Annotated in this window: 54 protein-coding genes and 3 pseudogenes (1 of these 57 only partly in view); 34 read left to right on the top strand and 23 right to left on the bottom strand. The window is 61.7% G+C overall.

Annotation, left to right across the window (positions count from 1 at the left end; all coding sequences use genetic code 11):
• Positions 1-313 (top strand): annotated as a pseudogene (locus MCB86_RS18765) (hypothetical protein); the annotation flags it as partial.
• Between the two features lie 130 nt (positions 314-443).
• Here MCB86_RS18765 and MCB86_RS18760 read toward each other — a convergent pair.
• Complete coding sequence (locus MCB86_RS18760; RefSeq protein ID WP_239611842.1) at positions 444-1259, bottom strand: aminotransferase class IV family protein; 816 nt, start codon at positions 1257-1259, stop codon at positions 444-446.
• An 83-nt stretch (positions 1260-1342) separates the two neighbouring features.
• Between MCB86_RS18760 and MCB86_RS18755 the strand changes: the two genes are divergently transcribed.
• The 3 genes from MCB86_RS18755 to MCB86_RS18745 all read left to right on the top strand — a co-directional run bounded on the left by MCB86_RS18755 (position 1343) and on the right by MCB86_RS18745 (position 4843).
• The gene (locus MCB86_RS18755; RefSeq protein ID WP_045162980.1) at positions 1343-1696 is read left to right on the top strand and encodes a MerR family transcriptional regulator; all 354 of its coding nucleotides are present in this window, start codon (positions 1343-1345) and stop codon (positions 1694-1696) included.
• Positions 1697-1909: 213 nt separating this feature from the next.
• Positions 1910-2767: a DMT family transporter gene (locus tag MCB86_RS18750; RefSeq protein WP_239611840.1), complete on the top strand. Its 858-nt coding sequence runs from the start codon at positions 1910-1912 to the stop codon at positions 2765-2767.
• 450 nt (positions 2768-3217) lie between these two features.
• Positions 3218-4843, top strand: a complete 1626-nt coding sequence (locus MCB86_RS18745) for a BCCT family transporter (protein WP_045162983.1) — start codon at positions 3218-3220, stop codon at positions 4841-4843.
• Between the two features lie 164 nt (positions 4844-5007).
• Here MCB86_RS18745 and gcvA read toward each other — a convergent pair whose 3' ends face one another.
• The gene (gcvA, locus tag MCB86_RS18740) at positions 5008-5913 is read right to left on the bottom strand and encodes a transcriptional regulator GcvA (RefSeq protein ID WP_239611839.1); all 906 of its coding nucleotides are present in this window, start codon (positions 5911-5913) and stop codon (positions 5008-5010) included.
• 117 nt (positions 5914-6030) lie between these two features.
• Here gcvA and MCB86_RS18735 point away from each other — a divergent pair, with 117 nt between their 5' ends.
• On the top strand, positions 6031-6753 hold the full coding sequence (locus MCB86_RS18735; RefSeq protein WP_239611838.1) for an NAD(P)H-dependent oxidoreductase: 723 nt from the start codon (positions 6031-6033) through the stop codon (positions 6751-6753).
• A 361-nt stretch (positions 6754-7114) separates the two neighbouring features.
• Positions 7115-9082, top strand: a complete 1968-nt coding sequence (locus MCB86_RS18730) for a methyl-accepting chemotaxis protein (RefSeq protein ID WP_239611837.1) — start codon at positions 7115-7117, stop codon at positions 9080-9082.
• Positions 9083-9119: 37 nt separating this feature from the next.
• Here MCB86_RS18730 and katG read toward each other — a convergent pair whose 3' ends face one another.
• Positions 9120-11351, bottom strand: coding sequence for a catalase/peroxidase HPI (katG, locus tag MCB86_RS18725; RefSeq protein ID WP_239611836.1), 2232 nt, complete (start codon positions 11349-11351; stop codon positions 9120-9122).
• A gap of 310 nt (positions 11352-11661) precedes the next feature.
• On the opposite strand from katG, the gene MCB86_RS18720 reads away from it, so the two are divergent.
• Positions 11662-12357: a GNAT family N-acetyltransferase gene (locus tag MCB86_RS18720; RefSeq protein WP_239611835.1), complete on the top strand. Its 696-nt coding sequence runs from the start codon at positions 11662-11664 to the stop codon at positions 12355-12357.
• Positions 12358-12529: 172 nt separating this feature from the next.
• A complete protein-coding gene (locus MCB86_RS18715; RefSeq protein ID WP_045162989.1) occupies positions 12530-12973 on the top strand; it encodes a DUF2846 domain-containing protein in 444 nt (147 codons plus the stop codon).
• Positions 12974-13182: 209 nt separating this feature from the next.
• On the opposite strand, the gene MCB86_RS18710 is transcribed toward MCB86_RS18715, so the two are convergent.
• The 5 genes from MCB86_RS18710 to MCB86_RS18690 all read right to left on the bottom strand — a co-directional run bounded on the left by MCB86_RS18710 (position 13183) and on the right by MCB86_RS18690 (position 17755).
• Entirely contained in the window at positions 13183-13926 is a 744-nt protein-coding gene (locus tag MCB86_RS18710) for a class I SAM-dependent methyltransferase (protein WP_239611834.1), read from the bottom strand.
• A 163-nt stretch (positions 13927-14089) separates the two neighbouring features.
• Positions 14090-14536 carry an SRPBCC family protein gene (locus MCB86_RS18705; RefSeq protein WP_045162991.1) on the bottom strand — a complete coding sequence of 149 codons (447 nt, stop codon included), beginning with the start codon at positions 14534-14536 and terminating at the stop codon, positions 14090-14092.
• 388 nt (positions 14537-14924) lie between these two features.
• Positions 14925-16238, bottom strand: a complete 1314-nt coding sequence (locus MCB86_RS18700; RefSeq protein ID WP_239611833.1) for a TRAP transporter large permease subunit — start codon at positions 16236-16238, stop codon at positions 14925-14927.
• A gap of 9 nt (positions 16239-16247) precedes the next feature.
• The gene (locus MCB86_RS18695; RefSeq protein WP_239611832.1) at positions 16248-16745 is read right to left on the bottom strand and encodes a TRAP transporter small permease; all 498 of its coding nucleotides are present in this window, start codon (positions 16743-16745) and stop codon (positions 16248-16250) included.
• Positions 16742-17755, bottom strand: coding sequence for a TRAP transporter substrate-binding protein (locus tag MCB86_RS18690; protein WP_239611831.1), 1014 nt, complete (start codon positions 17753-17755; stop codon positions 16742-16744). The genes MCB86_RS18695 and MCB86_RS18690 overlap by 4 nt, the downstream gene beginning before the upstream one ends.
• Positions 17756-18115: 360 nt before the next feature.
• Between MCB86_RS18690 and MCB86_RS18685 the strand changes: the two genes are divergently transcribed.
• Both MCB86_RS18685 and MCB86_RS18680 read left to right on the top strand, forming a co-directional pair.
• Positions 18116-18604: an RNA methyltransferase gene (locus MCB86_RS18685; RefSeq protein ID WP_239611830.1), complete on the top strand. Its 489-nt coding sequence runs from the start codon at positions 18116-18118 to the stop codon at positions 18602-18604.
• Positions 18605-19122: 518 nt separating this feature from the next.
• On the top strand, positions 19123-19599 hold the full coding sequence (locus tag MCB86_RS18680) for an AAC(3)-I family aminoglycoside N-acetyltransferase (protein WP_239611829.1): 477 nt from the start codon (positions 19123-19125) through the stop codon (positions 19597-19599).
• A gap of 111 nt (positions 19600-19710) precedes the next feature.
• On the opposite strand, the gene MCB86_RS18675 is transcribed toward MCB86_RS18680, so the two are convergent.
• Positions 19711-20331, bottom strand: a complete 621-nt coding sequence (locus tag MCB86_RS18675; RefSeq protein WP_045162995.1) for a TetR/AcrR family transcriptional regulator — start codon at positions 20329-20331, stop codon at positions 19711-19713.
• Positions 20332-20431: 100 nt separating this feature from the next.
• Between MCB86_RS18675 and MCB86_RS18670 the strand changes: the two genes are divergently transcribed.
• Together MCB86_RS18670 and MCB86_RS18665 are read left to right on the top strand one after the other, a co-directional pair.
• Entirely contained in the window at positions 20432-21172 is a 741-nt protein-coding gene (locus tag MCB86_RS18670; RefSeq protein WP_045162996.1) for a 3-oxoacyl-ACP reductase family protein, read from the top strand.
• The gene (locus MCB86_RS18665; protein ID WP_239611828.1) at positions 21165-22379 is read left to right on the top strand and encodes an MFS transporter; all 1215 of its coding nucleotides are present in this window, start codon (positions 21165-21167) and stop codon (positions 22377-22379) included. Before MCB86_RS18670 ends, MCB86_RS18665 begins: the two co-directional genes overlap by 8 nt.
• A 52-nt stretch (positions 22380-22431) precedes the next feature.
• Here MCB86_RS18665 and MCB86_RS18660 read toward each other — a convergent pair whose 3' ends face one another.
• On the bottom strand, positions 22432-22860 hold the full coding sequence (locus MCB86_RS18660; RefSeq protein WP_239611827.1) for a helix-turn-helix domain-containing protein: 429 nt from the start codon (positions 22858-22860) through the stop codon (positions 22432-22434).
• A gap of 82 nt (positions 22861-22942) precedes the next feature.
• Between MCB86_RS18660 and MCB86_RS18655 the strand changes: the two genes are divergently transcribed.
• The 4 genes from MCB86_RS18655 (at position 22943) to MCB86_RS18640 (ending at position 24912) form a co-directional block, all read left to right on the top strand.
• On the top strand, positions 22943-23440 hold the full coding sequence (locus MCB86_RS18655) for a DUF2938 domain-containing protein (protein ID WP_239611826.1): 498 nt from the start codon (positions 22943-22945) through the stop codon (positions 23438-23440).
• Positions 23441-23484: 44 nt separating this feature from the next.
• Positions 23485-24081, top strand: a complete 597-nt coding sequence (locus tag MCB86_RS18650; RefSeq protein ID WP_045163000.1) for a flavodoxin family protein — start codon at positions 23485-23487, stop codon at positions 24079-24081.
• Positions 24081-24308: a DUF2798 domain-containing protein gene (locus tag MCB86_RS18645; protein WP_239611825.1), complete on the top strand. Its 228-nt coding sequence runs from the start codon at positions 24081-24083 to the stop codon at positions 24306-24308. Before MCB86_RS18650 ends, MCB86_RS18645 begins: the two co-directional genes overlap by 1 nt.
• A 217-nt stretch (positions 24309-24525) precedes the next feature.
• Entirely contained in the window at positions 24526-24912 is a 387-nt protein-coding gene (locus MCB86_RS18640; RefSeq protein WP_239611824.1) for an ester cyclase, read from the top strand.
• 107 nt (positions 24913-25019) lie between these two features.
• Here MCB86_RS18640 and MCB86_RS18635 read toward each other — a convergent pair whose 3' ends face one another.
• On the bottom strand, positions 25020-25757 hold the full coding sequence (locus MCB86_RS18635) for a GntR family transcriptional regulator (RefSeq protein ID WP_239611823.1): 738 nt from the start codon (positions 25755-25757) through the stop codon (positions 25020-25022).
• 210 nt (positions 25758-25967) lie between these two features.
• Here MCB86_RS18635 and MCB86_RS18630 point away from each other — a divergent pair, with 210 nt between their 5' ends.
• The 4 genes from MCB86_RS18630 (at position 25968) to MCB86_RS18615 (ending at position 30676) form a co-directional block, all read left to right on the top strand.
• A complete protein-coding gene (locus MCB86_RS18630; RefSeq protein ID WP_239611822.1) occupies positions 25968-26801 on the top strand; it encodes an amidohydrolase family protein in 834 nt (277 codons plus the stop codon).
• 31 nt (positions 26802-26832) lie between these two features.
• On the top strand, positions 26833-28134 hold the full coding sequence (locus tag MCB86_RS18625) for an SLC13 family permease (protein WP_239611821.1): 1302 nt from the start codon (positions 26833-26835) through the stop codon (positions 28132-28134).
• Positions 28135-28228: 94 nt separating this feature from the next.
• Positions 28229-30151: a methyl-accepting chemotaxis protein gene (locus MCB86_RS18620; protein WP_239611820.1), complete on the top strand. Its 1923-nt coding sequence runs from the start codon at positions 28229-28231 to the stop codon at positions 30149-30151.
• A gap of 177 nt (positions 30152-30328) precedes the next feature.
• Complete coding sequence (locus MCB86_RS18615) at positions 30329-30676, top strand: cupin domain-containing protein (RefSeq protein ID WP_045163007.1); 348 nt, start codon at positions 30329-30331, stop codon at positions 30674-30676.
• Positions 30677-30805: 129 nt separating this feature from the next.
• On the opposite strand, the gene MCB86_RS18610 is transcribed toward MCB86_RS18615, so the two are convergent.
• From MCB86_RS18610 to MCB86_RS18590, 6 genes and pseudogenes are all read right to left on the bottom strand, one after another.
• Complete coding sequence (locus MCB86_RS18610) at positions 30806-31696, bottom strand: NAD(P)/FAD-dependent oxidoreductase (protein WP_045163008.1); 891 nt, start codon at positions 31694-31696, stop codon at positions 30806-30808.
• Positions 31697-31793: 97 nt separating this feature from the next.
• Positions 31794-32252 (bottom strand): Rrf2 family transcriptional regulator, encoded by a 459-nt coding sequence (locus MCB86_RS18605; RefSeq protein ID WP_045163009.1) that lies wholly within the window; start codon positions 32250-32252, stop codon positions 31794-31796.
• Between the two features lie 81 nt (positions 32253-32333).
• Positions 32334-32435: pseudogene (locus tag MCB86_RS18600) on the bottom strand (AraC family transcriptional regulator); the annotation flags it as partial.
• 143 nt (positions 32436-32578) lie between these two features.
• A complete protein-coding gene (locus tag MCB86_RS22990; protein ID WP_268988826.1) occupies positions 32579-32707 on the bottom strand; it encodes a hypothetical protein in 129 nt (42 codons plus the stop codon).
• A gap of 148 nt (positions 32708-32855) precedes the next feature.
• The gene (locus MCB86_RS18595; RefSeq protein ID WP_196298680.1) at positions 32856-33008 is read right to left on the bottom strand and encodes a hypothetical protein; all 153 of its coding nucleotides are present in this window, start codon (positions 33006-33008) and stop codon (positions 32856-32858) included.
• 160 nt (positions 33009-33168) lie between these two features.
• Entirely contained in the window at positions 33169-33603 is a 435-nt protein-coding gene (locus tag MCB86_RS18590; RefSeq protein ID WP_217474792.1) for a transcriptional regulator, read from the bottom strand.
• A gap of 240 nt (positions 33604-33843) precedes the next feature.
• Between MCB86_RS18590 and MCB86_RS18585 the strand changes: the two genes are divergently transcribed.
• Positions 33844-34308 carry a hypothetical protein gene (locus tag MCB86_RS18585; RefSeq protein ID WP_045163011.1) on the top strand — a complete coding sequence of 155 codons (465 nt, stop codon included), beginning with the start codon at positions 33844-33846 and terminating at the stop codon, positions 34306-34308.
• A 92-nt stretch (positions 34309-34400) separates the two neighbouring features.
• On the opposite strand, the gene MCB86_RS18580 is transcribed toward MCB86_RS18585, so the two are convergent.
• Entirely contained in the window at positions 34401-35222 is an 822-nt protein-coding gene (locus MCB86_RS18580; protein ID WP_239611931.1) for a CAP domain-containing protein, read from the bottom strand.
• A gap of 187 nt (positions 35223-35409) precedes the next feature.
• Between MCB86_RS18580 and MCB86_RS18575 the strand changes: the two genes are divergently transcribed.
• The 6 genes from MCB86_RS18575 to MCB86_RS18550 all read left to right on the top strand — a co-directional run bounded on the left by MCB86_RS18575 (position 35410) and on the right by MCB86_RS18550 (position 41976).
• Entirely contained in the window at positions 35410-36111 is a 702-nt protein-coding gene (locus tag MCB86_RS18575) for a response regulator transcription factor (RefSeq protein WP_045163013.1), read from the top strand.
• Positions 36111-37442, top strand: a complete 1332-nt coding sequence (locus MCB86_RS18570) for a sensor histidine kinase (RefSeq protein WP_045163014.1) — start codon at positions 36111-36113, stop codon at positions 37440-37442. Before MCB86_RS18575 ends, MCB86_RS18570 begins: the two co-directional genes overlap by 1 nt.
• 133 nt (positions 37443-37575) lie before the next feature.
• Positions 37576-39549, top strand: coding sequence for a ligand-gated channel protein (locus tag MCB86_RS18565; RefSeq protein ID WP_275589559.1), 1974 nt, complete (start codon positions 37576-37578; stop codon positions 39547-39549).
• Between the two features lie 194 nt (positions 39550-39743).
• Positions 39744-40046, top strand: a complete 303-nt coding sequence (locus MCB86_RS18560) for a hypothetical protein (RefSeq protein WP_045163016.1) — start codon at positions 39744-39746, stop codon at positions 40044-40046.
• Positions 40043-41644, top strand: a complete 1602-nt coding sequence (locus MCB86_RS18555) for a PepSY-associated TM helix domain-containing protein (RefSeq protein WP_239611818.1) — start codon at positions 40043-40045, stop codon at positions 41642-41644. Before MCB86_RS18560 ends, MCB86_RS18555 begins: the two co-directional genes overlap by 4 nt.
• Positions 41641-41976 (top strand): DUF3325 domain-containing protein, encoded by a 336-nt coding sequence (locus tag MCB86_RS18550; RefSeq protein ID WP_045163018.1) that lies wholly within the window; start codon positions 41641-41643, stop codon positions 41974-41976. The genes MCB86_RS18555 and MCB86_RS18550 overlap by 4 nt, the downstream gene beginning before the upstream one ends.
• 458 nt (positions 41977-42434) lie before the next feature.
• Here MCB86_RS18550 and MCB86_RS18545 read toward each other — a convergent pair whose 3' ends face one another.
• A complete protein-coding gene (locus tag MCB86_RS18545; RefSeq protein ID WP_239611817.1) occupies positions 42435-44558 on the bottom strand; it encodes a TonB-dependent siderophore receptor in 2124 nt (707 codons plus the stop codon).
• A gap of 348 nt (positions 44559-44906) precedes the next feature.
• Here MCB86_RS18545 and MCB86_RS18540 point away from each other — a divergent pair, with 348 nt between their 5' ends.
• From MCB86_RS18540 to MCB86_RS18520, 5 genes are all read left to right on the top strand, one after another.
• Positions 44907-46907, top strand: a complete 2001-nt coding sequence (locus MCB86_RS18540; RefSeq protein ID WP_045163020.1) for a U32 family peptidase — start codon at positions 44907-44909, stop codon at positions 46905-46907.
• 18 nt (positions 46908-46925) lie between these two features.
• Entirely contained in the window at positions 46926-47609 is a 684-nt protein-coding gene (locus MCB86_RS18535) for a hypothetical protein (protein ID WP_045163021.1), read from the top strand.
• A 127-nt stretch (positions 47610-47736) separates the two neighbouring features.
• A complete protein-coding gene (locus MCB86_RS18530; protein WP_045163022.1) occupies positions 47737-48513 on the top strand; it encodes a transporter substrate-binding domain-containing protein in 777 nt (258 codons plus the stop codon).
• Between the two features lie 182 nt (positions 48514-48695).
• Positions 48696-49112, top strand: a complete 417-nt coding sequence (locus MCB86_RS18525) for a septal ring lytic transglycosylase RlpA family protein (RefSeq protein ID WP_052679335.1) — start codon at positions 48696-48698, stop codon at positions 49110-49112.
• Between the two features lie 122 nt (positions 49113-49234).
• A complete protein-coding gene (locus tag MCB86_RS18520; protein WP_239611816.1) occupies positions 49235-50545 on the top strand; it encodes a PAS domain-containing methyl-accepting chemotaxis protein in 1311 nt (436 codons plus the stop codon).
• A gap of 49 nt (positions 50546-50594) precedes the next feature.
• Here MCB86_RS18520 and MCB86_RS18515 read toward each other — a convergent pair whose 3' ends face one another.
• Positions 50595-51785, bottom strand: coding sequence for a sugar transporter (locus MCB86_RS18515; protein WP_239611815.1), 1191 nt, complete (start codon positions 51783-51785; stop codon positions 50595-50597).
• Positions 51786-52122: 337 nt separating this feature from the next.
• Between MCB86_RS18515 and MCB86_RS18510 the strand changes: the two are divergent.
• Together MCB86_RS18510 and MCB86_RS18505 are read left to right on the top strand one after the other, a co-directional pair.
• Positions 52123-52327, top strand: a pseudogene (locus tag MCB86_RS18510) (NAD(P)-dependent oxidoreductase); the annotation flags it as partial.
• A 218-nt stretch (positions 52328-52545) separates the two neighbouring features.
• Entirely contained in the window at positions 52546-53142 is a 597-nt protein-coding gene (locus MCB86_RS18505; protein WP_345772248.1) for a hypothetical protein, read from the top strand.
• A gap of 13 nt (positions 53143-53155) precedes the next feature.
• Here the strand turns inward: MCB86_RS18505 and MCB86_RS18500 are convergent, their stop codons facing one another.
• From MCB86_RS18500 to MCB86_RS18490, 3 genes are all read right to left on the bottom strand, one after another.
• Complete coding sequence (locus MCB86_RS18500) at positions 53156-53938, bottom strand: dienelactone hydrolase family protein (protein ID WP_045163026.1); 783 nt, start codon at positions 53936-53938, stop codon at positions 53156-53158.
• Positions 53939-54064: 126 nt separating this feature from the next.
• Positions 54065-54811: a DUF72 domain-containing protein gene (locus MCB86_RS18495; RefSeq protein WP_239611813.1), complete on the bottom strand. Its 747-nt coding sequence runs from the start codon at positions 54809-54811 to the stop codon at positions 54065-54067.
• Positions 54811-55170, bottom strand: the end of a protein-coding gene (locus MCB86_RS18490) for an acyltransferase (protein ID WP_239611812.1). The gene runs 912 nt beyond the window's last position; only the last 360 of its 1272 coding nucleotides appear in the window; the start codon falls outside the window, past its right edge; it ends in the stop codon at positions 54811-54813. The genes MCB86_RS18495 and MCB86_RS18490 overlap by 1 nt, the downstream gene beginning before the upstream one ends.

Below are 55170 nucleotides of genomic sequence, written 5' to 3'. Positions count from 1 at the left end.
GTTTATCCATAACGATGAGCTGGTGATTACCCGCGACGCGGCTCACCGACAAATACCCTTAACCCGCATTCGCTCGGTCACCTCCAAACACAGCCTGTTCATGGTGCGCCGTTATCGCTCGTGGACGGATCACCTGGCATTTCTGGAGGTCACGCTGAACAACGGCGAGCGCGTTTACACCCTGGCTGAGAGCAAAGTGCTCGAATACCCGGCGGGCAAGAAAACGTTGAGCGCGATTCAGGCTGCTGTTCTTGCGGCCAAGACAAAGAGCCTCACATCACAGCCAAACCATGATGCGGGACGTTCGGTTTAGCGAGGTAGCCTGAGAGTAACGCGTGGAAAAGGCTTCGCCGTTTTCCACCCTACGTGCTCGGCGCCCCTGGAGCAACGACGGAACCCGCCGAAGCCGGCGGGACCCAGGGGCAAGATCTCTCCAACCATTCTCAGGGAAAGTCGGCCGGCTCAGCCTCGTAGGCCTTGTGCAGCAGCTTGATGAAAGGTCTTGCCTCGTCAAGGGTATGGGAGGCGATCGCGGTAACTGGAATCCCCGGCGTCCATGAGTTCATCACTGCCGCACCGGAGAGTTCGTTCAGGCGTTCAAGCGTGATGAACTCGTGGCGCTGCGGCACATTCAGGCGTGCAAGTTGACGCTGAACCATGCCCATCATGGTGCCTTTCAGCATTTCGGCCCGGGGCCAGATCACCGTATCTCCATCCCAGAACACCAGGTTCCAAATGGTGGCCTCACTCAGATGCCCGCGATCATCGAGAAACGCCGCATCGTCAAAGCCCTGCCGTATGGCCTGGTGCAGGTAGTAGGTCTTGCCTACTTCGCCGACATGCTTGATCGCGGCCAGAGGCCGCTGGTGCGCGATGGCACTCAAGCGTAACGGGCCTTTCGGTCCATCAGACGGAGCGGCGGTACGCACGAGCACGCCAGGCTCAACATCCATACTATCGGCGGTGAACTCGCCATGGGGAGAGAAGACGGTGACCGTCAGCGACTGGTCTCTCGCCCCCTCTTGAATCGCCATCCGAATGTACGAGCGCAGAAGCTCATCAGACGGCGCCCGGCCAAAAAACTCCAGGGAGGCATTGCGCAGACGGTCGAGGTGAAGATCCAGCGCCTTGACCTTAGCGTTTCTCACCTGCATCGCCGTGAAGTGTGCAAACCCAGCAAAAGCCAGCGGGTTGAGTTGCAACGCGGTGACAGGTTGACCATTGATGAATGAAGGGTAAGGGTTCGGTTGGGTCGCCATGAGAACAGCTCCTGATGGTGCTCAGTTGATCGAGCCCCTATCATCGACTCTGACAGCACTGTCAGAGTCAAGGCGAAAAAACGATGAAAATAGGCGAGCTATCCAAGCGTTCTGGCGTCAGTGTCAGAATGCTCCGTTACTACGAAGGCGAAGGACTGCTGAAGCCCAAACGCACAGCCAGCGGGTATCGCGATTATGCTCCGGAAGAATTACGCACCGTCGAGCGCATAAGGTTACTGGGCGCGGCCGGCATGACCCTAGCGACCATATTGAAGTTCTTGCCATGCGTGAGAGGCGAAGGCCTGGCGTTCGAGCCCTGTGACGAGCTGCGTAACGTCTTGTATGAGCAAATCCGCGTTGCCGATCAGAAGGCCGCAGAGCTGGCTCAAAGCCGAAAGGTTCTGGAGAGTTTTCTGCACGAAGTTGAGCGAGGCTAAGAAACCCTGGGCCATCGTGTCGGATGAAAAGCACCATACCTCTTTACTGACCTCAGGCAATCAGGTCGTTAACCGCAGTGCTCAGGACGTTTCTGAGCAGGTTCGAGGTGAGGAGCGCAGCCATCATCGTTGCAATATCTGGATGCGCCGTCGTTCAAGGGCTCGCCCAGGCGAGGAACAAGAAGCCGTCAGCGGTACCCCGAGGACTCACGATTGAAAGATTCAGCACGCGGTTTGTTGCTCGTGACGAGCGGTATCGTCTTACTCAGCTTCGATGGCCTATTGGTGCGGCTGGCGCAGGCAGACGGCTGGAACATCGTGTTCTGGCGCGGGCTGTTGATGTTCGTGGCCCTGGGCGTGTTCTCGCTGTCCGCCAAAAGCCGGGCAAGTATCAAGGCGCAACCGCTGATCAGCGCGGGCTCCGCACTGCTGCTGGCGTTTACTTCGATCTTTTTCGTGCTGGCTGTTATTCACACCACGGTTGCCAATGTGGTGGTCGTGCTCAGCACGGCACCGTTGTTCGCTGCGCTGTTCACACGCTTTTTCTTGCGCGAGCACGTGGGGTTGCACACCTGGCTGGCGATCGGCGTGGCTGCGCTGGGGATCATGATTGTATTCGCCGGTGCCTTTACTCCGACGGATCTGGCCGGTAACGGCTATGCGCTGTTGTCCTCGGCGGCGGTGGGCGCCAACCTCACGCTGCTACGCCGCCATCCGGCTATTGATCGGATGCCGCTGATCGCCCTCGGCGGGCTGGCGGCCGCGCTGATTGCCCTACCCAACGCCCAGCCGTTTAGCCTGGGCGCCACCAGCTACTGGGTATTGGCCGTCATGGGTCTGGTCCAGATGCCGCTGGCCACGCTGCTGATCAATAACGCGACCCGCTATCTGCCCTCGGCCGAAGTGGCGCTCTTCTATCTATTGGAGAGCGTGCTGGGATCGCTGTGGGCCTGGTATTTCCTGCAGGAGATGCCAGCCAGTGCGACGCTCTACGGCGGAGCGCTGGTCATCGCAACGCTGGTGGTACACGCCGGTTTGACCTTGCGCCCACGCCCGGCGCTGCCGGCCTAAACGGACCGGCTAGTCGTCCGGATAATCGCCTCGATCGGTGCATGGCTAGCTCGGCTGCCTCGCGCGAGCCAGCCCGAAGAAAGCACCGGAAAGGCTTGCACCGACAGACCGCCCTCTTCACGCATCGATGGGCAGTCAGGAGCATATCCACGCCGCAGCCGGCCAAACGCCGTGCATTCGAATAAAGGTCGGTCAGTTCCCTGAACGCTCGAAATAAACGCCACTGTTGACGGTGACAAAGACGCCGCTGTCGCAAGGGGAGCGGTTTCGGCTATGAATCCTGTGTAAGGATGGCTGAACAAGCAGGCAGGAACCACTGGTGCCGGAACCGTGGTTATTCTTGTTGGCCTCAGGGCCAGCAAACTCGTCAATACCGATACCAAGGGTGGAAAGCAAGCGCGGGGCAGTACGCGCGCACGGACAGGTTTCATTATCACTGGAGAGCAAGCAATGGCCGATACCAGCGAAATCCCGGCGCCAGGCGGGAATCTGATCGACACCGATTATCAGATCGGCCAGGACAATCTAGTCACGAACATCGGCCCCTTCGATGTCGACATCCACAACCCTGTGTTTGCTATCTCCGGTCTGATGACGATCGTATTTGTCATCTTCACGCTCGCGTTTCCGGACTTCGCCACCGGCATATTCAACGCTGCAATGAATTGGGTGACGGTCCGCTTCGACTGGCTTTTCATCCTTGCCTCCAACATCTTCCTGGTGTTCGCCATCGCGGTTGCTCTCTCGCCCTATGGCAAGGTCCGGCTCGGCGGAGTGAATGCGAAACCCGATTTCTCCCTCCTCGCATGGCTTTCCATGCTGTTCGCAGCGGGCATGGGTATCGGGCTCCTGTTCTGGAGCGTAGGTGAGCCGATGACGCACTTCGTGAGCTCCGTAGCGGAGGACGCCGGAAGCCCTGACAGTTGGGCTCCGCTGGGTGGATTGCCCGGAGACGTAGAAGGCTCTACTAGGCTCGGGCTTGCCGCCACGCTCTATCATTGGGGGCTTCAAGCGTGGGCCATCTATGCCGTCGTGGGGCTTGCTCTGGCGCTATTCGCCTTCAATAAAGGCCTTCCGCTGGCGATAAGATCCACCTTCTATCCGATCTTCAAAGAGCGGGTCTGGGGCTGGGTCGGCCATACCATCGACATTCTGGCCGTGCTTGCGACTCTATTCGGCCTTGCGACCTCGCTTGGGCTTGGCGCCGAACAGATCAACGCGGGCCTGTTCTTCCTTTATGGTGTTCCGGTTAGCGACACGACGAAAATCGTGCTGATTACGGTGATCACCGGTATCGCGACTTATTCCGTCCTGCGTGGACTCGAAGGCGGCGTCAAGCGTGCCTCGGAAATCAACATGATCCTTGCGTTCGTGCTGCTGGTCGCCGTGTTCGTGTTTGGCCCGACAGGCGCCATCGTGGAGCGGGTCGCGGACTCGGTCGTGAGCTATTTCGCCTATCTGCCGGCACTGTCGCAGCCCTTTGGTCGCGAGGACGCGAACTACGCACAGGGCTGGTCGTCGTTCTACTGGGCGTGGTGGGTTTCGTGGTCGCCGTTTGTTGGGATGTTCATCGCACGGGTGAGCCGCGGCCGCACGGTGCGCGAATTCATGATCTGCGTGCTTATCGTGCCTTCTGCCGTCTGCATCCTCTGGATGTCGATCTTTTCCGGCGTCGCCTTCGACCAATACATCAATGACGGTTACCGCGCGGTGGCGGATGCAGCGCTGGAGGTAAAACTCTTCGCAATGTTCGACCTCTTGCCGTTTACTCAAGCGATGTCCCTGTTGGGCATCGTGCTTGTCGCCGTTTTCTTTATCACCTCATCGGACAGCGGCTCGCTGGTCATCGACACCATTACCTCCGGCGGCAAAGACGACGGCCCCATTCCCCAGCGCGTATTCTGGTGCGTGTTCGAAGGCCTCGTTGCCATCGCTCTGCTCTTGGGTGGCGGCCTCAAAGCCTTGCAGTCCATGGTGGTAACGACTGGCTTCCCGTTCACCTTTGTCTTACTGCTGATGTGCGTCAGCATCATCATCGGTCTGAAAAGCGAGCTCATCGCACCGCGCCGGACCTGATGCAAGGGCGGCGCGATTACACCGCGCCACGTCTTCCTCCGCCTCGTTGTGCATTTAGCGCGCTGGAGAGCTAGCAAGTAGCCTGGAAGATACGCGTGGAAAAGGCTTCGCCGTTTTCCACCCTACGGCCGGTCCTCGCGTAGCGCGGCCCGGCGTTGTCGGTATCATCCCGTCAACTCACACAACCCGCCCGGCACCGCCATCACCCAATCCCGCACTGCCTGAATCGTCGGATCGTCCCGACGGCTTTCCGGATACACGAGGTGAAACGGCTTGCCCGGCATCTCCGGCCCAAACGGCTGCACCAGCCGCCCTTCCTTCAGTTCATCTTCGATCAATTGACGGCTCATCAAAGACACGCCTTGGGCGCCGATGGCGGCTGAGATGGCGTGGGTCTCGTCGGAGAAGACCAGCCCCGCGCTGACGTCCAATCCCGGCACGTTGGCTAGCTTCTGCCATGACGCCCAATGAATCGGGGCGGAGGCTGCGGCTTGAGCATGAAAGTGAATCAATGGGTGCTTGGGCAGCTCTGCTACATCACGCAAACCGAGGTGTGGGCTGCAGACCGGGACGAAGGTGTTGTCGAGCAACTTCTCCGCGACCAGCCCTGTCCAGCGGCCATCGCCGTAACGGATGGCGATATCCGCCGTGACGCCATCCAACGCGACCGGCTCGTGGGAGGTGTGAAAGCGCAGATCGATATCGGGATGGGAATCGCGCAGCATGCAGACCCAAGGCACCAACCAGCGGACCGCTATTGCGGGTGTGGTGCTCAGGGTGATCGCTTGCCGACAGGGCTTCGCACGGAGGCGTTCGACCGCCCCGCTGATGCTATCGAACGCTGTTTCCAGCACCTGGTGCAGCTCTCGTCCCTGAGTGGTCAGCTCCAACTTTCGTGGCTTTCGCAGGAACAGCGAGACGCCGAGCGATTCTTCCAGCAAGCGAATCTGGTGACTGATCGCCGTGGCGGTAACGTTCAGCTCATCGGCGGCCTGCTTGGCACTCTCGTGGCGGGCCGCCGCTTCGAAAGCACGCAAAGCGGAAAGCGAAGGTAACCGGCGGTGTGCCATGGCTGAGTTTTCCTCATCTGTATTGGAAAGAAATGGTCGTTTGTCGCCCATCGAGCCTAACTCTAGGCTGGGTCTACCGCGAATGACAGATGAATTCATTCACAGAGGAGACTCACCATGACGCACCTTCTACACCTTGATGTCAGCGCCCGCCCCGGCCTTGCCGGCAAGGACGAGCACGGCTCCCACAGCCGCAACCTCACCCATCGCTTTGTAAGCCAGTGGCGGGCCCAACGCGCCCAAGACAGCGTCATCTACCGAGACATCGGGCAAAACCCACCCTCCTTCATCAACCATGACTGGATCGCCTCCTCCTTCACGCCGGCGGAACGTCGTGAGCCGTGGATGAAGGAAACGCTGGCGGAAAGCGACAGGTTGGTCGATGAGCTGATTGCAGCTGATGTGCTGATCATCGGGACGCCGCTTTACAACTTCGGCATGCCCGCCGCGCTCAAGGCGTGGATCGACCAGATCGTGCGCCCGGGCCGGACGGTCGAGGTCGACGAAACCAAACTGCCCGATCCTTACGTCCCCTTGCTGGCCGATCGGCCACGGCACGCAGTCATTCTCACCGCCCGGGGCGGCATCGGTTTTGGCCCCGGCGGCGAGATGGCGCATATGAATCACCTGGAGCCGAACCTGGTGACGGCGCTTAACTTCATCGGCATCACCCGCATTCATCAGATCGCCATCGAAGGGCAGGAAACAGGTGGCGACGTGTTGGCGGCCTCGGTGGCCGAGGCGCTGCGTCAGGTGGACGTGTTGGTGGCGGATCTTCAGATGGCGCTTGAGCCTAGTCCTTCCATCCAGGCCTCCCAATGGCAGGTCGAGGCAGTCTAGGACTGCGATTTTGGCGGGGCTTGATCGTTCCCGCGTTTGAGTGGGAACGCAGCCTCCAACGCCCCAGCATCCACCAGCCAGCCAGCCAGCGCCTGAGGCAAATGCCCCGTCGCATTCCCGCTCGGAAGAACCCCGACTCGACGCCCCCTACCGCGCATCCGAATCGGGGCGCCCGACTCAAGCCGTGACGGCTACCTGCCGATAACTTAGTTACCCGCTACCGCTTACCAACGCATCGACTGGATGCGCTGCCAAGGCGCGGGGCCGCTCATCGCATTGGATTAGCGTAAAGAGCTCTCTAAAAGACGAAAGCGCAGGCCGGCGTGTGCGTCTTAACAATCGGCTAGAGGCTTCTACTGCAATGAAAATAAAGCACAAGCTGCTGCTGAGCTTTCTGGTCGCGACGCTTGTTCCCGTCCTTGTCGTGGCGCTGTTCACCATCCGCAACGTAACCGAGGAGGCCAAGATCCAGTTCGAGGAAAGCAGCAGCCTGGACGTCAAACTGGTGAACAACACCTTCGTGACCCTATTCGATTCGGTTGGCCACACCGTGTCGGCCATGGCCGACTACCCCGCCGTCCGTGACACCGAGGGTGGCGAGCTGACCACTTACTTCGGGCCGGCCCGTAAGCCCGGAGCGACCGCCACAGCTAACGGTGGCCGCGAAAAAGCTATCTTCGACTACTTCTCCGGTATCGGTAACAACAACCCGACCTTTGGCTACGTCTATATGAGCGATACCAAAGGCGGCTACGTGGAGTGGCCGGGCACTGGAGATTACGGCGATTGGGATCCGCGGCAGCGCCCCTGGTACGGCCTGGGTAAAGATGCCAACTTCCAGCTGGCACGCCGCGACGGCTACTACTGGGAACCGGACGACGCGGTTTATGTGTCGGTGCTCAAAGGCTTCAAGGATCAGTCCGGCAACTTCGCCGGGGTGGTCGCGGCGGATGTATCGCTCAAGGCCCTGACCGACATGGTCCAGAAAACCCGCTTCGGCGAAACCGGTTTCTTCATGCTGGTGGAGAGCAGCGGAACCTTGCTGGTCGACGGCCACCAGCCGACCAACAACTTCAAGAAGCTCAGCGAGCTGCCGGGCGACTACGTCACGGAAATCGCCAAAACAGAGAACGGCGTGATCGAGGTGAGCATCGATGGCGTCGAGTACCTGGCCAATGTGTTCACTTCGCCGACCCTGGGCTGGAAGTTCATCGGCTTCATGCAGACCGATGAAATCCTGGCCGGCGCACACAGGCTGGCCTGGCTGACGCTGATTGCCTGCGCCGTACTGGTCGTGCTGTTCGGTGTCGCCGGGGTCGTATTCGCCAATCGCATCGTCACCCCCATCAATCTCGTCAAGGAGGGACTGCGCACCATCGCCCAGGGCGAGGGTGACCTGACCCATCGGCTCCCGGTGCTGGCCCGCGACGAAACCGGCGAATTGGCCAAGTGGTTCAACCAGTTCATCGAATCCACACAGTCGATGATCACTGTCATCAAGGAAAACGCCATCAGCATGCACGGTGTTTCCACCCAGACCAACGATCGCACCACCGCCATGTCGGACAGCTTGCACCGGCAGTCGAGCGCGGTGGAGCAGATTGTCACCGCCGTGACCGAAATGTCTTCGGCCGCCAACGAGGTCGCCCATACCTGTGTGAGAACGGCTGAAATTTCCGAGCAAGGTCTGAGCGCGACGCACAACGGCAAACAAGTCATTGCCCGAAGTACCGCAGGCGTTAACGATCTGGGCGCGAGTATTCAGGCCTCGAGCAAGGTGATCCGCGATCTCGAACGCGAGACCGTGAGCATCAACAATATCCTGTCGACTATCCAGCAAATTGCCGAACAGACGAACCTTCTGGCGCTCAATGCTGCGATAGAAGCGGCGCGGGCGGGCGAACAGGGACGCGGGTTCGCGGTGGTGGCCGATGAGGTCCGCAACCTGGCCAAGCGCACCCAGGACTCCACTGGCGAGATCAACACCATCATCACCCTGCTGGTCAGCCGCATCACCGAAGTGACGGTGAGCATGGATCGCAGTCTGTCGGAATCGACCAAGGCCATCGAGCGGTCCGGTGAGGTCATGGGTGCTTTCGAGAACATCGAGAGTGCGGTGCAGATGATTCGCGACATGACCACGCAGATCGCCACCGCCACCGAAGAACAGCACCTGGTGACGGAAGAGATCAACCGAAACGTAGTCGCCATCAACGACGCGGTCGGACAGGTGACCGATCAGGCGACGGAAGTAGAGCGCTACTCACATGAGCAGCGCGAACTCAGCAGTGCACTCAAACAATTGGTGGGACGTTTCCGTACCGAGTAGCGGTTCAGGCGGCGCCTTGAGGGCGCCGCCGCGAGCCTTACGCTGAGAGCTTCTGGCTGAAATTATCGGCTGGCTTGCCAATATCGAGCCGATCCGCGTTCATCACCTTGTCCCAGGCTTTGACGAAGTCGTGGACGAACTTCTCGTTGCCGTCGGCCATGCCATACACCTCGGCCTGAGCGCGCAGCTCCGATTGCGCACCGAAGATCAGGTCCACGCGGGTGGCGGTCCAGGTGGGCTGGCGGGTTTTACGGTCGAGGCCCTGGAAGCGGTTCTTGTGCTCGGTGGCGACCCACTCGTTCTGCATGCTCAGCAGGTTGACGAAGAAGTCGTTGGACAGCGTGCCCACTCGGTTGGTGAAGACACCTTCAGGACCACTGTCCGCGTTGGTGCCCAACACGCGCATGCCACCGACCAGCACGGTCATTTCCGGCGCACTGAGGCGAAGCAGGTGCGCCTTGTCGACCAGCGCTTCCTCGGGCGCCATGAAATGCGACTCGTGATAGTAGTTGCGGAAGCCATCGGCCACCGGGCGAAGCGCTTCGAAGGACTGTGCATCGGTCCACTCTTCCGAGGCATCCATGCGACCCGGTGTGAACGGCACGGTGACGTTCACACCACCCTCCTGTGCCGCTTTCTCGATCGCGGCGCAGCCGGCCAGCACGATCAGGTCGGCCATCGAAACCTTCTTGCCGCCGGTGGCCGAGCCGTTGAACTCGGTCTGGATATCGGTGAGCTTGGCCAGCACGCGGGCCAGCAAGGCCGGGTTGTTGATCTCCCAATCCTTCTGCGGCGCAAAGCGGATTCGAGCGCCGTTGGCGCCACCACGCTTGTCCGAGCCGCGATAAGTCGATGCGGACGACCAGGCCACTGACACAAGCTCTGGCACGGTAAAGCCCATGTTCAACGTCTTCTGCTTCAACGAAGCGATGTCGGCTTCATCGATCAGCGAGTGGTCGCACTCTGGGATCGGGTCCTGCCAGATCAGTGTTTCCTGCGGCACCAGCGGGCCGAGGTAGCGTCCGATGGGCCCCATGTCGCGGTGGGTCAGTTTGAACCAGGCCTTGGCGAACGCGTCGGCGAACTCGTCCGGGTTTTCCAGAAAGTGCCGTGAGATCGGTTCGTAGATCGGATCGAAGCGCAGTGCCAGGTCGGAGGTGAGCATGGTCGGCTTGCGCTTCTTGTTCGGGTCGAACGGGTCGGGAATGATTTCCCCCACGTCCTTGGCTTGCCACTGATGCGCGCCGGCCGGACTCTTGGTCAGCTCCCATTCGAAGTTGAACAGGTTTTCGAAGAAGTAGTTGGACCACTGGGTCGGCGTCTGGCTCCAGATGACTTCCAGGCCGGAGGTGATGGCGTCCGCGCCCGCCCCGGTCTGGAACCGGCTGCGCCAGCCCAAACCTTGGTCTTCGATCACCGCGCCTTCCGGGTCCGGCCCCAGCAGCGAGGGATCGCCCGCACCGTGAGTCTTGCCGAAGGTGTGACCGCCGGCGATCAGTGCGACGGTTTCGTAATCGTTCATCGCCATGCGGGCGAAGGTTTCACGAATGTCGATGGCGGAGGCTTTCGGGTCCGGGTTGCCGTTCGGGCCTTCCGGATTCACATAGATCAAGCCCATTTGTACGGCGCCTAGGCCCGGGTGCAGCTGGCGCTCGCCACTGTAGCGCTCGTCGCCCAACCATGTGCCCTCGGGGCCCCAGAAGAGCTCTTCAGGCTCCCAGGTGTCGGCACGGCCGCCGGCGAAGCCGAAGGTTTTGAAGCCCATGGATTCCAGCGCCACGTTACCGGTAAGCACATAGAGGTCGGCCCACGAGAGGTTGCGCCCGTATTTTTGCTTGATTGGCCACAGCAGGCGACGGGCCTTGTCCAGCGAAGCGTTGTCCGGCCAACTATTGAGCGGGGCGAAGCGCTGCTGACCGCCGCCCGCGCCGCCACGGCCATCGGTAATGCGGTAGGTGCCGGCGCTGTGCCAGGCAAGCCGGATGAACAGGCCACCGTAATGACCAAAGTCCGCCGGCCACCAGTCCTGAGAATCGGTCATCAGAGCGTGCAGATCGGCGATCACCGCGTCGAGATCGAGGGAATTGAACGCGGCGGCGTAGTCGAAATCGCCCCCGTATGGATTGGAGCGCGGTGAATGCTGGTTAAGCGATGTGAGGCTCAGTGCCTCAGGCCACCAGTCTCGATTAGTTGGGCGTTTGCGGGGCGCACCTGCGCCATGCCCGAACGGGCATCCACCACCAGTGTTTTCTCCAGACTCAGCGTTCATGTTTTGCTCCTTATGGCTGTCGTTGACGCACTCACGCGTCGCTGAATAGAAACTTAGCAAACGTGCCAAGCCCGACCGAGCCATATAGATAGCAGCTTGTTACCGCTAAAATCCTTAAACGGTTCTTAAAATAACGCGATCATGCCGCGTACAGCAGCACATTAATTTGAAAATGGCCTGAGCATCATATTTGCCTATGCGTACGATAGGCGATGCTTGTTACGAGCAACGCAGCCCCTGCCATAGCTCGCTAGGCACCAATCGCCCGGTACAATGCCGCGTTTGCCTCACCGTCCCGGAGCCATTGTCGATGTTCACCCTCGCCCACTTGAACACCCCGCCGCCGGAATCGATCAAGAGCCAGGTGCTGCAGATGGTGGTGGACTATCTCGGCGATATCAGCCCTGTGTCCCTTACCCCCAACAACCCGCTGTATCAGCTGTATCAATACGTCGTGGGTTACGAAGTGCACCGCTACCTGGACAGCATGAATGGGGCGCAAGCAGGCAAGCCCGAACTGATCATTGCGCTGGATGCCAATGACCCGGCAAGCCTGCTCGGCTTCGCGCTGTATTTACCCTATGTGAATGATCCCGAAGCCTGTGCCCTGATCTACCTGGCGGTGCACGCCGAACATCGACGACAGGGCGTCGGCCGAGCCATGGTCGACGCGATGGTGGCGCGCTATCCCCATGCGGAAGTAGCCTGCGTGGCCAGCAAGGTGCCGTACTTTCAAGCGCTGGGCTTTCAGCCCTTGGCCGCTCGCGGCCCGCAAGTGGTGATGAACACCCGGAGCCAAGCGTCCAGCGGCATGGTGGCCGTGCAAGACCTGGAGCCGATTTTCCAGTCACAGGAAGTTCGCCAGATTCACACTTACCTGGTGCAGCAACACGGCACCAAAGCCATGAGCGACGCGGAAAAAAGCCGCGATCAGTTACTTGATGAGCTGGCGCAACAGGCCATTCATCTGACTCAGACGTCCTCGACGGCCAATCGCTTGCATTGACCGGGTGATGAAGCACATACGCCGAACCGCCCATCCGACCCTTCCGCGTAAAGCGTGACCCACACCACCAAACCGCGCACCAAGCCTTGCCTGGCTGGACCTTGGCGCTAATGTGCGCATGCTGGCAAATTAATATCACCAGCTATCTGCCTACACTCAGGAACGAGTATCTATGTTTAAGCACTTTATGATGAGCGCCGCGGCGCTGAGCTTCGCCGTGTTGTCCGGTTGCGCGTCGGTACCAATGGAATCTCCAGAAAAGGATCAGGCGTTCAAGTCCTTCTCTGCCCCTCCGCAAGACCAGGCTGGCCTGTACATCTTCCGTGACTCAATGCTCGGAGCCGCACTTAAGAAGTCGGTGAAGATAGACGGCGAAGTTATCGGCGAGACCGCCGCGAACACCTACTTCTACCGTCTCATCACGCCGGGCCCACACACTCTGGCCACCGAGTCGGAGTTCAGCGATAACCTCCTGGAGCTGAACGCCCAGGGTGGCAAGAACCACTACGTACGTCAGTCCATCAAAATGGGTCTGTTCGTTGGCGGTGCCAAGCTGACCGAAGTTTCGGAAGCCGAGGGCCAGAAAGCCGTGGCAGAGACCAAACTCGCACGCTAGTGCAAAGTGACGTTCGAACGGAAAGGCCCAGCAGATTGCCGCTGATCCCGGCACGCTAGCGGCCAGGACCGAATCCGTCGCCACAGCATAGAAGCCCCGCAATTGCGGGGCTTCGTTCATTGTTCGGTCGCAAAACGTCCGGATGGCTCGTAGTCTCACATGAAACAAGCCCTGACGCGCCGGCGGTTCCGGCCTCAACATTCAAGCTGTCAAAGCTTCACACAGACAAATATCGCGTTCCCCGAAGTCCCATTCCAAGGGACAATCTTCTCGTAATCGTGCTCAAGCACATGAACTTCGAAGGTCGGCTGCAATAGTTCGATCAGCTCACCGAAGCTCACCGCCACCATGCGGTGTTCGTCATGCCATACCTGGCTTTCATCGGCGACCGTCTTTTCAATGCGGAGCTTCAACAGCTGCTGCTCGCCTGCGCCGGGGTAGTGCCAACCGGAGCTGAAGCTGAACAGGCCGTCGGCATGCTGGGCGCTATGCGAAACGAACGAGCGGTTGTCGATGCTGTGCTTGTCCACTGCGTTGAAGCAGAACAGCCCGCCCGCCTCCAAGCCGCAGTGCACGCTCGCGATACAGGCTTTCAGCCGTTCGACGCCGGCGCTGTAGTGGATGGAGTACAGAAAGCAGGTGATCAGATCGACCGGCCCATCCAGAGCGAAACCACACATGTCCTGCACGGAGAAGCATGCTTCCGGGCAGCGCAGCGCCGCGCGGTCGAGCATCGGCTGGTTGATATCGAGCCCGCCGCTCGTGTATCCGGCATCGATGAAATGCCGCACATGCGGCCCGGTACCGCAGGCGAGATCCATATGCCGCCTGCCGCCGTTGCCGAACAGTTGCTGCAGCCGCTGGATACAGTGGCTCTGCGCGCGGTAATCGATATCGGCGCACATGAGATCGTAGTAGCCCGACAGGTCGGTATACAGAGCATTGCCGGGCATGATGGCCTGCTGGTCGAGCGGAGCATTGAGGGGCGCGCATCATAATCTCAACCCAACCACGGTGGAATGGCCACGTGGCTAAGGCGTCATCCACGAGGAAGCGGCAGATCATCTGCGCCATACAGGCGCCCCGAAGCTCCGCCGTCCTCGTCGCGCCAACCAATTACTCGTCCGGAATATCCGCCTCGACCAGCTTGGCCAGTAGCGTCAGCGATTCCTGCCAACCGAGGTAGCACGCCTCGGCTGGAATGACGTCGGGAACGCCTGCCTGGGTGATGTTCAGCTCGGTACCACAGGAAACCGGTGTGAACGTCACCGTCACTTCCATGGCGCCCGGCAGGCCCGGATCGTCGAACCTGTCTTCGTATCGGATCCGCTGGTTTTCCAGCAGCTCAAGATACTGGCCACCGAAGCTGTGGGTCGCCCCTGTGGAGAAGTTGGTGAAGGACATCCGATAGCTGCCGCCAACACGGGCATCGAGCTCATGCACCTTGCCGGTGAAGCCATTCGGTGGCATCCATTTGGCCTTGGCGTCAGGGTCGAGAAACGCGCGGTAGAGTCGATCAGGTGAAGTTCGCAAGACGCGATGAAGGCGGATGGTGCTGGGCATGGCTGTCTCCTTTGATTGCGGGTTTGCCTTGATGGCCTTGATAGTCGAACGAAGGAGAAGGATTTCGACGCCAGGCTTGAATTTTTCAGCGCACTCGCACTCGTCGCGACCCAGCGTGAAGCCACGAACGATATGCCCGCATCGGCCTGAGCCGTCCGACAATGCCGTCCAACGCCGAGCCGGTAGGTGCACGATTGGTCGTGATGGCGGCGTATTTTCATCAGCACGCACCACGACCGCGCCAAAAGATTTTAAGAAAGACATCCAGAAGGACCGCTAGGACAACCTCGATGATCCGCGCAGGATTCCGCCGCCCGGAGGCGTACCGGTAGCGGTGAAGCTGGCCGAGGGTGTCTCTGAACGGTCTGCGCATGAAAGATGGTGCCCGTTACGCCCGCCCCCCGCTCAGCACCTGCGGCAGCCACAGCGCGATTTGCGGCCAGCCGGTAATCAGGGCGGCGGCAAGGCACATCAGCAGGAAGAACGGCAACGCCGCCATGGCCACGCGGCCTATCGGCTCGCCCGACAGCGACTGGATGACGAACAGATTGAAGCCAACCGGCGGCGTTATCTGCCCGAGCTCCACCATGATCACGAGGAACACGCCGAACCAGATCGGATCGTAGCCGGCGGCGACGATCACCGGCAGGGTGATCGGCAAGCTCATGACGGTCAGCGAGATACCGTCGAGAAACATCCCCAGCAACACATAGAACAGCGCGATGGCCAGTAGGAGCAGGACCGGCGACAGCTGCTGGGCGGCAATCCAGGCCGCCAGCTCGCGGGGCAGATGCAGATAGGCCATGGCCGCCGACAGCATCGCGGCGGCCACCAACAGGCTACAGACCATGGCGGAGGTCAGCAGCGTACCCTTGAGCGCATCGAGGATCAGCGCGACGCTCAATTGCCGCTCGGCCGCCAGCAGCAACAACGAAGCCGTGACGCCGATGGCGGCCGACTCCGATGGCGTTGCGATGCCACTGTAGATGGCCCCGATGACCAGGCCGATCAGCAGCAGGATCGGCATCAGCAGCCCCAGCGCGGAGAGCAGACTGGTGTCGCCGCGAGGTTCGCGAGGCGCGACCTTGGCGTTCGCGACGGCTCGCACAATGATGAATGCCGAGAACAGCGCCGCCATCATCAGGCCGGGCAGCAGGCCTGCCATGAACAGCTTGATGATGGACACCTCGGCCTGCACGCCATAGACGATCATGATGATCGACGGCGGGATCAACAGCCCAAGACTGCCCGCACCGGCCAGCGAGCCGAGCGACAGGGCGCGGTTGTAGCCGCGGTTCGCCAGTTCGCGGGTGGTGATCTTGCCTACGGTGGCGGTGGTCGCCGCACTGGAGCCGCAGACCGAGGCGAACAGCGTCGAGCCGAACACGTTGGTGTGCAACAGCCCGCCCGGCAGGTAACGCGTCAGGGGCGCCAGGCCGCGGAACAAGCGCTCCGAAATATCCGAACGGAAGATCAGCTCGCCCATGAGGATGAACAAGGGAATCGCCGCAAGCTCCCAGCTGTTGCTCGCGCGAAAGAGGATTTTCGACATCATCAGGCCGATGCGTTCGAACCCGAAGCCGCCGAAGCCCCACAGGGAAAGAATCGCCGCCAGGGCCAGCGCGGCGAATACCCAGACGCCGAGCGCCAAGGTGGTGAGCAGGATCGCGACGACGCCAAGCGCGACTACGATCATCTCCATGCTTGCTCCTTAGGCGCGATAGTCGCCACGCTGTTGCAGTATCACCAGTGCGCGTACCAGCAGCGTCAGGCAGAGCATGCAGAGGCCGACCAGCACGGCCGATTCCGGGATCCACAGCGGCGTCTGCGCCATGGTGTCGCTGATCAGGTTGCGCTGATAGCTACGCTGCACGCCCTTGAACCAGATGGTTGCCACCAGGCCGAATGCCGCCAGTGCGCCCAGCGTGGCAGCCAGCTCCAGCGGCCAGCGCCACCGCGGCGCCAGGCGCTCGAGCAGGATCGAGACGCGGATCAGTCCGCCCTGCTCCAGTGCGTACGGCAGGCTGAGGAAGATCATCGCGGCCACGGCGTAGCCGATGAACTCATCGAGTACGTAGGTGGACTGGCTGAACAGGCGCAGCGCCACCTCGGCGAAGATGTGACCCAGCATATAGACGATGATCAGCATGCTGACGCCGGCGCCGAGGCGGTTGAGCCCGCCCGACAGACGCGCCATGGTTTGGATCACTGTTTGGCCTTCCATGCATCGAAGGCGGACATCACCTGCTGGCCTCGTTCGCCGGTATCCTCCAGCCATTCGGCAATCGCCGGCTTGGAGGCATTGCCGAGGAATTCGCGGAAGTCGTCCGGGATCGGATCATGAATTGCTACCTTGTGCTCGGCGAGCGTCTCGTAATTGCCCGCAACACGGCTACGCACCGCCTCCCAGTTGCGCGCCTCGGTGCGTTTGGCCGCCTCTAGAATCGCCGCCTGGGCCTTCTCGGATAGCTCGTCGAAGGCGTCTTTGTTCATGTGCACCATGTTCAGCGGAACGGCGTATTGCACACCACTGAAATCGCTCTGCTGCTCCCAGAAGCTGGCAGCCGCGCCGAGATCAGCCGAGGTCAACACCGCTTCGATGCCCCCGGTGGCCAGTTGCGGAACGACGTCGCCCCAAGCCAGGCTGATGGACGCAGCGCCGGCTTCCTTGAAGACCTGCGTGCCGGTGCGGTCGAAGGTACGAATCTTCAGATTCTTCAGGCTGTCGGCGGACACGATGGGCTTCTTGGCCCAGATTCCGGTAGGCGGCCAGGGCGAGGAATAGAGCAGGATCTGGCCGTTCTCGGCGAAGACCTTTTCGTATTCGGGACGCGCGATGTCGTACAGCGCCTTGGCCTCGCTCACGTCACTGACGATGAAGGGCAGGGACGACAAGAGCAGGATCGGGTCCACCCCACCGAAGAATGCCGCCAGGGTATCGGCGATCTGAACCGCATTGTCCGCCACGGCATAGAAGTGATCGGGCGATTTGTAGCCCAGGCTGCCGCCCATGTGCAGGGTGATGTCCACCTCGTCGCCAGCCAGTTCCTCGACCTGCTGGACGAAGAAGGTGTCCCCTTCGACATGAATGGAGCCGGCGTTGTATTCGCTGGAGAAATCCAGCTTCGGCGCCGCCGTCGCGGTGTTCAGGCCAAGCCCCAGGCAGACCGCCAGAGCCATTGTCTTCCATGTACAAGCACGCGTCGCAGTCGTATTCACGTTTCTGTCCTCGGTGGCTGGCAATGTCGCTTCGCGATCCGGGCGTTGCGTAGCCTGCGGCCAAAGTCCGCCCGCCTCGACGGAGCCGGATGCGAAAAGCGCTTCGGTTGAGCTTACGGGCTATCTGATGGCGCTATTAGCCGGAAAAACGACGGCCAAGTGCCAGTGAGCGTCGCGTTTCGCGGTCAAGACAAGATGCCGAAGCGGCTAATCGGGACACCAGCTCAGCTTTTTTTGATCAGTCTCGGCCGAAGTAGGCCATCTGCGTGCGGGCAAGCTGAGTCCCTGATCACGGCAAGCAACCGGCCGCGGACAGAGCTGTCCCGTATACTCGCGCGTTTTCCGCGTGAGTCTTCCCTTGTGAGCAACAAACGATATGCCTGCATCGGCCTGAGCAATCCGAAATCGCCGTCCAACGTGGGGGCAATCATGCGTGCGGCAGGCTGCTATGGCGCCGCCTCGGTGTTCTACACCGGCACCCGCTACGACCGCGCCAAGGATTTCATCACCGACACCAAGAAGGTCCATCAGGATATTCCGTTGATCAATATCGACGACCTGCGCAAGATCCTGCCGCTCGGTTGCGTGCCCGTCGCCGTGGAGCTGGTCGAGGGTGCTCGCGCCCTTCCCGAGTACACGCATCCGGATCGTGCGCTGTACATCTTCGGCGCGGAGGATGGCTCGCTGAGCAAGGAAATCCGCGACTGGTGCGAAGACGTGGTCTACATCCCCACCAACGGCTGCATGAATCTCGCGGCGACAGTGAACGTGGTGCTCTACGACCGCCTGGCCAAAGGCAACAACACCCGTTCCGGCCCGCAATTTGGCGCCGTGGCGAAAGGCACCTGATTCGCCGCCGCCACGCCTCGGGCACCCTGGCCGCCGACGTCAGCGATCGACTGACGGGCCACAATTGGCGCACGATATACATGAACGGTGTGACGATCAGGCTGTAGAGCCAGGATCGACGAATGGTTGATCTCAAGAACGCCCATGAGCCGGCCGCCCCAAGGAAAAGGTCGCGAATCGTCGATTCAGCCTAGTCGTTGGTGAATGCCAATCCATATCAGCGCTTGGTCAAGCCGAAACAGCGCGCCCTGATTCGGTTGGCGGTGTGATGACGCGCGGATAACGACGACGCCTGGCCCCGCCTTTTCTCCGGCGCATGAAATCCAAGCCCTTGCAAAGAGCCGGGACAAACCAGACGAAGCCGTACCGGTACGGGCCCTGCGCGGTCGCAGGCAACCGATCATGAGGCAGGCGCCGAGCGTCTATCGTTATGGGCGAAGAACCTGAACCAACCCTGCCGACCAAGCCGGTCAACCCGGCCTGACAACCTTAACGCCAGACGGCACGAAGCGATCAATATGACTCCAGAGATCAACATACGCCGGCTCACCGCGAACGATGTCTTGCACATGCGGAACATGCTCGCCATGTTCGGGCAGGCTTTCGAAGACATTCCCACCTATACCAGGGATCAGCCCTCGACGCCGTATCTCGCCGAGCTTCTGTCTGGCAACAGCTTCGTCGCGCTCGCTGCGTTCGAGGACGATCGCGTCATTGGCGGGCTGGCTGCCTACGTGCTGCCGAAATTCGAGCAGCCGAGGCGCGAAATCTACGTCTACGACCTGGCAGTCGCACAATCGCACAGACGCCTCGGCGTCGCCACGGCGCTGATACGAACGCTACAACGCGTGGCCAAGGAGCTGGGCGCCTGTGTCATCTTCATCCAGGCCGACTACGGCGACGAACCGGCAGTGGCGCTTTACACCAAGTTGGGCACTCGCGAAGAGGTTCTGCACTTCGATATCAACACCGAATCCCAGGATAACCCCGCCTGACGCGCTCATTCCTTGTGGGCACATCAGTGCGCGACCCGGTACGTTTTAGCTCCCTCACAGCCCCGCTTGCCGGTCTGCCACCAGTGCAATGGAGCCGGCAGGCAGACCGAATCACGCCGGTGAAGGCGTCGCCTGCGTCAGCGGCTGCCACGCCGCCAGTGCGCTACGAGCGATGCTTTCGAGCGCCTCGCGATCCGCGCCGTCGCGCGCCTGGATCGACATGCCCTGTTGCACGGTGATGTAGTAGCGGGCCACGGCTTCGAGATCCACGGTGGGTGAGAGTTCTCCACGCTCGATGCCCTGGGCCAGATGTTCGGCGAGCAGGCGGGTGTTATGCGCGCGCCTGGCGGCTAGCTCGGCGCGGACGTTCGCACTGGCTTCCGTCGCGTGCAGTGCGGAAAGGATCACCAGGCAGCCACGCGGCTTGTCGCTGCGGCTGAACTCGCGCGCGGTGGTCATGAGCAATGCCTCGACCGTGCCATAGGCGGTCGACGCAGCCAGCGCCGACGCCCAGATCGGTGCGCCGTCCGTGGCGCTGTAAAGCGCTACTGCCTCGCGGAACAAGCCTTCCTTCGAGCCGAAGGCGGCGTACAGGCTCGGTGAGCCGATGCCCATCGTCGAGGTGAGTTCCGCCATCGAGGCGCCTTCGTAACCTTTTTCCCAGAACAGCTCCATCGCCTTCGCAAGCGCCTGTGTCCGGTCGAAACCCCTGGGTCTGCCGCGCTCTGCCATCGCTCTCACCAATTATGTATTGATCGACACAGAAAATGATTGACAACCTTTCCGAGGCCACCGCATTCTGTATCGGTCATTATATATTGAGGAACAGCTCATGTATCCACTCGAAGGAAAACGCGCTTTCATCACCGGTGCAAGCCGGGGCATTGGCGCAGCCATCGCACGTCGTCTGGCAGCAGACGGTGCTGACGTCGCCATCGGTTATGAACGTTCTGCAGGCCCAGCACAGGCGCTCGCCGACGAGATCGTCGCCCAGGGCCGACACGCCGTGGCGGTCCAGATGCAGGCCTCCTCGCCGGATTCGATCCGCGAAGCGGTGGACCAGGCGGCTGAGCAGTTGGGCGGATTGGACATTCTGGTCAACAACGCGGGCATCATTCGCGGCGGCCCGATCGAGACGATGAGCCTGCAGGACATAGACGACACGCTGTCCATCAACGTGCGTGCGGTAATCCTTGCGTCGCAGGCCGCGCTGACACACATGCCGGAAGGCGGCCGGATCATTTCCACCGGCAGCAACCTGGCCGAGCGCGTACCCGAAGACGGCCTGAGCCTCTATTCGGCAAGCAAGGCGGCGCTCGTCGGCTGGACCAAAGGGCTGGCACGTGATCTCGGCCCGCGAGGCATTACGGTGAACGTGGTGCATCCCGGTTCGACCGATACCGACATGAACCCGGCCGAAGGCCCCCGTGCCGAAGCCCAACGCAACCGCATGGCGATCAAGCGCTATGGCCAAGCTGCAGACGTAGCGGCCCTGGTCGCGTTTGTCGCCCGCGACGAAGCCCGCTCGATTAACGGCACCGGACTGACCATCGATGGCGGCGCCAATGCCTGAGCCCGGGCAAACCGGGCGCGATGCGGTCTTGCGGCACGCACTCTGGCTACTTGCACCGGCCATCACACTGGTGGTCGCCAGTGAGTTCGTGGTGGTGGGGCTGCTGCCGCTGGTGGCCGGCGAACTGGGCGTCTCGCTCGCCGAAGCGGGACGCCTGACCGGCCTGTTCGCGGTGTCCGCAGCGGTGGCCGGCCCGGGGCTGACCTTGCTGGCGAGCCGCTGTCCGCCTCGCCACGTCATGGCGGCGACGTTGCTGCTGTTCGCGCTGGGCAATGCGGTGATGGCCTGGGCATCGGATTTCAGCCTGTTGCTGATGGCGCGTATCGCACAAGGCGCGGTGCTCCCTGCGTTCATCAGCGTTGGTGCGGCAGTGGTGACAGCGCTGGCGCCACCAGAGCGCAGAGGCAGGGCGCTGGCCAACGCCAATCTCGGTTTCGTGCTGGGCGTGCTGTTGGCATTACCGGCGGGTGCAGCACTCGCCCAATGGGGCAGCTGGCGTTTGCCGTTCATGCTGCTGACGGTCGGGTCGTTGGTAGCGGCGGTGGTGATAGGGCGAAGCTTTCCCGTGGGGCGTCCCGCCGACGCTCCTTGTGTAGCCGAACAGCTCGCTCTATTGCGTCGGCCGACGTTCCTCGGCCATCTGCTGGTGACCATTCTGTTGTTCGCCTCGATGTTCGCCGCCTACACCTTCGTTGGCGCCTGGCTGGATGCGTCGTTGGCCCTTTCCGGAAGCCAGCTCGCCATCGCCCTGCTGCTCTTCAGCGCGGTGGGCGTGCTCGGCAATGGTCTAGCCGCTCGTGTGGCCGATAGCGCGCCGGTCGCAGCAACGGTAACGGCCGTGCTAGCGCTGGTCGCCGCCATCAATCTGGCCCAGGCATTTGTCGGCGTACTACCGGCGATGGTCGTGCTGCTTGGCGTCTGGAGCGTCGCACACACGGCCGGCGTCACACTGAGCCAGGTGCGGGTGACGATGGCTGGCGATCACGCACCGGCGTTCGCCATGACCCTGAATATTTCGTGCGCCAACCTGGGCATCGCCGCTGGTGCGTTCGCCGGTGGCTGGGGCATCGATCGATGGGGCCTGGACGCTATCGGCTGGGTACCGATCACCTTTGCGGCGCTGGTCGTGGTGCTGAGCGCCCTGCTCGTCCTCCCGCCCTCACGTCGTCCCCGCCCCCTTGGGCAACGCCGCGAATCCGCCGGATAAGCGCGCGGTAGAGCAGGCCCTGGGTGGCGCTTAGGTACAGTGCGCCTGTCGATCACCTCTCCGGGCGACGGGCGCGCTTGGTCCGCCCGCGCTTTAGCGTTCCCGGCACCGCCGCTTTCAGCAATCGCTGGAACGTAGGGCATTCGGCATGGCTGGGTGCCGGACAGACGGCGGCGTGGCGCAGACCTTTGCTCATGGCACGAAGACGCCTGATGGTCGCGTCCAGTTCATCGGCCTTGGCCGCCAGCATGGACCGGTCGATGTTGGGTGTGCCGTTGGGCGCGAACATCGCGCGAATTTCCTCGAGCGTGAAACCGGCCGACTGGCCGAGCGCGATCAACGCCAGTTGATCGAGGACCTGCGGCGCGAAACGACGCCGTTCGCCGGGGCGGCCGAGCGAGGTAATCAACCCCTTTTCTTCGTAGAAACGCAGCGCTGACGCCGGTACGCCAGAACGTCTGGCCACATCTGAAATATCCATGAGCGAGCCTCTTGACCTCAAGTTCACTTGAACTTGTAGAGTCGCGCCGAAACACCATTCAGTCAATCAGCGGGAGGCTCCCATGACATCACTGACGCACTTATTCATTCTGGCCTGTGGCCTTGGTATCGGCGCAACCGCGGTCATGGACCTGTGGTTGATGGTTCTCAACCGCCTCGGGGTCGCGACACTCAACTTCGCCTTCATCGGACGCTGGGGCGGTCATCTGCTGCGCGGCCAGCTTAGGCACGAAGCGATCGCCAAGTCACAGCCGATCAAAGGCGAACTGGCCCTCGGCTGGCTGTTGCACTACGCAACCGGCATCGCCTTCGCCGCGCTGCTGCTCGCCTTCCAAGGCAGCTCATGGGCCTTCGAACCGACGCTGCTGCCGGCATTGGCGATGGGCCTCGGCACCGTCGCCGTCCCCTTGTTCCTGATTCAGCCTGCCATGGGCTCTGGCTTCGCCGCGCGCCGGACGCCCACACCACTGAAGAACTGCCTGCGCAGTCTGGTTAATCACGGCGTGTTCGGACTCGGCCTGTACCTGTCCGCCGTAGCGCTCGCCGGCTGGCTGAAATGAACGCGCCACTTTCTTACCCACGAAACTCCGTTGGAGAGCACGCCATGACACACATCGCCATCATCTACCACAGCGCCAAGGGCCGCACCGCGCACATCGCCCGAATGATCGCCGAAGGGATCGGCCAGGTGTCCGGCACCGAAGCGCAGCTGCTCGAGGCCGGGGCGCTTGCCTCAGCGCCCGACACCATGCTGCCGTTCGACGGTTATATCCTCGGCTCGCCGACCTATCTGGGTGGCGTGTCGGCGCCGGTCAAGGCGTTCATGGACGCCACCGGGCCGCTGTGGCGCACGCAGCGATTGCGCGGCAAGCTGGCCGCCGGCTTCACCGTGTCGTCGCTACCGGCCGGCGACAAACAGTCCACGTTGCTGTCGATGTTCACCTTCTGCATGCAGCACGGGATGCTCTGGGTGGGCAACCCGATCCTGCCGGAGCAGCACCAGGGCGTGCCTTATGAGGAGGCTGCCAATCGCCTGGGTTCCTGGTCCGGGCTGATGGCTCAGGCGGACAAACAGTCGGCTGCCGATGCCTTCGCGCCGGGCGATATCAGGACGGCGCGGATGTTCGGCCAGCACTTCGCCGAAACGCTGCTGCGCCTGCACGGCCAAGTGCCAGTCGCACCGACGCTGGAAGCCTGCTGATGATCGCCCGTCGATACGCCCCGCTGCTGTTCGCACTGCTGCTTTCCGGGTTCATGTCGCTGATGGTATCCGGCATCTCGACGCTGCGCGCGACAGGCCCGGTACCCGGCTTCCTGGGTCTGTGGGTCAGTGCCTGGCTGGCGGCCTGGCTGTTCGCCTTTCCTGCGGTGCTGCTGGTCACGCCGTTGGCCCGTCGCGCGGTCGAGCGGCTGGTCAAGACCGAGTGATCGACAATCCCGTGCTGACGTGGCGAGCTGTCCCGCCACATCGTCGCCGGATCTGCCGGCTCGCGGCCAGCGTTATCGCGATGGTATGGACTGGAAATGACGCGTGGAAAAGGCTTCGCCGTTTTCCACCCTACGCCCCCAATCAAATGCCGCGGCTCTGCTAGGCTCAGTCGTTCGCACTTCACTGAGAACCAGCAGTGACACCTGGAGGGAAACCATGACCGGCGCCGAGCTCACCGATTGCTACCGCGGCTATATTGCCTGCCTGAATAGCCAGAACTGGCCGGAACTGGGCCGTTTCGTCGACAACGAGGTGCAGTACAACGGTCAACGAGTCGGTCTGGACGGTTATCGCAGGATGCTAGAGGAAGACTTCCTGGCGATCCCGGATCTGCATTTCAATATCGCCCTGCTGACTGTCGAGCCGCCACATGTGGCGTGCAGGCTGCTGTTCGACTGCACGCCAGCAGGCACGCTGTTCGGTTTTCCGGTCAATGGAAAGAGGGTCGCCTTCAGCGAGAACGTGTTCTACGAATTCCAGAATGGGAAGATTCGGCACGTTTGGTCAGTGATCGATAAAGCGGCGGTTGGCGCCCAGGTCTAGCACCCAAGGCGCGCGATCACGGTTACAGGTCGTTTGCATGCCAACGCGATGAAACGCCGCTGGGCAATCCACGCAGCCCGTTAGCCCGACTTTCGTTTGCGCTCGCCTCAGGAAATGTCGATCTGATAGCGAAAGCCATCGGCCGTCGCGCGGGACATGCGGTATTCCAGTGGGGACCGATCGTAGCCCAGAGCCGTTCGCTCGATAACAACTACCGGCGCGCCCTCGTCGATCGACAGGGTCTTCGCCATGGTGCTGTCGGCTGCGCCGACGGTGAGCGTTTCCTTGGCCGAGGCGATGCACTGGCCGCACTGCTGCTCGTAGAACGGATAGAGCAGTTCGCCAAAATCCTCGGAGTCGATCTCCAGTAGCGCCCCGAAACGTGTGGCGGGCAGCCAGATTTCTTCATGGAACAGGGTCCGGCCTTCGATCATGCGCAGCCGTTCCATGTGCACAACCTTCTCGCCGTGCTCCAGTTTCAGTGCCATTGCTACCTTCGGCGACGGCTTTTGCAGCGTCTTGGACAGGATTCGGCTGGTGGGAATTTCGCGCCCACCGCTGGCGTTCACCTGCCGGAAGAAGCGCGCCAGCGACGCATCGAAGTTGGGCCGGCGGACGAAGGTACCGCGACCCTGGCTACGCAGCAGCAAACCTTCATTGACCAGCGTATCCACGGCCTTGCGCACCGTGCCGATGGCCACGCCGTAAAACTTGGTCAGTTCCGCTTCGGTCGGAATGGGCGCACCGGGCGTCCATTCGCCGGCCGCAATCTTGGCCAGCATTTCTTCCCGCAAACGCTGATAGAGCGGCAAGCGTTGGTCGTATCCAAGTGTCGGGGCATTCATCTTTTATCGGTCCTGTTCCGCAGCGCAATCACTCTACCACTGACCCGTCGATTGACAGATATCCACTGCTACATATATGGTCATCCATTCATATATATGACTAGATGTCAGCGTAATGATATGACCACACCTGTCGGCTTGCGTTTCGCGGCCTGACGTTAGCGGACGAAAGGACGTTCGTCACAACAATCGACCAGGGTTATTTCGCTTATGACCGGCCTTCAACCGCCCGCGCTCACCGGCGTGGACACCCACGCTCATATTTTCCGCCAGGATCTGTCGATGGCTCCGGACCGTCGTTACAGCCCCCATTACGATGCGCAGGTGGAGCAGTTCCTCAAGCATCTCGATCGCAACGGTTTATCGCATGGCGTGCTGATCCAGCCGAGCTTTCTGGGGACGGACAACCGGTTCATGCTCGATGCGCTCCGCCGTTACCCACAGCGGCTGCGTGCCGTGGCGGTGGTCGAGGTGGATATCAGCGAGACGCAGCTGGACGAGCTGGCGGCAGCCGGCGTGGTGGGTATCCGCCTGAACCTCATCGGCAAGACGTTGGCCGACTACTGCGGGCCCGCCTGGAGCGCCCTGTTCGAGCGCCTGGCCCGACGCGGCTGGCAGGTCGAGATCCAACGCGGCATCGATGACGTGGCGTTGATCATCCCGGCCATCGTGGCTTGCGGCGTCGACGTGGTGATCGATCACTTCGGCCTGCCCACCGGCGGCATCGACAGCGAGAAGCCCAGCCACAAGGCCTTTCTCGCGTTGCTCGGCGACCCGCGCGTATGGCTCAAGTTGTCGGCGCCTTATCGCAGCCAGTCGGACCTGGCTCGGGCACGGCAGATTCTGGCGCAGGTTCGCGAGGCCAGCGGTGGCCTTTCGCGCTTCCTCTGGGGCAGCGACTGGCCCAACACCCAGTTCGAAGACCAGACCGACTACGACCGACAGGTCACATTCATCACAGCGCTGCTACCGGACGCGGACGAACGCGCCCAAGTGCTAACGAAAAACGCGGCGAAGCTGTTCGGCTTCGACGTTTCCCGCTAAACGATCCATAACAACAATAGGACTTCCTCTCATGATGAGCCTGCTCGTCGTCGCGGCAATCGTGGTTGCCGTCGCCCTTGGCTACAAGACCAAGATCAATATCGGTCTGTTCGCGATCGCCTTTGCCTACCTGATCGGCTGTTTCGGGATGGGACTCAGCCCCTCTGAAGTGATCAGCATGTGGCCGCTGAAGATCTTCTTCATCATCTTCGCGGTGTGCCTGTTCTACAGTTTCGCCACCGTCAACGGCACGTTGGAAAAGCTCGCCGAGCACCTGATCTACCGCTGCCGGACGATGCCACAGCTGCTGCCGTTCGCCGTCTTCTTCACCGCCACGGTGATCTCGGCGATGGGCGCTGGCTACTACACGGTGCTGGCCTTCATGGCGCCGATCACCCTGCTGCTCTGCGAGCGGACCGGCATGAGCCTGATAGCCGGCGGCATGGCAGTGAACTATGGCGCCCTGAGCGGGGCGAATTTCGTTTCCAGCCAGAGCGGCATCATCTTCCGTGGCCTGATGGTCAACGCCGGCATCCCGGAAAACGACGCCTTCATCAACGCGGCAGCGATTTTCACCAGCACCCTGGTGATCCCGCTACTGGTGATCTCCGTGCTGGTATTCCTGACCGGGCATGGCAAGGCCATGAAGACCTCGGCCTACGTGGCGGCGGAACCGACGCCGCTGAACCGCGAACAGAAGATCACGCTATGGCTGACCCTGACGATGATGGCCATCGTGCTGATGGCGCCTATCATGCGGATCGCCTTTCCGGATAACGCCACGGTCGGCTTCATCAACTCGAAAATGGACATCGGCCTGATCGCCAGCCTGTTTTCCGTGATCGCCCTGCTGCTCAAGCTGGGCGACGAGCGCAAGGCCATGGCCTCGGTGCCCTGGGCGACGCTGATCATGATCTGCGGCGTGGGTATGCTCATCTCGGTCGCGATCAAGGCCGGCACCATTGACCTGCTCGCCTCGTGGATGGGCAGCAGCATCCCGCCGATCATGGTGCCGATCGTCTTTGGCATCGTCGCGGCGTTCATGTCGCTGTTCTCCAGCACCCTGGGCGTGGTCACGCCGGCGCTGTTTCCGATGGTGCCGCCGATTGCCGCAGCGCTCGGGATCGACCCGATGATCCTGTTCGTTGCCATCGTGGTCGGCGCGCAAGCCACCTCGATCTCGCCGTTCTCCTCCGGTGGCAGCCTGATCCTCGGCTCCTGCCCGACGGAGCAAAGCCGCTCATCGCTGTTCCCGCAGTTGCTGTTCCGCGCTGCGCCCCTGGGCTTCGTCGCGGCACTGATCTTCAACGCGCTGCTGACCTTCGTCTACTGAAACCACGCAGCCCGGCGCATCGGCACCGGGCTGCGCGCTGGCCCCGCGCAGGGCAATCGGCACCGAATCGATTTTTGGAAAGGAGAAACACTCAATGAAGAACTGGTTCGCCGATATCAGCATGACCAGGAAGCTGGCGATCGGCTTCGGCTCGGTGTTGCTGCTCACCGCCGCGTTGGCCGTCTATGGCTGGCTCAGCCTCGGCAAAGTGACCCACCGCGGCGAGCTGATGGCCCAGATCGCTTCGCTGAACGAAGCATTGGCCGAGCTGAAGGTCGCACGCCTGCAGTACATGCTCGATAACGGCGACGTGAAGTCGTCCGAGGCCGTCGACGAGGCCATCGAGTGGTTCTCGACTCGGCTCGAGGAGATCTCTCCGAACTTTTCCAGCGCCGAAGATTTGGCGCTGCTGCGCAAGCAGGGTGAACTGATCCAGCAATACCGCACCTCGCTGCAACGGATGCGTGACGCCTATGCTGCCGGCGCCGCCGCCCGCGCGAACATGGGTCAGCAGGCAATGCTTGCCAGCAAGCCGATCGACGCCATGGGCAAGACGATTGAGCAGATGCCGGCGGACGCGGAAAACCGCTACGCAGGCCTCAAGGCGATCTCCGAGCTGCGCATGAACTGGCAGCTGGTGCGCTACCAAATGCGTGGTTACAACACGACGCCGACCGACCAGGTCGCGGCGCTGGTCGAACAGCAGATCGGGCAGGCTCGGCAATCCGCCGCGCGCCTCAAGACGCTACTCGGGGAGTCGTTCTCCACTCAGGTCGCCGTCACCGAGCAAGCCCTCGACGGCTATCTCGCCGCGCTCAAGGCGGTGGTCGCGCAGACCGAAGCGATCGCGACAGCGCGCCAGGCCATGACGAACCAGACCGCCGAAATAAGCCGTCTCAGCAAGGCCCTGACCCAAGCCCAGGATGCCAGACGTGCCGACGAGACCGCACAAGCCCGCATCACCCAGATGACGGTTGCCGGTCTGGCCCTGCTCATCGGCCTGCTGGCCGCCTGCCTGATCACTCGGCAGATCACCCAACCGCTGGCGGATACGCTGGTGGTGGTCAGGAAAATCGCCGCCGGCGATCTGACCGACCAACGCCGCATCGCGCGCCGGGACGAAATGGGCGCGCTGCAGCAAGGCGTGATGGGCATGGCGGCAACCTTGCGCGAACTCATCAGCGGGATCCGCGACAGTGTTACGCAAATGGCCAGCGCCGCTGAGCAATTGTCCACCATCACCGAGCAGACCAGCGTCGGCATGAACGGTCAAAAGATCGAGACCGATCAGGTGGCAACGGCGATGCACGAGATGTCTGCGACGGTGCAAGAAGTTGCACGCAACGCCGAGGAGGCCTCGCAAGCCGCCAGCGAAGCGGATCGCGAAGCACGCGCGGGCGATGCGGTGGTGGCCGAGGCGGTCACCCAGATCGAACGGCTGTCGCAGGAGATGCTGCGCTCCACCGAAGCCATGGCCAAACTGGAGTCCGAGAGCAACCGAATCGGCAGTGTCATGGACGTGATCAAGACGGTGGCCGAGCAAACCAATCTGCTGGCCCTCAATGCGGCGATCGAGGCGGCGCGTGCCGGTGAAGCGGGACGTGGTTTCGCGGTGGTCGCCGATGAGGTTCGCGGCCTGGCCCAGCGCACACAGAAGTCGACCGAAGAGATCGAGCTACTGGTTGCCGGTTTGCAACAGGGCACACAACAGGTGGCCGTCGCCATGCAGAACAGCCACAACCTGACCGAAAGCAGCGTCGAACTCACGCGCAAGGCCGGACTGGCGCTCAACGACATCACCGCCAAGGTCTCGAACATCCAGGCGATGAACCAGCAGATCGCCGCCGCTGCCGAGGAGCAAGGCGCCGTCGCTGAAGAGATCAGCCGCAGCGTGATCAACGTACGCGACATCTCCGAGCAGACCGCCACGGCCAGCGACGAGACCGCTGCCTCGAGTGTCGAACTGGCTCGTCTCGGCAACGAGTTGCAGGCGATGGTCAGCCGGTTCCGTGTGTAAACGCTACGTATCGCTGGGCAGGTCGACGCACGAACGCCGGAGCCTAAAAGCGCTGCGCACGGCAACGTTCACTGCCGCGTACAGCGCAGATGGGCATCCAGGCGTCGACCCCAGACAATTGGACAACGTAACGCCGCTCTATGGTGGGCGACCTACCCCGCCTCACCAGGAGCGCCCATGGCCAACCCACCGATCACCGTACTGCGCGATACCCAGCCCATGCCCGTCGTCGATGCCTGCAAATGGGAGCGAATCGAAGGCGAACCGCATACCGTCAATCTCAATGCCTACACCTCCGATGACGGCAGCAAAATCATGGGCACCTGGATCTGCACGCCGGGCAAATGGCGGGTGGAATACGTCAAATGGGAATACTGCCATTTCCAGGAAGGCTACTGCATCATCACGCCGGACGGCATGGAGCCCATCCACCTCAAAGCCGGCGACATCTTCGTAGTCGAGCCGGGCATGACAGGAACTTGGGAAGTCGTCGAGACCGTCCGCAAGTACTTCGTCTTCGCCTGACGGCCGCGGCATTGGCGAGCGTTCCCATGTGCGATATGGGAACGTCTCGGCTCCAGCCTTACTGCCTCCAAACCGTTGAATGGTAGAGGGACTCGCGTTTCACTACCGACGTTTCGCCGTTCTTCGCCGTCAGATCCCGAACATCAGCGCCCGATGTGCCGCGGCACCCGCCATCGCACCATCACCTACCGCCAAGGGCACCGATCCTGCCGCTCGTGCCGCGTCGCCGCATGCGAATACCCCCGGGATCGAGGTGGCCTGGGTAGGATCGGTTTTGATGAAGGGCCCCAGCGGGCCCTCCTGCATCGCGCAACCCAGTTGCTCGATCAACGCCGAAACGCGTATGCGCGGCGCGAGGAAGATGCCGTCGAACGGCAACCGGCGACCATCGGCCAACTCCACATTCATCGGTTCGCCCTCCTTCAGCCGGATCACCCGGGTTCGCTCCAGTGCGGCGCCTCGCGCTTCGAGCTGCGCCAGTTCTTCGGCGGAAGGCTCGAACACCTCGTTGAGCAGTAACGTCGTGCTGCCCCAGTCGGGCAGCATCAGGGCTTGGTGCATCGACAGCGACGAAGTCGCCAGCACGCCAATCCGGCCCTGGTCGAGCTCGTATCCATGGCAATACGGGCAATGGAAAACCTGCTTGCCCCAACGCTCGGCCAGCCCCGGGATCGCAGGCAATTCATCGACGATGCCGTTGGCCAGGATCAACAGCCGTGCCCGGTGGTCGTTTCCGCGTGCATCGGTCAGACGAAAGCCCTGCTCGTCGCGCTCGACCCGGGTTACTTCGGCGTGTAGCCAATCGACGGTGTCGTAGTTCATCAGTTGGGCACGGCCTTCGGCGGCAATTTCATCCGGGGGAGCGCCATCCTGAGTCAGAAAGCCATGGGACGCCGCAGCAAAACGGTTGCGCCGCAAACCTGCATCAATCACCAACACCCGCCGGCGGGCCCGCGCCAAGGGTAGTCCTGCCGATAACCCCGCATAGCTCCCGCCGATAATGATCACGTCATAGAACACAGCGCTCACCTCTTCGGCAATTTATGTATCTTTTAAAGTTACACTAATAATCGAACGAAAAGAAACTGCTTTCCATTGAGGCTTCAGATGAGCTTGATCAGTGGGGCTTATGCGTGGCAGGCATCGCCTGGCAGGTGCTGTAAAGCGCGTTGAACTCGTTCGACAGATCGGCCAGGGTCAGCGAGCCCAGCCTTTGCAACAGCAGGGCTTCAGCTTGTTGCAAGGCTTCTTCGAGTGCCGAATTGACCACCCGTTCGACCAGGCAATCTGGGTTGTCGCGATCCGCGCCGATGGCGAAGATGCGCGGTCCGCCAACAGCGTGATGAATGTCCAGCAGCGTCACCTGCTGCAAATCGACCGACAGGCTCCAGCCCCCGTTGTAGCCTTTGTCCGCACGCACGTAGCCGGCTTTGCGCAGGCCCGTCATGGTGCGGCGCACAACCGCCGCGTTGGTCCCGAGCATCTGCGCGATCTGCTCGGAGGTGACCGGACGTTCGTCACGCGCCATGTGCAGCAGGACGTGAAGCATGCGGGAAAGACGGCTATCGGTTCTCATGGCGGGCTTTTCGAGTGGCGGCAAGGTCGGCTCGCACCATACCTCGCAACCGGTGCGAAGGCACGCGGCGGGTCGTTCGCGCTAGGGCAGATAGGGCTCGATGTTGCGCAACCCACGTTCGACGTAATCCGCCTTTTCTCCTACGGGTGCGACGTAATGCAACGCCTCGGCTGCAGCATCGAGAGTCAGAATGGCGATATGCATGGCAAAGCTCGGCGCTGGGCAGGTTGGATCATTCTCAGCGCGACGAGGATCGGCGAGTAGGCACAGTTATCCGTCGCGATACCGGTACAGGCCCGGAACGATACGGCTCAACCAGCGGCCGTTCAGGACTGTTTGGCCAGCACCAGCACGAACCCCACCACGATCCCGGCCAGGGAGATCAACCAGCCGATCCGGTGCGCACGGTTCTTTTCGGCTTGGCGAACGGGATCTACGGGCTTCTTTTTTCTCACGGTTCCACTGCCTCTCGCTGAATAGGGCGCGTTCCGGGGGCGAACCGTCCCAAACGCAACGCGCGCCTTTGTAGGCCGTGAGCGCGGAATTGTCCAGCGAGCAGCCTGTCCTTCACCCTGGAAATACGTCTGGGCTGCTACCGCGAGACTACCCCAGCGGGCTTTCTCCCGGATTCGGTTCATTGCCGGGATCACCGCCCTCGTCCGGCTCGGCCGAATCACCCGACCCGGGTGCATCACCGTATTCATCGTAATCGGGTGGTGTCAGGCCATCCTTGAGTGGATCTTTCGGATCGGTCATGGCTGCGCTCCTCTTCGCGATGAAAAGACCAGAACGACTTCCCCCTTTTTGATGCACGAGCCGCTTCATCGTTCGCCGTCGGCGAGCTAGCGCGCGTCGGGTCGTATTTGACACAGACTTGCCGCTTGTGAACCCATGGCGGACCGCAAGCGCGGTTGGCTCAAGGAGATCGCTTCGTGACTGTCCGAGCCGGAGGCCTGCCGGCTGCTTCGCCTGTCTTGGCGAAAGCCTTGATCACGTCGCGTACGACCTTACGCTGCTCGGTTGGCAGTGCCAGGAAGGCGTCGATGGCCTCTCGGTCGTCATAGAAAGCAGGGTCTTCCCACTGCGCCCGCTGCTCACGGATCGCAGTCACCGCCCTGTCACCAAATCGCAGGGCCTGGGGCTCGACTTTCAACCACTGCGCGATGACCTGAAGCTTGTCCTGCGAGGGGATGGACTTTCCGCCGAGCCAGCGTGAAACAGCCTGAAAGGTCACCGACCGTCCCCAGTAACGCGAATTGAATTCGCGTTCCAGAACAGCAGGGCGATCAGGGTATCCCGCGGCAAGCATCGCAGTGCGCAGGCGTTCGGCAAATTCCATCTTCTCGTTCATGGAGTGGACGTTAAGTTCCAGCCCCATGCCCAATTGAACATGCTGTTGTACAGAAAACTGAATTCATGCTTTCATTTCTCAAGAATGCTGTGAAGGACGACGGCATGTCGTTCGATCACGGCAATACGCTTGGTATCCTGAGGCCGTGCACGATAGTTCGACGCATCAGGACACGGGGCAGCTGGGTAACGAATGAAGAAGCCTGACGCCAATGCGGTTCGGGCAGCACGAGGACAAGGAATGCCTACCCTTCATTATCTGAATTTCGAGGGCCACAACCTTTGCGTAGCGCATCGACCAGACGGCCTTGTGCTGCTGGACGGTACAGCGCTGGCACGTTTGCTCGGATACGTCGACGAACTCGGCGCTCTGCATTCACATTGCCGGGTCGAGGGTTTCATCTTCGGCAACCAGCCTCGTCCAACGATCTGGATCGATATACACAACACCTACTGCCTGGTAACTCACAGCGAATCGTCGGTAGCCGAGCGCCTTGGCCATTGGATCAGCCATTGGTTGCTACCGCGCTTCAGCGACCAACGCTCGCAGCCCCATGTTCGAAAGGCCGTTATCGGTGAGCAGCCCCTACGGGTGCTGAACTGGCGGGACGAGTGCTGGATTTCGCTTCACGGAGCGATACGGCTACTCCGCATCGCTGACCAGAACGTGGTCAAAGCACTCGCGGACTTACGCAACTTTCGCTAATGCCAACAACAAATGCGCAGCTCAACGCCGAACCCTAATTGCCCCTGAGCGGATGCCCAGGGAGCGATAGCACAGCGTCTCGGCCCGCCTGTTCATCGACCGCCAAACATCCCCACCCAGTAGATTCCCGCATCGCTCTGCGGGTCCACCGCGTAGGCGGCGCCCAGCTCGCTGAATTCCGGGTTCATTACATTGGCACAATGCCCCGGGCTTGCCAGCCAGCCCTCGACGATCTGCCGGGGGCGGTCGAGCGCCGCGGCGATGTTCTGCCCGACCGGCGAACCGGGATAACCCGCCAGCTCGGCGCGGTCGCCCGGGGTGCGACCTTCAGGGTCGAGATGGCCAAAAAAATTGCCATTGGCCATGGCGCGGCTGTGGGTTTCGGCGAGGCTGGCGAGCGTCGCGTTCCAGCTCAAGGGCGGTGCGGCGGCAAAAGCCTTGCCAGCGCACTGATGAGCGGTTCCGCGGACGCGGTTGACCTCTTCGAGCAACCGCTGCCCTTCGCTCTGGGAATCCTTCAGATGGCCGCCGATCAGCGGGCGCGCCAGCACGATGCGCCAGTCACGTCCGGCACGGCTGACGCCGACATCGGCGTACTGCGAATCGAGGACCACACGGCAGAAACTTTCACGCAATGCCTGCATGGCCGACGCCGCGTCGCGCGGGCCGGAAAGGCTGATGGCCTGCACGCTAACCATAGGGTAACCAGCACGGGCCAACGCGCCCTGCAGATCACCGGAGCCGGTCGCCGGCAGCACCAGGCGCGAGTCGGACTGAAGCGGTGTCAGCTCTTCGCTGGCGCGGTTGTCGCAGCGCTGTACCTGACTGCGATAGGCATTGATCGAGTCGATCAGCTGCGCCTCCCCTCCCACATCGGCGGCGACCACAACGCGACCGCCACCGAGCAGTGCCATCAGAAACAAGGAAGACGAAAGCAGGCGCACGAAATATCTCCAGCAACAGTTGGCGGGACGCTGAAGATGCACCCAGCACGCCCCGAAAGTCGAGCCGGTGCGGCAAAACGCTACCTACCGCGGCCCACTTGCCGTATGGCGAGGACTCCAACTTATAATAGTTCTTATTTGCACCGGAGCCTTTCCATTGGCAACTTGCTCAGCTCAGCGGCTTCTGGCTATCGAGGACGACCCGATCCTGGGGGCGCACTTGAAAACATCGCTGGAAAACCGTGGATTCGACGTAACACTCGCTGGCGACGGTTCTACCGGCCTGGCACTGGCTCGCGATTCGACCTACGACCTGATCCTGCTGGATGTCATGCTGCCGGAACTCAGCGGTATGGAGCTATTAACCCAGCTGCGGAAGCAACGCCGCACACCGGTGCTGATGATGTCCGCGCTGGGCAACGAGGCGCACCGCATCCAGGGCTTCGACAGCGGCGCCGACGACTACCTGCCCAAGCCCTTCAGCGTCGAGGAATTACAGGTTCGCATCTCCGCCATCCTGCGCCGCGTGGCCTATGAGCGCAGTGCACCATCGGCGGTGAATCATGAATCGATACGCTTCGACGATCAGCGCTGCGATCTGCGCTACGAGGGGCGCTGGGTTGGCCTGACCGCCACCGAATACCGGCTGATGAAGGTGCTGCATGACACTGCCGGCGAGGTGCTGAGCAAGCCGTTTCTCTACCAGCAGGCGCTGCGCCGCGGTTATTCGCAACATGATCGCAGCCTGGACATGCACATCAGCAACATCCGCCGCAAACTGGCGCGCGAACAGGTGCTGAATTTGCGCCTGGAATCGGTATGGGGCAAGGGCTACGTGCTGGACCTGCAGGTCGGTTGATGCCCAATCGTCATTCACTGTTCTGGCGCCTGGTGGTGCTGGTCGCGGGCTTCTGCCTGGCAATGATCTGGGCCGGCGGCTACGTCGGCCATCATATCGACCGGACCAGTTCCTATCTGTCGCAGGAAGCCCACAGGGTACTCGCCGGCTATGCCGACGAGGCCCAGGCTGCCTTGCAAACCGGGCCGCAGGCACTGGCCCGATGGCTCGCGGACATGCGCCAGCGAGAGCCGGGCTGGCTGGTCGTGGTCGACGAACAGCTGCAACCCCTCGGCGGCCAAACCCTGACCGCCGCGGAGCGGCAGGGGCTCACGTTCGTGCGGCACTACGAATGGCCAATGAGCCGCCGCTATGAAGGCCTGCCGCTGATTTCCATCCCGATCGCTGATAGCGGCGCACGGCTGGTGATGCGTCTACCGGAACGCTTTCGCCCGTGGCGCCACTATGCGCTGCTCAGGGCCGGCGCGGTGTATCTGCCCCCGATACTGCTGTCCGTGCTGTTCTGCTGGTTGCTCTATCGCCTGTTGGTTTCGCCGCTCGATAGCTTGCGCCGGCAGGCCAATGCGCTACGCGGCAACCGCCTCGACTCGCTGCTGCCGCCCTCCATTGCCCGGCGCAACGATGAACTCGGCGAACTGGGCCACTCGCTGGAATACCTCACCCAGCGCCTGCGCGATTCGATCAACCAGCAACAACAACTGCTACGCGACCTGTCCCATGAATTGCGCACCCCGCTCAGCCGCCTGCGCGTGGCCTGCGAGAGCGAGCTCAGCGCTGAGGAAATGCGAAGCCGAACCGACCGCGAGATCACCCGTATGCAGCAGCTGGTCGATAGCACCCTGGAGTTCGCCTGGCTGGACAGTGAACAGCCCCGCTTTGAATGCGAGTCGGTGGACGTCGCAGCCCTGTGGGACGTGATCAGCGAGAACGCCTGCTTCGAAGCCGGCTGGCCGCGCGAGCGCATCCGGGCGCAGGTTCCGGAAGATTGCCAGGTGCTCGGCAACCTCAACGCGCTGGCGCAGGCCATGGAGAACATTCTGCGCAATGCCGTTCGCTACTCTCCCGCTCAGGGAACGGTGTGCCTGTCCGTCGATCGCGACGGGAACCACTGGAGGCTGCGCATCGAAGATCAGGGCCCGGGCGTGCCAACGGATCGGTTATCGGTGATCTTCCTGCCATTCGCGCGACTCAGCGCCGCCCGTCCCGGCGGCGATGGTTTCGGCCTGGGCCTGGCGATCGCCCGTGGCATGGTGCTGATGCAAGGCGGCACGATCTGGGCCGAAAACGGCGATACCGGCCTGAGAATGACCATTCGCTTGCGAAGTGTATAGATTGTAAATGCGCTTTACTCTCAAATGAGAATACTTAGCATTGCCAGCAACATCGCGGCGCTCGATGTGCACGCTGGCATGTGGCGAGCTTTTAGCCGCGGACTATGTAGGTTTCTCAGGGAGACGGCAGTAAATGGTGATTTTGAATCGGCATCGGCTGGCTTGCGCAATCGCTGTAGCAACATGGATGAGCACTCCGGTCAGTGCCGAAGAGCCGGTCGAACTATCGAACGTCGTCGTGACCGCATCAGGCTTCCAGCAACAGATCAAGGAGGCGCCCGCCTCCATCTCCGTCGTTACGCGGGAAGAGCTGGAAAAGAAGTCCTACCGCGATGTGACCGATGCCCTACGGGACATCCCCGGCGTCGTGATCACCGGCGGCGCCAGTTCCAGCGACATCAGCATTCGCGGCATGGCGTCCAAGTACACCTTGATCCTCATCGACGGCAAACGCATGGAGTCGCGTGCGACGCGCCCCAACAGCGACGGCCCGGGCATCGAGCAGGGCTGGACGCCTCCCCTGGAAGCCATCGAGCGCATCGAGGTCGTGCGCGGCCCGATGTCGTCCCTGTATGGCTCCGACGCCATGGGGGGAGTGATCAATATCATCACGCGCAAGGTGGCGGACACTTGGCATGGTGGCGTACGAACCGAAAAGACCTTCCAGGACCGCTCAGACTCCGGTGATTACCACAGCCTCAACGGATACCTGTCAGGTCCTCTGGTCGATGGTCTGCTAGGGCTACAGGTCTATGGGCAGGCGTCTCGCCGAGACGAGGACGACATCCCTAGCGGGTTCAACGAGCAGAAGACCAACAGTGGAACGGCCAAACTGTCTTTCACGCCCAACACGGCTAACGACATCGTTCTGGAAGTGGGAAAGACCGAGCAGGAACGCAACGCCAAGATGGGCCGCTCCGGCACGGGTAACAGTGATTCGCTATCGGATTACGACCGTATTCATTATTCCATCAGCCATACCGGGCGCTGGGATTCGGGCCAGTCGGAAAGCTATGTGCAGCAGGAGCGTATCGAGAACCCAGGCCGCGAGATGGAACTGGAGAACAGCGTCTTCAATACACAGACCTCGCTCTTTCTGGGCGATCACATCGCCACGCTCGGCGGCCAGTACAAGTACGAGGATCTCTCGGACAAGGGCAACCAGCTGGCAGGTGCCGAAGACCTGACCCAACTGACACGCTGGTCCTGGGCGCTCTTCGCCGAGGACGAGTGGAGCCTGACCGACAGCTTCGCGCTGACCACCGGCCTGCGCATGGATCGTGATGAAAACTACGGCACGCATTGGTCTCCGCGCATCTATGGCGTGTGGCAAGCCGCGGAGCAATGGACGGTGAAAGGTGGCGTATCCAGTGGTTATCGCTCGCCTGACATTCGCGCCGCGGTGGATAACTGGGGGCAGATCACCGGCGGTGGCCGAGGCGATCCAGCAGTGATCGTGGGCAACTCCTCTCTCAAGCCAGAGGAAAGCGTGAGCCAGGAAATCGGAGTGTTATGGGACAGCCTGAACGGCCTGTCGGCCGGTATGACGCTGTTCAACACGGACTTCAAGGATAAGATCACCGAGCTTCGTCGCTGCACGGATACCACCGGCAATGCGTCGGGCCAATGTGTCGTCAACGGCGCGGCATACCGCTTCATCAGCGACCGAGTCAATGTCGATGAAGCTCGCATGCGCGGTGTCGAGGCAACGTTCGACTGGGACATCACCGAAACCGTTTCGCTGGGTGCCAACTACACCTATACCGAATCGGAGCAGCGCAGTGGCGACTTTCGCGGCGAGCCCCTTAATCAGATGCCCAAGCACATGTTCAACACCACGTTGGACTGGCAAACCAGCGACCGCCTCGGCACTTGGGCTCGGCTCAATTACCGCAGCGAAACATCTGAATACCTGTCGCGTACCAGCATGGCCGAAAGCACCCCTTCATACACTTTGGTTGACCTTGGCGGCACCTATGACGTGAACCGCAACGTCAAGCTGCTGGCGGGGGTTTACAACATTTTCAACGAGCAGATCGACTACAACAGCTACGAAACGGTGCTAGACGGGCGTCGATACACGGTCGGGATGAGCGCCTCTTTTTGATGCGATGAACGAGACGCCCATTACCAGGAGCGTCTCGATGGTCGACATGGGACCTGCGTCGCCAATCTTGAGCTTGGCCCCGAGCGTATCGGCGTAGGTCTACTCACCGCTCAACACAGACTCAATGCCCAGCCAGCTAACGCAGCAACGGCTGGGTATTTTCCGTATGGATTCGTTCGGTTCCGGAGCTCGTCGTGACTCGTTCCACATCGCAACCGGGTGGTAACTGGCGAGACATCGCCACGCGTACCGCCCTCGCCATCCTCGGCGGCTATACCTTCACCTACGCCGCGACCGCCGCCCTCGCGCGGCTGCTGCCACTGGACCGGATCGATGCACTGACTGCCGCCTCGCTGCTGTCGTTCGTGATCTATCTGGTATTCATTCTGTGGACGTTTTCCGCCGCCTCGGTGCGACGCGTGCTGATCGTTTTGTGCCTAGCCATACCCATGGCGGGCGTCGGCTTCTGGCCACAACTGCTGGAGGTCCTGCGATGAAACGCAGCCTGACACAATCCATGGCGTGGCTGCACACTTGGTGCGGACTGCTGCTCGGTTGGGTGCTGTTCGCCATTTTTCTCACCGGCACCCTGGCGGTGTTCGACAAAGAGATCAACTGGTGGATGCAGCCGGAGCTGACCGATCGGGCACAATCACCGGCGGCCGCCGCCAACGTCGCGCAGCGTTGGTTGACGGCGCACCACGGCGACGAGTCGAACTGGAACATCAATCTGCCGACCGAGCGCTCGCCGAATCTCGGCGTATCCGTCGGCGAGCGACGCCGGGGCGGTGGTGGTGGCACTCAGCTGGATCCGCTGACTGGCGAGACCATCCACGCGCGTGAAACCATCGGTGGCAACTTTTTCTTCCATTTCCACTACACCTTGCATATGCCGCGGTTGCTCGGAATCTGGGTGGTCGGGTTCGCAGCCATGGCAATGCTGGTGGCGCTGATCAGTGGAATCGTCATTCACAAGAAAATCTTCAAGGAGTTCTTTACCTTCCGCCCCGCCAAAGGTCAACGCTCCTGGCTCGACGGCCATAACGCCAGCGCCGTCCTGCTGCTGCCGTTCCACCTGATGATCGTCTATACCGGCCTGGTGATTTTCTTCCTGATCTACATGCCAGCAGCGGTAGACGCCCTCTATGACGGCGATCGTCAAGCCTACTTCCGCGAGGCGCAGCCAGCCCGTGCTGCCGAGCAAGGTCGAAGTGAGCAACAGAACACGCGTGAGCAGCAAGCGAGGCGTGTCGAAGGTCGCAGCGACAACCCAGCCCCCGCGCCGGCAGCCCCTCAACTCGCGTTGGGTGAAATCGTCAGCCGTGCCGAGGCGCACTACGGCAAGGGTATGATCGGTGCGCTGGCGGTAAGCAACCCAGGCCGCGCCAACGCCCTGGTCACGGCGCGTCCCGTGCTGGGTAATCGCATCGAGCTGACCAAGGGTGAAGGCATGGTCTTCAATGGTGTCACCGGCGAGCTGATCCAGGCACCAGAACCTTCTCGCACCAGTCTACTGACCCAGCGGGTGATGGCCGGCCTGCACTTCGCCCAGTTCGGTGGCTACCCAATGCGCTGGCTGTACTTCGTCTGCGGCCTGATCAGCTGCGCGATGATCGGTACGGGACTGGTGCTCTATACCGTCAAACAACGCAAGCAGCCCAAGGCCAACGCGCACTTCCTGAGGATGGTCGAGAGCTTAAACGTAGCGATCGTCGCCGGGCTTTCGCTGGCCTGCGTTGCGCTGCTGTGGGGTAATCGCTTGCTGCCGTCGGAACTGGCTGGTCGGCAAGTCTGGGAGCTGCGGCTTTTCTTCGGCGTCTGGGCTTTGAGCTGGTTACACGGCTGGGTCCGCAAGCCGCTGCGCGCCTGGCGCGAGCAGCTGTTCGCTGCCGCTGGCTTGTCGATCGGCCTGCCGCTGCTGGACTTGATGACTGCGAGCCCGACGCTGGATCCCATGCGTCTATCGCTTGTTGCCAGCGTGTCGGTGATAGGGCTGACGCTCGCCTGGACAGCCTGGCGAATCCCGAACGCCGTTGCCGCCAGACAGGCGCGTTCCACCCCACTCAACCACCCCGCCCCAGGAGCCTCGTCATGAACGGCTCAGCTTTGTTTGCCAGCCTCCTCTTGGCCTATGGCGGCATGCTGGGTTTCTGCCTCGGTATGGAACGGCACTGGAAGCAGCTGGTCAGCTCGCGCGTGCCCGCCCGGCTGCGCCGCCTCGGCACCCCGCTCGGCAGTCTGCTGCTCGGATTGGCGGTCTACACGGCTGGCGACGTCTGGCCCGGCGGCATGGCACTGGTTGGCTGGTTTGGCCTGATCTCGCTTGCCGGCTTCGCCCTGCTCATGCTGATTCCTTACGCGCCGCGCCTGGTTGTCAGATTGCCCGTGGTAGGTGTTCTGCTGTGGATAGTCGTCGCCTGGGTGTGATGTAGGCACGATGGTTGGAGCAGGCAGCGGACTGATCCGGCCATAGCTTGACGGTCACTGCTCGAACCGGCGCGGCCCGGGACCGAAAGGACACCACGTCAAATCTGGCCACCGGGAGGCCTGCACGGAGCTGACCGAATGACGCGTGCCTCTGCCCAACCGGAACGCGTCCGTGAAGCTGCCCGGCGAAGTAGTGCCGGCGACGAGCTGCTTCCCCGATATAACGCATAGCGTCTCGGCCGGTTCGGCACAGAAAAGCGAGAATTAGCGAGCCTGGTGTCGGCTGTTCGCTCAGGGGCAATCAAGCCGCTCGCAAGACGGTATCCCCACATCGCAGCGGTATGATCGAGCGCAGATGAAGCTGACCGTTGTGCCACTTCCGTTTCACAGCGTAAAAAGCGGCACGGTCTGAAGAAGATCCGAGCTCGCCGTAGCGGCAAGGATCTTCAGGGCACCGCTTACCAGTTGTAGCTAACCTTTGCAGTGATTTCACGGCCGGGGTTGTAGTAGTCCGCAGTGGCCGAGCCGACCACATGCTGCTCGTCCAGCAGATTACTGACGTTGACCGCTAGGTCGGTGCCTTTGGCGATCCGGTAGTTGAAAGCGGCATCAAAGAGCGTAGCCGCGTCGCTCTCAGAGGTGTTTTCAGCCTCGAAGTAATAGGCGCTGGTGTAACGGGCACCCAGACCAACGCTCATCTCCGTGCCCGGCAAGGTGTAGTAGCCCCAGAGTGACGCCGTATGATTCGGCGCGACGGTGAACTCGTTTCCTTCGATGGACGTGCCACTACGGAGCGTTCCGCGCACTACTTCAGATTCCATGTACGAATAGCCACCAATCAGGCTCAGGTTGGCGGTCAGCTCCGTCTTGGCTTCCAGATCAAGGCCACGTACGCGTGATTCGCCCACGGTTTCGCGTTCGATGGTGCCGTTGGGCTGCACGATAGCGATGGTCACGTCTTCCTGATTGAGGTCGTAGATGGCTGCTGAATACAGCGAACTCGTGCCAGCAGGCGCGTACTTCACGCCGACTTCGTACTGCTTGCCGTGCTCTGGATTGACACCCACATCAGGCGGCGCGACAGATTCCACCATGCTGACGTAGGTGGAGATTTCATCGGTGACCTTGTAGGTCAGCGAGCCGCGAAGGGAGGTTTCCGAGAAGTCAGACGTGGCGGTGGCTCCAGAGATGCCCGTTTCAGACAGATCCAGGCGATCGTTGCGCACACCTGCAGTCACGATGAACCGGTCGATGGAAAAGTTCTGCTGCACGAAAGCTGATTTAGTCTTGAAGTCCCGGTCATAGCGAGCGTAGACATTCAGACTGGTCGGTGCGCCGCTGTACACCGGATTGGCAAGGTCGATCGAAGTGGCGTCGCCGTAGAAAGAAGATTCTTCAGTCGATGCATCACGGTACTCGACGCCCACCAATGTGCTGCTGTCGATGCGCTCGAAGCGGGCATCGTATTGCAGCATCACGTTGCCTATAAATTCCTGGGCTTCGCTATCGGTGCCGAAGTAGTCGCGGTCCACCACCGTGCCCGTCCGGGCGGCGGAATCGGTGATGTAGACGTAGCCGAAGCTGTCGGTCAGCTCGCTGTAACGCAGGTTACTGCGCAGGGTGAAGCCGTTGTCGAAATCATGGGTCACGGTACCAGTCACGCTGGTGCGCTCGACATCGTGGAAGTTGAAGCTGGGCTCGCCGAAGAAGTCGCTGCGGTCGTATTCGTCATCAAGCGGGTAGCCACCGCTGTTTGGCGTGCTGTCACGGTTGAGGTAGTCAAGGATGACGGTGGCCGAGGTGAATGCTGTCGGCTCCCACGTCAGGCCACCCATCAAGAACTCGTCATCGTCCTTGGAGTTATCGTATTCGCGCTCACTGTCCTGAAACTTGCCGGTGAGGCGGTATGCCAAGGTTTGGTCGGTGTTCAGAGCATCGCCAACATCAATGCCGGCTTCCTTATGATCAAAGGAGCCGTAGGTCACGAAACCTTGGCCGAAACTCTCGAACCGGGGTTGCTTGCTCACGAAGTTCACCGAGCCACCTGGATCTGCCGGGCCGAACAGTGTGGAGTTCGCACCGCGCAGCACTTCAACGCGCTCGTAGGCGAAAGGCTCTTCGCGAACGCCCCGCATCGAGCCCAAGGTCAGCCCGTCACGGTAAGTGGTGGCATCGAAGCCACGGATTTTGAAGTAATCGTTACGATCATCGGTGCCGTAAAAATCGGTGATGACGCCAGGAGTGTATTGCAGAACCTCTTCGGTGGTACTGGCGCTGCGTTGCTCGATTTCCTTTTCTGTAACCACTGAAACCGAGGCCGGTGTATCGAGGATACTGGTTGCGACCTTGCCGCCTACCCAAAGCTCCCTGGCAACTACCGAGTTCGCATCATCGTCGGGGGCAGCCTGGGCATTAACGATGATGGGCGCAAGACGATACGGTTCATCGACACTCCTGCCGCTCGACTCTTGCGCATTGGCGCTCAAAGGCGCAGCAACCAGCGGCGCGCAGCACAAGAGCGCGGTGGTGGTACGTCGCCAAGGTGTCTGTGCTTGATCAAGCCGGGCCTTACTACCAGTCATACTTGGGCTCCTTAAGTGTGGGAGGCGTGTCAGCGCGCCTTGTAATTTTTGTGCGAGGATGTTGTGCGTTTCGCGGCGAGATAATAATCAATCGCGAATAAGAAACGTAATCATTTTACAAAACTCATCACCTGCTAATGTTCTTCGGGCTTTGCTTTAGCCGCCCGAGCGCTCCAATGCCCATTCAGGTGCAGGTAAACAGGAGCGGTCAGAAAGCGCGCCCAGTGCTCTCTCGGCCTCGGCCAAACCCCAGCGAAGGATCAACCCGACGCACTCGCCCAGCGGCCGTCCCAAATGGTCCGTAAGCCTTTACAATGCGCGCCTTCGATCTGCATCCGGTCCGCGCCCATGTCCTTGCCCCAACACCATCTCGAACTGCTCTCCCCTGCTCGGGACACCGTTATTGCACGCGAGGCCATCCTGCATGGCGCCGATGCGGTGTACATCGGCGGGCCGAGTTTCGGGGCGCGGCACAATGCCGAGAACAGCGTGGCGGACATCGCTGAGCTGGTGACATTCGCGCATCTGTTCCATGCGCGGGTGTTCGTCACCATCAACACCATCCTGCATGACGATGAGCTGGAAGCCGCGCGCACACTGATCTGGAAGCTCTACGAGATCGGTGTCGATGCGCTGATCGTGCAGGACATGGGCGTGATGGAAATGGACATCCCGCCCATCGAAATCCACGCCAGCACCCAGACTGATATCCGCACCCTGGAGCGCGCCAAGTTCCTCTCCAAGGCCGGCTTCTCGCAGTTGGTATTGGCCCGCGAGCTGAACCTGCAGGAGATTCGCGCGATTGCCGATGAGGTGGATTCAGCCATCGAGTTCTTCATCCACGGCGCGCTATGCGTGGCGTTTTCCGGGCAATGCAACATTTCCCATGCCCAGACCGGGCGTAGCGCCAACCGTGGCGATTGCTCCCAGGCGTGCCGTCTGCCGTACACGTTGAAGGACGACCAGGGCCGCGTCGTCGCATTCGATAAGCACCTGTTGTCGATGAAGGACAACAACCAGAGCGCCAACCTGCGCGCGCTGGTCGATGCCGGTGTGCGTTCATTCAAGATCGAGGGGCGCTACAAGGATGTGAGCTACGTGAAGAACATCACTGCTTACTACCGGCAGCGCCTCGACGAAATCCTCGAAGACCGCCCTGATTTGGCCCGCGCCTCCAGCGGCCGCACCGATCACTTCTTCGTGCCGGACCCGGACAAGACTTTCCACCGCGGCAGCACCGACTACTTCGTGACCGATCGCAAGATCGACATCGGCGCCTTCGACTCGCCGACCTTCACCGGCCTCGCCGTGGGCGAAGTGCTCAAGGTGGGCAAGCACGACCTCACCGTGCAGACCCGCGAGCCGCTATCCAACGGTGACGGCCTGAACGTGCTGGTCAAACGCGAGGTGGTGGGCTTTCGCGCCAGCGTGGTCGAGCCGCTGGGGCAGTTCGAAGACGACGGCCAGCAGCTCCTGCAGTACCGGGTCGAGCCCAACGAGATGCCCGCCGCGCTGCGCCAGTTACGGCCGAATCATCCGCTAAACCGCAACCTGGACCACAACTGGCAGAACGCCCTGCTCAAGACCTCCGCCGAGCGCCGTATCGGCGTGCGCTGGCTGGCCAAACTGCGCGCCGATGAGCTCGAGCTGCATGTCACCAGCGAAGAAGGCGCTTATGTCAGCGTCTCACTGGCCGGCCCGTTCGGCGAAGCGAAGAAGCCCGAGCAGGTGCCCGGTCAGATTGCCGATCTGCTGAGCCAGCTCGGTACCACGATCTACCACGCCGAAGAGGTGGACGTGGACGCGCCGCAGGCGTTCTTCATCCCTAACTCGCAGCTCAAGGCCCTGCGCCGCGAAGCTATAGAGGCGCTGACCGAAGCCCGCGAATCGATTCGCCCGCTGGGCAGCCGCAAGGCCATCAGCGTGCCACCGCCGGTCTACCCGGAAGCGCACCTGTCATTTCTCTATAACGTTTACAATGAGAAAGCCCGCGCCTTCTACCACCGCTACGGCGTGCAGCTGATCGATGCGGCCTACGAGGCCCACGAGGAAACCGGTGAAGTCCCGGTGATGATCACCAAGCACTGCCTGCGCTTCTCGTTCAACCTCTGCCCGAAGCAGGCCAAGGGCGTGACCGGCGTGCGCACCAAAGTCGCGCCGATGCAGCTGGTGCACGGCGACGAGGTGCTGACCTTGAAATTCGACTGCAAGCCCTGCGAGATGCACGTGATCGGCAAGATCAAGGGCAACATTCTCAATCTCCCGCAGCCGGGCAGCGCCAGCGGCGTTGTCGGGCATATCACGCCGGACGACCTGAAAAAGACCATTCGCAGCAAGCCGCACGCCTGAAGCTCGAAAGGCACCGCCATGACTTTAATCGCGACATGGGCGGAAATTCGTTCGCTCTATCGGGAGTGCCACCCCAGCGTGTTCAAGGCAAGCTTCGTGCGGGGTGGGCTTCGCATGGTCTGGCCGTCCTGGGGACTGACGCTGGCTGTCGGCGTATTGCTGGTCAGCACCTGGTTCAATGGCCAATCGCCGCTGCAAGGGCTGGCTGCACTGGCGGGCACGACGCTGGCCCTGTTTGGCATGGTGCTGGCCCGCGAGCGCTATTGTGCCTGGCACTTCCGAGATATTTATGCGCGCGAAACGCTGCATCGTTACAGCTTCCTGCGACGAGAGGAGCTGCTCCGCTATGCGCTATTCAGGGACGCCCTACTCGCCCGTGGACTTGGTGCCGCGGATATCGACGAACTGGCACGCATCGCCGAGCTCGCCGGCCAACCGGCGCAGGAACGTTGGATCTCCCAGAACTTGGTGATCGTCATGCTCGTTTCGGCGATCGTCAGCCTGTCGACCGACGTCATCAAACTCACTGATACCTGGATCGCCGGCAAAGGCGTCGTCTTCGTGTTCGCCTTGGCACTGGTCACATATCTGATTTGCTCAGTGCTGGATGGCCTCCGCAGCAACCAGCACCGCGACCGCGTGATCCAACGCCATCTGGAGCGGGCGGCCTTGGACATAGCGCGCGCCACCCCGAGGCCATGAAAGGCCACACGTGATCTGTTCGGCCTTGTGAGTACCTGCCTGCGTCCGGTACGTTTCAGCTGTCCGCCGTATCTCGCGGACCCAGAACAATAACCGGGCCGCTGCGCCCGCCTTGCAAGGAACAACCATGAGATCTCTGATGGCGGCCGGCGTCTTGCTGGCCAGCGGCGTGAGTTTCGCTGCACCCTCTTCCTCAGTACTCGATCAAGTCCAACAGCGCGGTACGCTGAAGGTCTGCACGACCGGCGACTACAAGCCCTACACCTTCCTGCGCGACGACAAGCAGTACGAGGGGATCGACATCGCCCTGGCCGAATCGCTGGCCAAGTCGCTCGGCGTGACGGTCCAGTGGGTGCCGACGACCTGGAAGACACTGATGCCGGACTTCCTGGCTCAGTGCGACATGGCCGTCGGCGGCGTCTCCATTTCGCTGGAGCGGCAGAAAAAAGCGTTCTTCAGCGACCCGATCGCGGTGGACGGCAAGATTCCCTTCGTCCGCTGCGACGAGGTCGAGAAGTACCAGACCATCGAACAGCTCAACCGGCCTTCGGTCCGCCTGATCGAGCCACCGGGCGGCACCAACGAGGCCTTCGTCCATCGCGAATTACCCAAGGCACAGCTGGAGCTGTTCCACGACAACACGGTGATCTTCCAATCCGTCGCCGATAACAAGGCCGACGTGATGATCACCGACTCGTCCGAGGCGCAGTACCAACAACGCAACTACCCTACTCTGTGCGCGGTGAACCCCGACAAGCCGCTGCAATACAGCGAGAAGGCGTTTTTGCTACCGCGTGGCGACGTGGCGTTCAAGGCCTATGTTGACCAATGGCTGCACCTGACCAAGGCGACCGGCGAGTACAAGCGCATCGCCGATAGCTGGCTGGCCAAGCCCGGCGATTGACGGCAGCCGATGAGCCGCGCGAATCAGAACGTCACGTCAGCGCTCAAGCGTGCGGTTCTCGGTCAATTCGTCCACAAACGTAGATAGCTCGCACCATTTCCATAGACACCGATCGCACCAAGCCTGGGTCGATCGCTAGATACCCGTCGACACAGCCTCGGATAGGTAGACAAGGAACGAACATGCTGAAAGGGTCAACTCGCTGGATCGCAATCTCGTTATTTGCCGCGCTGGCCGGTTGCGCGACACCGCCGCCGAAGGAGCCACCATCCGGCACCGAGCCCCGGCCGACCACCGAGCAGGGCGAAGCCATAGGCTCTGGCAAGGCCTCCTTCTATGCCCAACAGCACCATGGCAAGTTGACCGCCAGCGGCGAGCGCTTCGACCAGGGTGCGCTGACGGCCGCCCACCGTACCCTGCCGTTCGGAACCAAAGTCCGGGTGGTCAACGCCCGCAATGGTAAGAGCGTCGTGGTGCGCATCAATGACCGCGGCCCCTATGTCCGCGGACGCGTCATCGACCTCTCCAAAGCGGCATTCCAGCGCATCGCCAGCACCCGCGCCGGGGTGATCCGAGTTCGACTCGAACGGGCTGACTGAGCAGAGCGCCCATGGCGGAGGCAAGCTGAACGACCGCTTGCCGCTGGCCGCGGACGAGCTGCATCAAGAACCCGGAGGCAGCGCCGATAGAGCTGGCACATCAACTCACCTTTCGGTGCCACATGTTCAACGGCCATCTCAAAAAACAACTCGAAGAACAAGCCGCGGAGCTGCTGCAGCTACGTCAGCTGCGCGAGCAGATGGAGGCCACCAAGCTCACCATCACGCTCGATCGCGATTTCCGCATGATGGCCATGAACCAGCGCTTCGCGCAGACCCTCGGCTACTCCGTAAGCCAGTTGCAGGGCCGGGTCATGACCGACATCGTGCCGGCTTATGTGAGGAACCTGTCCTGTTTCAAGAGTTTCACCAGCGCCGTGTCCCGGATGGAACCCATCAGCGACAACTATCGTTTCCTGGGCGGCAACGACAACCTCGTCTGGCTGCACATCGAGTGGTATCCGATCCGCGACGCGAAGGGTGGGCTGCAGCACATGAGCGGCTTCGCCCGCGAAGTGACGCGAGAGCTGCAGCTGGCCAAGGAGAACGAAGCCTTCATCAAGGCCCTGCTACGCTCGACCGCGGTCATTCAGTTCAACCTGGACGGCACAATCGTGACCGCGAACGAGCAATTCCTGAAGGGCACCGGCTATTCGCTCCAGCAGATCGTCGGCAAGCACCACCGCATGTTCTGCACCCAGGAAGAGGCCTCGTCCACGCAGTACAGGGCGTTCTGGGAAACCCTCAATCGCGGCGAGTTCGTCGCCGACCGCTTCAAGCGTATCGACAGCCATGGGCGCGACCTCTGGCTGGAAGCGACCTACAACCCGGTATTCGATGCCGAGGGCAAGCTTTGCAAGGTGGTCAAGTTCGCCAGCGTGGTAACCGATCAGGTGGCGCGTGAGGAAGAAGTGCGTGAGGCGGCCAGTATCGCCTATGACGTCTCCCGGCAGACCGACACCCGTGCCGAACGCGGTGCTGTCGTGGTCAAGGACACAGTAGCGACCATGCAGCGCATCGCGGCGGAGGTGGAATCGGCCACTCAGGGTATCGAAGCCCTGGGCCAGCAATCGTTGCTGATCAGTTCGATCGTCCAGACCATTGGCGGCATCGCCGCGCAGACCAACCTGCTCGCGCTCAATGCGGCCATCGAAGCGGCACGCGCCGGCGAACAGGGCCGGGGCTTCGCGGTCGTCGCCGACGAAGTTCGCCAGCTGGCGGGCCGGACCAGCGCAGCCACCGAAGAGATCGTCGCCGTGGTGCAGAAGAACCAGACCCTGGTCGACGACGCCGTGCGGGAGATGGCCAACAGCCGGGAACAGGCGGCCGAAGGGCTGTCACTGGCCAACCAGGCCGGTGCCGTGATCGTCGAGATCCAGGACGGCGCGAAACAGGTCGTCAGCGCGGTCGGTCGCTTCGCCAACGAGCTGTAATCGAAACGATAACGAGGCGGGTGGCATTCCATTCGCCTTTTTCGTTGAGTCAAAGCACCGCGTTGCCCACCGGCCTGGCGAAACGATAGGTCGCAAAGCAGCACAGCACGACGCCACTGACCGCCAGCAGTCCGGCGACGATACCGATATTGCTGAGCCCCAGGTGACTCGTGACGAGGCTTCCCAGCAACGCACCACCCCCGATCCCCACGTTATAGATGCCGGAAAACATTGCCATGGCAACATCGGTCGCGTCGGAGGCCAGGTTCAATACCTTCGACTGCGAGGCCAACCCGAAGCACATCCCGGCGATGCCCCAGACCACCACCAGCGCACCGAGCATCGACGGATCGCTCGCTGCCGGCAGCAGCAACAGCAAACACAGCGCCATGGTCGAGATCGCCGCGATCATGAAGCCTCGCGGATAACGCCCGCTATAACGGCTGAACAGAAACGAGCCGAGAATCCCGGCGCCGCCAAACAACAGCAGCAAGACAGTCGTCAGATCACCGCTCAGGTGCGCGATGGTTTGTGCGAAAGGCTCGATATAGGTGTAGGCAGTGAACTGCGCGGTGATCACCAGCGCGGTCAGCACATAGGCCGCGACCAGCGCCGACCGTTTGAACAGCATCGGCAGGCTGCGCAGCGAACCGGAATTCTGGCTCGGCAGCAGAGGTAGCGTCCGGGCCAGGCAGAGCACCACCAGCGCCGCGATCACGGCAATCGACAGGAACGTCGTGCGCCAACCCAGCAGCTCCCCTATCACTCGACCAATGGGGATACCCAGCACCATGGCCAACGCACTGCCGGTCGCCAGCAGGCCCAGCGCCTGTGCTTGCTTGCCCGGCGGTGCAACGCGCACGGCCAACGATGCAGTGATTGACCAGAACACCGCATGCGCCAGCGCGATGCCGATGCGGCTAAGCATCAACATCCCAAAGCTCGAGGCCACGCTCGAAACCAGATGGCTGCCAATGAACACCACGAAAACGAACATCAGCAAGGTGCGCCGTTCGACGTTGCGCGTCATCAGCATCATCGGCAGCGACATCAGCGCCACCACCCAGGCGTAGATCGTCAGCATCAGCCCGACCTGGGACGGCGGCATGTCGAATGAGCGGCCGATATCGCTGAGCAAGGCGACCGGGACGAATTCGGTGGTATTGAAGATGAAGGCGGCCAGGGCCAGTGCGACGACACTGAGCCAGCTTCCGCCGGTGGCGCTTTGGGTTTCGTTCATTCGGGCAGTTCTGAAAAGCAATGCTTCGTCCGCCAGAGCCTCCCGAACGGAGGTCAGCGCGAAGGACGGTGATGAAAAGGACGATGCACCTGAAGCCGAACGACGAGATCGCCCGCAGCCTCGAGCAAGCGCGGGGACGGGGACGGAAGAAAATTCAGGCGGCAGGTCTGAGCGGCGCGGATTCTACGCCTGGCGCGGAGCGCTGTCAGGTGCCGCGCGCCCCCGGCGACCAGCGGCCACCATCGCTGAGAAGCGAGGCCCTCCACTCGGCACCCTGCCGAAACTTTGCTGGCGGGTATCAGCCGTAACTAGACCGACCCAGCCCCCTGGAGCAGTCATGGCCTACCCAAAAATCCCCGCGCAGAAACAGGACCGCCAGCCCGGCATGGAAGAAGCGAAATGAACCCGCCCGCCGAATTCATCCGCGACAGCTACAAGGGCAGCGGCAAGCTGGCCGGCAAGGTCGCGCTGGTCAGTGGTGGCGACAGCGGCATCGGTCGCGCCGCGGCGGTGCATTCGCCCGCGAGGGCGCGGACGTCGCTCATCGTACGTTAGCGGCCAGACCATTCATGTCAACGGCGGGAAGGTGGTGAACGGCTGAGCGGCCACGGTGGCGTATGACGGCCTGTCGAAGCATCGCGTAACCCCTGCGCAGGGAACCATCGTCGAGCCTGTCGCGCCCAAGACTGAGGAGGGCTGGCAAGACGCCCGGCCCGTATCTCAATCGCAGCCAACGCTGCCCATGAAACATGGTGAAGTCATGCCCCAGATCCTCATCGCGGCTTTCGACCGCTACGCCGAAGCCGAGCAAGTCAAAACCGAGCTCCTGAGCCAGGGCGTGGCCAGCACGGATATTCAGATTTCCGCGTCGTTCAATCCGGAGACGGTCAACAGCAGCCGGGTGGAAGTGATCGGCGAAGAGCCGGATGAGGACGCGACGGTCGCCGACAAGATCGGCAGCTTCTTTCACAAGGTATTTGGAGACGGTTCCAGCCAGCATGCCGGCCGTTATCCCGAGGCGGCTCGGCGCGGTTCGACGGTGGTGACCGTCAGCCTGGACGATGAAAGCCAGATCTCGATGGTGGAACGCATCATGGAGCGAAACGGTGCGATCGATATCGACGAGCGCAGCGCAAGCTGGGGCAGCGACGAGGCGACTCCGGTCACCGCCAGCACCGAGACGCTGACCACCGGCTACCCCGAAGCCGCATCGGTCAGCGAAGACGAGCGCAAGCTCAACGGTATGGCCAGCGCGGATCGCGGCGCGGACGACGGTTCGGTCCCGGGCCGCGCCGAGAATGACAAGGCCTCGCGCCGCGACAACACGGCGGGACGGGTCAGAATCATTCCGCGCTGACCATGAGCTGCGTTCACGGCGCCGTGAACACTTCGTCGAGCAGGTCGTTCATCGCCGCGAAGGCACGTTTCGCCACCTCCGGGTTGTACTCGTTGCGACCCGGTACGTTGGCGTAGGGATCAGTGAACGAGTGCACGGCGTTGCCGTAGCTCACGAGTTGCCAGTCCACATCGGTGGCTTTCATTTCGGTAATGAATCCCTCGACCTGCTCCGGCGGAACAGCCGGATCATCGGCGCCATGCAGCACCAGCACGGGCGCCTTGATCTGTTTAGCGTCATCGGGATCGGGCGTATCGAGGTTGCCGTGGAACGATATGAAAGCGTCAAGTTCCGCGCCGGATCGAGCCAGTTCGAGCACTGATCCGCCACCGAAACAGAAGCCGATCGCCGCCATTCTCCCGGTGTCGACCGGCACTATCGATTGCGCCTTTAATGCATCCGTCGCCGCCTGAGCACGCTTGCGCATCAGCGGGCGATCGCCGCGTACCGAGGAGGCCGCCGCCTTGGCCTCGTCGGGGTTGGAGGGGCGTACGGCCTTGCCGTACATGTCCGCCATGAACACTACGTATTTCTCACCAGCCGCACGCGCCGCCTTCTCCGCCGAACGTTCGGTCACGCCCAGCCAGTTGGGCACCATCACCAGGCCGGGCCGCGCGGTAGTGACCGCATCGTCATAGACGAGCAGCCCCTCGAAAGGCTCGCCGTCGATCTCGTAGGCGAGCGGTTTGACGACGGTTGCCGCCTCGACGGCTCCAATCGATCCCACCAGTGCCAAGGCCAAGCATGACTTTTTCATCGACGGACTCCCTCTCGTGAACGCGTTCATCAACAGTAGAGGAAATCCGCGCAGGCGCTTTACCGACTGGCCGGGAGAGCGTTTCGATTTATGTCGGCCGAACCCGGCCGGCCAGCCGTAATGCCCTTATCCGCATGGGTGCCGACCACCGGATCGCAACTCGTCCAGCGCGAGGGCGTTGGCTGTCGCGGCGCCGCTGGCAGTGTTATCGAAGATGCACCATTGCGGCACATCGACCGGAGCCTCGGCCAGCCGTGTGTCCAATCGGCACAGCCATTCGGGCTCGTAGGAGGAGTAATAAAGACGCGGCGAGCCGTGTAGCCGGTAGTAACGCAGGCCCGCCCAACCACCCGGATCGGCCGCCTCGGCAAATGGCGCCGGATCGGCGGCGACCCGTGCGATCCGCATGCGCTGAAGCAGAGCTTCGGACTCGAGCCAGCTCGGGTGGCGGGGCTCGAAGGCCACGAAGCCCTCATGGCGGGCCCGTAGCGCATCGAAGAAGGCCTCGGCACAGCCTGCTTCGTAGACAAGCGAGGGCGGCAACTGCACCAGCAGGCAACCCAGTTTCTCGCCAAGGTGCCCGCACTCGTGCAGGAAGGCCTGGAGCAAGTCCTCGCACCCGAGCAGGCGCGCTTCGTGGGTGATCTGCTTCGGCACCTTCACGCTGAAGCGAAAGCCGGGCGGTACGCTGTCGGCCCAGCGCGCATAGGTCGCTGGCCGGTGCGCACGGTAGAAGGAGCTGTTGATCTCCACTGCCGGCAGCCGAGCGGCATAGCGCGGCAGGTGCGTGCCCACGGCCGGAAAATGCGGCCATTGTTCACGCGGCAGGCTCCAGCCCGCAGTGCCGAGATGAAGGCCGGCCACGGCGCGCATCAAGCTCGCCCCTCAGCATGCTTCGTCTGCACGGGCAGCCGCCTGAGCAGCCACTTTCGCACCGGCACCACGGCGTGTTCCTGCGCCCAGACACACATCACGACGGTCAGTAGCAGATACAGCGGGTAGAGCCACAGCGACAACGTCTGCTCTGCGGCTTGGGCGGCACAGGCCGCCCAGTCGTCCAGACAACGAGCCGAAGCCACGCCGAGCAGTTTCTCCGTACGCGAGAACAGCACGAATGCCGGCACGTGCAGCACGAACAATGGCAAGGACGCGGTACCCAGGCGTTGCGCCCAGAGGTTCAGCCGCTCACGCTTGGGCGTGCGGATCAGGGCGAACAGGTAGATCAGCATCAA

Source organism: Pseudomonas sp. KSR10 (genome assembly GCF_022355455.1).
GTDB classification, from domain to species: domain Bacteria; phylum Pseudomonadota; class Gammaproteobacteria; order Pseudomonadales; family Pseudomonadaceae; genus Stutzerimonas; species Stutzerimonas stutzeri_E.
The sequence above is the reverse complement of the archived record's forward strand: the minus strand, read 5'-3'. Positions and strand labels throughout refer to the sequence as shown.

Coding starts and splice junctions, on each gene's coding strand:
- MCB86_RS18570 (WP_045163014.1), top strand. CDS start 36,111: ATGCCCAATCGTCATTCACTGTTCTGGCGCCTGGTGGTGCTGGTCGCG.
- MCB86_RS18700 (WP_239611833.1), bottom strand. CDS start 16,238: ATGGAGATGATCGTAGTCGCGCTTGGCGTCGTCGCGATCCTGCTCACC.
- MCB86_RS18730 (WP_239611837.1), top strand. CDS start 7,115: ATGAAAATAAAGCACAAGCTGCTGCTGAGCTTTCTGGTCGCGACGCTT.
- MCB86_RS18760 (WP_239611842.1), bottom strand. CDS start 1,259: ATGGCGACCCAACCGAACCCTTACCCTTCATTCATCAATGGTCAACCT.
- MCB86_RS18665 (WP_239611828.1), top strand. CDS start 21,165: ATGCCTGAGCCCGGGCAAACCGGGCGCGATGCGGTCTTGCGGCACGCA.
- MCB86_RS18550 (WP_045163018.1), top strand. CDS start 41,641: ATGAACGGCTCAGCTTTGTTTGCCAGCCTCCTCTTGGCCTATGGCGGC.
- MCB86_RS18635 (WP_239611823.1), bottom strand. CDS start 25,757: ATGAATGCCCCGACACTTGGATACGACCAACGCTTGCCGCTCTATCAG.
- MCB86_RS18745 (WP_045162983.1), top strand. CDS start 3,218: ATGGCCGATACCAGCGAAATCCCGGCGCCAGGCGGGAATCTGATCGAC.
- katG (WP_239611836.1), bottom strand. CDS start 11,351: ATGAACGCTGAGTCTGGAGAAAACACTGGTGGTGGATGCCCGTTCGGG.
- MCB86_RS18680 (WP_239611829.1), top strand. CDS start 19,123: ATGACTCCAGAGATCAACATACGCCGGCTCACCGCGAACGATGTCTTG.
- gcvA (WP_239611839.1), bottom strand. CDS start 5,913: ATGGCACACCGCCGGTTACCTTCGCTTTCCGCTTTGCGTGCTTTCGAA.
- MCB86_RS18595 (WP_196298680.1), bottom strand. CDS start 33,008: ATGACCGATCCGAAAGATCCACTCAAGGATGGCCTGACACCACCCGAT.
- MCB86_RS18565 (WP_275589559.1), top strand. CDS start 37,576: ATGGTGATTTTGAATCGGCATCGGCTGGCTTGCGCAATCGCTGTAGCA.
- MCB86_RS18720 (WP_239611835.1), top strand. CDS start 11,662: ATGTTCACCCTCGCCCACTTGAACACCCCGCCGCCGGAATCGATCAAG.
- MCB86_RS18670 (WP_045162996.1), top strand. CDS start 20,432: ATGTATCCACTCGAAGGAAAACGCGCTTTCATCACCGGTGCAAGCCGG.
- MCB86_RS18645 (WP_239611825.1), top strand. CDS start 24,081: ATGATCGCCCGTCGATACGCCCCGCTGCTGTTCGCACTGCTGCTTTCC.
- MCB86_RS18625 (WP_239611821.1), top strand. CDS start 26,833: ATGATGAGCCTGCTCGTCGTCGCGGCAATCGTGGTTGCCGTCGCCCTT.
- MCB86_RS18615 (WP_045163007.1), top strand. CDS start 30,329: ATGGCCAACCCACCGATCACCGTACTGCGCGATACCCAGCCCATGCCC.
- MCB86_RS18530 (WP_045163022.1), top strand. CDS start 47,737: ATGAGATCTCTGATGGCGGCCGGCGTCTTGCTGGCCAGCGGCGTGAGT.
- MCB86_RS18535 (WP_045163021.1), top strand. CDS start 46,926: ATGACTTTAATCGCGACATGGGCGGAAATTCGTTCGCTCTATCGGGAG.
- MCB86_RS18540 (WP_045163020.1), top strand. CDS start 44,907: ATGTCCTTGCCCCAACACCATCTCGAACTGCTCTCCCCTGCTCGGGAC.
- MCB86_RS18630 (WP_239611822.1), top strand. CDS start 25,968: ATGACCGGCCTTCAACCGCCCGCGCTCACCGGCGTGGACACCCACGCT.
- MCB86_RS18660 (WP_239611827.1), bottom strand. CDS start 22,860: ATGGATATTTCAGATGTGGCCAGACGTTCTGGCGTACCGGCGTCAGCG.
- MCB86_RS18705 (WP_045162991.1), bottom strand. CDS start 14,536: ATGCCCAGCACCATCCGCCTTCATCGCGTCTTGCGAACTTCACCTGAT.
- MCB86_RS18735 (WP_239611838.1), top strand. CDS start 6,031: ATGACGCACCTTCTACACCTTGATGTCAGCGCCCGCCCCGGCCTTGCC.
- MCB86_RS18495 (WP_239611813.1), bottom strand. CDS start 54,811: ATGCGCGCCGTGGCCGGCCTTCATCTCGGCACTGCGGGCTGGAGCCTG.
- MCB86_RS18555 (WP_239611818.1), top strand. CDS start 40,043: ATGAAACGCAGCCTGACACAATCCATGGCGTGGCTGCACACTTGGTGC.
- MCB86_RS18710 (WP_239611834.1), bottom strand. CDS start 13,926: ATGCCCGGCAATGCTCTGTATACCGACCTGTCGGGCTACTACGATCTC.
- MCB86_RS18675 (WP_045162995.1), bottom strand. CDS start 20,331: ATGGCAGAGCGCGGCAGACCCAGGGGTTTCGACCGGACACAGGCGCTT.
- MCB86_RS18515 (WP_239611815.1), bottom strand. CDS start 51,785: ATGAACGAAACCCAAAGCGCCACCGGCGGAAGCTGGCTCAGTGTCGTC.
- MCB86_RS18500 (WP_045163026.1), bottom strand. CDS start 53,938: ATGAAAAAGTCATGCTTGGCCTTGGCACTGGTGGGATCGATTGGAGCC.
- MCB86_RS18580 (WP_239611931.1), bottom strand. CDS start 35,222: ATGGCACTGCTCGGTGGCGGTCGCGTTGTGGTCGCCGCCGATGTGGGA.
- MCB86_RS18715 (WP_045162989.1), top strand. CDS start 12,530: ATGTTTAAGCACTTTATGATGAGCGCCGCGGCGCTGAGCTTCGCCGTG.
- MCB86_RS18585 (WP_045163011.1), top strand. CDS start 33,844: ATGCCTACCCTTCATTATCTGAATTTCGAGGGCCACAACCTTTGCGTA.
- MCB86_RS18650 (WP_045163000.1), top strand. CDS start 23,485: ATGACACACATCGCCATCATCTACCACAGCGCCAAGGGCCGCACCGCG.
- MCB86_RS18545 (WP_239611817.1), bottom strand. CDS start 44,558: ATGACTGGTAGTAAGGCCCGGCTTGATCAAGCACAGACACCTTGGCGA.
- MCB86_RS18655 (WP_239611826.1), top strand. CDS start 22,943: ATGACATCACTGACGCACTTATTCATTCTGGCCTGTGGCCTTGGTATC.
- MCB86_RS18640 (WP_239611824.1), top strand. CDS start 24,526: ATGACCGGCGCCGAGCTCACCGATTGCTACCGCGGCTATATTGCCTGC.
- MCB86_RS18590 (WP_217474792.1), bottom strand. CDS start 33,603: ATGAACGAGAAGATGGAATTTGCCGAACGCCTGCGCACTGCGATGCTT.
- MCB86_RS18755 (WP_045162980.1), top strand. CDS start 1,343: ATGAAAATAGGCGAGCTATCCAAGCGTTCTGGCGTCAGTGTCAGAATG.
- MCB86_RS18525 (WP_052679335.1), top strand. CDS start 48,696: ATGCTGAAAGGGTCAACTCGCTGGATCGCAATCTCGTTATTTGCCGCG.
- MCB86_RS18505 (WP_345772248.1), top strand. CDS start 52,546: ATGCCCCAGATCCTCATCGCGGCTTTCGACCGCTACGCCGAAGCCGAG.
- MCB86_RS18520 (WP_239611816.1), top strand. CDS start 49,235: ATGTTCAACGGCCATCTCAAAAAACAACTCGAAGAACAAGCCGCGGAG.
- MCB86_RS18605 (WP_045163009.1), bottom strand. CDS start 32,252: ATGAGAACCGATAGCCGTCTTTCCCGCATGCTTCACGTCCTGCTGCAC.
- MCB86_RS18620 (WP_239611820.1), top strand. CDS start 28,229: ATGAAGAACTGGTTCGCCGATATCAGCATGACCAGGAAGCTGGCGATC.